This window comes from Bradyrhizobium sp. 76 (assembly GCF_023073025.1).
Lineage (GTDB): Bacteria > Pseudomonadota > Alphaproteobacteria > Rhizobiales > Xanthobacteraceae > Bradyrhizobium.
Genome location: NZ_JADPIS010000103.1, coordinates 510,150 through 567,127, shown reverse-complemented (window position 1 = coordinate 567,127; position 56,978 = coordinate 510,150). Strand labels below are relative to the sequence as shown.

Genomic DNA, 56,978 nt, shown 5'->3' with positions numbered 1-56,978 from the left:
TGGCTTTGTCGGAGGCGGATGCACATTAATAGAAATAAGACGCATGCTTTGACCGGGGAAATATTTCTCTTTCCCACAAATGTAGAAATTTTTCAGCGGGTCCTTCCAGCGGCACAATTGCTATGAGGGCAAGCACGGAGCTCACCCTCGATCTCAGGTGATGAAGAAAAATATTTCCCAACGTAACGTGATAAACGTGGGTCGAAGCACGGACGCGGTGGCTGATTGCGGAGAACTGCTGCGCGGCTTATTCGGGCGACTGGACGGCTCAAGTCGCCTTCGCCGAAGCCAAATATCGTCTTGGCTCAATGCCTCGGTGTGGCGCATCGTCGTACTTGGATTGTTTTGTGTCGCGTCAGCGCTATCGCGGGATAAGAAAACTTTCTCGGCAACAAAGCCGGCGCCGCCTACTAGGCCAAGTGACAGGGTGCACCTAATCTGGCAGTGAAGACCTGCTGGCCCTCCCATTTGGAGGCGCGTCCACACTCTAGCGCGTAAGTTGCCAATCGGGGCGAGACAGCTTTATGCTTGTCTCAACGCGACGACTCTTGGCCATGACGGCTGCAAGATCGGTTGCAGAGAGAGTGGCCCAACATGGAGGATATTGTCGAGCCCGTCCCCTGCCCCTTGGCTTTTTCTCAAGAGGGCACAAGCGCAATTTGCTCCCGCGCTGCGCTCTTGATGGTGCTGGGACTTTTGCTCGCTCCTCCCGGACGTGAAGTTTTAGACGATCTTCTTGAGACAGCGCCATTCGGAATTCCAAACATCAACCCGTTGTCCGGGTATTCTCGCAGACAGCTCGACGACATCTATCGACAGTTTTCAAGGCGCGGCGGCCTTCAAGGCGCAATTCGCGACACTGTTGCCAGGCTATATCGCGAAGACAGAGAAGAGGATCCACAATATCTTGCGCTAAAGCTGCTTGCATTGCACCTCGCCGACGAAAATGAAATGCTCCGAGTTGCCGCTACAGTTTCATGGCTTGATATCGCCTTTTCCGGCGAGCGATATTCAGATTTTGACTTTCCCGCTCAATTTGCGACTCTACTAAATGCCGCTCGGAAGCCGGCCAATGACGTAACGCGCGCCATGGCAATGACTGCGCTTTCCCGCATGTGGCACTATAGCGATAATCAGTCTACGCGCCTCTATCGCTTTCTTGAAGCTAACCGGCAGGACCAACAGACCTTTTGGCTTTCAATTGGAGACTTTATCCGCCGGATACGATGGCGCCGACCGGCAGAGAGCGGCCGGAGGCAGGCCACGATTGTTCACGGAACCGTATTTGCGTTCGCTAAATCCCCTATCGACAAGTGGTGGCGACCCCGAACAGGCGATCTCCATGTATATTTGGAAACGCAACTTCCGCAGCGGCATCTCTATAGTAGAAGCGATTACTTCAGATGGTCCGGTGGGTGGAGCGATTACGCTCGAAGCATTGCCAGAGACGAACTCCTCCAATGGGTCCACAGCCATCGCTTTGAAGGCGGGGACGTCTTCGCGCACAGCCATGGCGCGAACGTCCTCATCCTCGCGACTGATAAAGAGAAGTTTGGCAAAATCGTGCTGCTGAGTTGCCCCGTGCACCATCACCTTCCGATAAGATTCGAAAACGTAAAACGCGTGGTGTCCATCAGAGTCAAATGGGACTTCGTCATCATGGCTGACCGGGCACGGCAACGATTTAGCGATCCGAGAATCCGGGAGGTAATCTTACCGATCTGGTTTGGCCGGCATCAGACGACGCGGCAATCATCCACATGGCGCGACCAGAATCTTATGAAGTACCTTTAGCAGACGCCTGTATTCGAATGCCCGCTCAAGCCGACCGTCCTATCGTATCGATTGTTTACGCGCTCCCGCTCATAATTGAGAGCAACTGACCGCTAGGCTAATCAGAACCCCCTAATCCTGAGGTTCCTCAACTGCAGCTGTTGAATGATTACGTCCAGACGTTTCTTGGCGTTATCTGACACGCTCCCGCCGCCCCTCACCACGTAACGCTTTTCATAGCGATACGGTTTTGTCGCTGAGGGCTTTGGCTCGTCACCGGTAAGCGGTACCTCAGTCGGTCTCATCTCTCCTGGTTGGATTTCTGCAGGTTTGGGCCGGAAAGGCACTCTGATGTAGCTTTGGACACGCTTTGGTGGTGAGATCCCGGCGTCGGCCAGCGCTATTTGGAGAGTATTCACTGTCCTCCGTTCGAATGACAATCCAGTCTTGCCGGAGACTCTCGAGAATGTGAAACCTGGCGTGATGCCTGCCGTAAGATCGAGGTCAAATTCGAGCGTGTAGCCGATGGCCTTGTCTTTGTCTTTGAACAGGGCGCCTTCACTTGTCTTGAGCGACAGTGTCCGTATGACCCACTCATGCAGACCCAGAGAATCTTCAAGTTGATTGTGGGGCGCAATCGGGCACGCTTCCGCAAAGGCGAGCAATTCGTAGACAGGGAAATAGACGTTAACCAGCGACGTCTGCACCGATTTGCCAGTGGCACCGGCGCTTATATCCAGGCCGAACGTTCCAGCATTGAACGGGCCGGTGAGGCTGCTGCTCGGAAGGACGGATCCTGTGTGATCGACTTCCAGCGTAAGCGTTATGACGCCGACCCAAGACTGGAGGGTAGGCTCTTCGCTGAGCGCCGCACCCAGCTCACACTTTACGCGATCGACCACGCGATTGATCGAGATTCCGTCGTACTGTTCCGTTGGCGGGAGGACGACGCACCCCGAAAGAATAAAGCCAATGCACGCTAGTCCCACCAGTCGCGCTGCCATACCACGAGCCCCCGCTCTACAGTGATTGTTCCACAACCAGCAATAGAGCGTCAAGCGGACAGCCGTGCGGCTTTGCCGACTGCCCTGGGCCACTCTCACACCGTTCCCACGCCGCAAATGGTCTGAGGCCTGCCCGTCCGTTATTCACGCGCTCCTCCTTGAACCGTCACGTCCGCGGCCAGCAGTGTCTTTGGACGTTCCGAAGCCGAAATCGCAGGTCGGATCTAGTTCGTTTTGGTGCGTCGCATGAATCCGTAGTTGGCTCTTCGCGTCATTTGCTGCGGTTGCACAAATCGACGCTTTTGAGGACATCGACAGCGTCATTGCCTGCAGGATCCATCGCCTTTCATTTGGTGCCCGGTATGTCCTTCCCGATAGAATCGTGCAGCTGCATACTGATCGCATGAATGGCGTCAGCGAGATTGTTCGGGTCTCCCGTTTCTCGATGTGCGATCGCGGTCTCTTGTACAGTCTGCACAAATTCGCTTGCATCCAAAACGCCCTTACGATCGAGCTCCAGCACCAACGTCCGAAGGACGGAAAGCATGCCTAGCACCAATCGATCCCCAGGTATCTTTTGGCCGGTCGCCATGAAATCAACTCCCGCTATCTGGCTTGGTGCACAGTATCGGCCCCGTTCGCGACTAGCTAGACCACTCAATTTGGACGAACATCCAATTGCTAGTAGACCAAAAGCGCAATTTTAGGTCTATGCTTGCCTGGCAATAGTTTACAGTTTCAGGCGGGGATGGAATGGCTAAACTCGCGGGCTTTCCTGAGGAAACGTTCGATGCGATGCAACGTGTCCGGGACACTGCGTTGGTTCGATTCGATAGCCTATTCTCGCCCGGTCGGAAGCTATGGTCTCTCGCAAACCTTCAGCGGTTTCACGATATGTTTGTGGATCGATTTGATGAGGGTAACGGATCATTTCTAGAAAAATTCAAAAAGCAGCTCGAGGGTGCCAGTGACGACATCTTTCAGCTAGCCGCAGAGCTTCTTTATACGCAACAATTCTTCACAAGCCTCTCCGGCCCCGAAAAGAAACTCGAAAATGTAGAGGCGGTACTTAGTTGGAGCGCGAATCCGCCACTGATTCCAGAATGGGCAGTCGTTGGTGTGAAGAATGGGCTTGCGGGTGATCAAAGCTTCAACCAGCATCGACCGTTCCATTTGGCATGGTTAGATGAATTCCTAATACATTGGCAAGCACTGCCGGAAACGGAGCGATCTGCTTTGCTTGCCGATCCTTGGCGCTTTGCGGACGACGTTCGCAATGTGGAGTCATCCCATGGAGCCTACCAGCCAATGCAGGAAGCTTGGCTCTACATCATGTTTCCCGATAGATTCGAGAACATTTCGTCGAGAAAGGATAAACGGCGGATTCGCGAAGCCTTCTACGATCTCCTTGCAGGAGGATCCAGCAATAATATTGATGCCGATCTGTTGGAAATTCGAGGCCACCTAGCCGATCAAGAAGGAGAGGGCTTTCACTTCTATCGGTCCCCAATTGTTGAGCGATGGCAGGAGGCTAAGATTTCCGGGCGCGACATTGAGCTAATTCGGCAGAGCCGGTCCCGCGAAAAATACACTGATTTCACTACCGACGAGCGCACGGCGCACAAGCGAGTTCACGACGCACTTCGTAGACTGGGCGAAATTGCGCTCGAAGAGCTCGGCGGTGAGCGCGATTATACATTGAAGCTAACTTCAGGCTTTCATCCGATTTCAGGTATCCGAGGAGGAAAACCGAAGGACCTCTGGTTTGGGATCTATCGTAAGGCGAACGATGAGAAATTCCTCGGGAATCCGCAATTGTTTATGATCGTTTCTACCAGAGGGGTCGAGTGGGGATTTGCACCTTTGACTCATCCAGATGATTTCTCGAACCAGGACATCAAGCGTCGGACGAGAGAGGTAGCTAGGCTAGTCCTTGAACAGTTACCCATACCCGGCTCGCCAGAAGCTAAGGATCTGGGAAATCGATTATCACAGTCGGGTAAATGGAATTTTCGGCGGAAACAACGCCTGGACCCAAACCAGTCGGAGTTTCAATCCCTCGATGAATGGCTTTCATTCCTGCGGTCCGATGACGGCGTTCGAAATGCTGGCGGCGGAATTACGCGCTACGTCCTACCGGAGGAAGTCGATTCTGTTGATTTAACGGAGGGGGTGCGGGAGTTGGCGCTTCTTTTTCGTCCGCTCATGGAACGGATGATAGCCGATGCTCCACCCAGCGCGGCCGCACCCCATGAAACTCAAATGATGATTTCGCAAGTACGTAAAGCTGGGTTGGGAACTCTCAGCGATTTGCTTAGTACGTTTCTACGCGAGCTGATTGCTGCGCAAAACGGGCCATTCCAGAAAACAGAGCCACTTTGGAACGCAATGTCTGAAGTGAAAAGCCGTCTGGAGCAGTTTCCCGCAGTTCAGAGCCGTCCAAACTTGCTGATCAATATCAGCGTAGGTCAAGGGAACTGGGCGACGGTTCCTTGGATAGCGCTCTTGAACACAAAGATTACGAGATCAACTCAGGAGGGCGTCTACGTTGTTTTTCTGATTACAACCAACTTGGATCGTATTTTTCTTACTCTCAATCAAGGTACAACAACATTAGTCCGTGAGTTAGGGCAACGCGAGGCACAGAAGCAAATGCTCGATGTTGCTGCAAAAACAAGAGCGCTCATTCCGGAGCTCGCGGCAGCAGGATTCTCACTAAATAATGAAATCGAGCTGGGCGGTGGCGGCTGGCTTGCGAAGAATTATGAAGCCGGAACGATCGCTCATGTAGAATTGCGGACCGACGCATTTCCAAGCGATGAAAGACTGAATGAGCTGCTTGAAGCTGTACTTAACGCCTACGACCGTGCAGTAGACGAGCCACCCGGTGAGAAGGCGGCTTCAGGAGAGCCTCCGGCAGCCACCAGTCCAACGATAGAATCTTATAGCTTGGAGGACGCGATCTCTGAGCTTTTTCTCGAGCAACCAATGCTCGAACGGCTTCTAGCAATTTGGACCGGAAAGAAGAACCTTATCTTACAAGGTGCTCCAGGAGTGGGTAAAAGCTTCGTTGCAAAACGACTCGCTCATCTGCTGATCGGACAGAAGGATTCGGGACGCATTGAAACGGTTCAGTTTCATCAATCATATAGTTATGAGGACTTTGTTCAGGGATATCGTCCAGATGGAAAGGGAGGATTTGCGCTGCGTGATGGCGTCTTCCATCGATTCTGCGAGAAGGCGCGCCTGTCCCCCAGTCGAAAACACGTTTTCATCATTGACGAGATTAACCGCGGAAACCTTTCAAAGATTTTTGGCGAACTTATGCTTCTCGCCGAGAGTGATAAGAGAGGGCCTGCATGGGCCACAAGCTTGACTTACGCTCAACCTGATCAACCCAGGTTCTTTGTTCCAGAAAATGTTTATTTGCTGGGTATGATGAACACTGCCGATCGGTCGCTATCAATGGTGGATTACGCGCTTCGACGTCGATTTTCCTTCGTCTGGCTTGAGCCCATGTTTGGAAGCGACCAATTCAAAAAGTTTCTCATTGACCGGGGCGTTCCGGAGCTAGTCGTCGAACTGATCGTGACGCGAATGACGGCACTAAACCAAGCTATTGGCGAAGACCGATCTAATCTTGGGCCCGGCTATCGCATTGGACACAGCTTCTTTGTTCCTCCTCAGGATTTCGAGTACGACGCAACATGGTATAGGCGAGTTATCGAAACGGAGGTGCACCCGTTGTTGGAGGAGTATTGGTTCGACGACCCAGATAAGGCCGACAGTTGGCGCGAAAAGCTCCTACAAAGTGCTCCATGACGATCCCGATCCGAAATTATTATTATTTGTTCCTCTATGCTTGGGCTCGATTTCCCGGCGGCTCGGCCACAGAGGTTGGGATCGACAACAGTCCAGATCTACCGAACCTATTCGCGAGATTATTGGTTGTCGGAACGCGCAGTCTTTTTAGACGCGGCCTTGATCGTGGATACAACGTATACACACGTGAGTTACATGGCCTGCGCGGACGCCTGCGCATGGACCGTATGATCAAGGGAGCAACGCAGCTTCGAGGCGCGGCCGTCTGTGATGTTGATGAACTTTCTCACGATGTTCTTCATAATCAGATTTTGAAAGCCACGCTAGTTAGTCTCGCTGCTTGTCGAGATGTGGAAGCGCGTAATAGGCACGATCTTCACGCATTGGCACGACTGTTCAATGATGTTGAACAAATATCTTTGTCGGCTAGCCATTTTCGTCGCTCGTCTGTTTCGCGCAATAACCGCGAATACGGCTTTCTCATAAAGCTGTGTGAATTTGTCTTCTGGTCTCTCATGCCAGATGAGCGGGGCGCGAAGACACGATTCCAAACTGTTGATGACGACGAAATGCGAATGTCTGCGGTTTTTGAAGAATTTCTGCGTAACTTCTTTAAGATGCATCGCAGCGAGTATCGCGTACGAGCAGAATCGCCGGCGTGGGACGTAAGCGACGCAACTCCAAGTGATCTTGCTTTTTTGCCTCGTATGATCACGGACATAACTCTACGGCAGCTAGACCACACCATCATAGTTGACGCAAAGTTCTACAAGAATGCTTTGTTGCAAAGCCCCTACGGCGAGCGCGTACGGTCGCAGCATTTATATCAGTTGATTACCTATCTCCAACACGAACGCGCTCGGCAGGTAGCGATCGGGCTTTCAGGCATGCTGATTTATCCCACTGTCGGTCAATCTCTTCGTCTGCGGTATCGATTGCTAGGCATCCCCGTGTTGATTGCCACAGTTGACCTGAGCAAAGAATGGCCGACCATCGACGCTGAGTTACATGAACTCTTGAATGATTGTGCGACGGCTGCGTGCAAATCTAATGAAATAGAAAAAACTTCAAGCTCGCTCGCCACTGTCGCGCTAGCCGACGTCGCGCCGTGCTCCAATCGAATTGGCGTATGAGTACCGCATCCGCTGCCAGCGGATGCAGCACCATTGTATCGTGCATTGCGGTGCCCCTGGTTAGTGCACTTCAGGGCAGCGAACGAATGGTAAGAAGAAATGGACCGAAGCTCTCAGCTTTTCCTTTCGCTCCCGAAGGGCAGGGCACGCTCGGCGTTCGCGTCCACACCATGGGGCAACTAGTAGATCGTCCGTCGCGGCGGGGAAGAGGAGACTGATTTGGTCAGAGGCCGAGTTAGAGTGAGCTGGGAGGTACGATCGCTATCCCGACAAATTCGCGGATCTGATCTAGAGATGGATGCTCGGCTTGAAGCTCCGCAACCTGATCCAAGAACGGGCTAAGTGGCATGCGCTGAGGCGGCACAAGGGCGTCGCCCTCCAAGTGTGAGGCCAGCGCCTTTGCCAGGTTCGAAGCATCCGCCCAGCGGAACAGCATGTTCAAGTGCCCGGCTGCTAATTCACTTGGCACTGAGACTGAACCATCCGGATTTTTCTTCAGCCCGTATTTGAAAAGTTCCATCGGATTGTATCCAGCGCGACACTTCTTGAACTGCTGCAGCTGGTCAACGAGCTCGGTAAGGATATCGTAAGCAGGGGTCTGCCTGAATGTGCCGCTCGATGCATCATACTCAAGCAGCAAATCGGTGCCGAGAGCCATGGTGAAGGGCGATGAGTCTGGCGCGTCCTTTGAAGCGTAAAGTCCGATGGTTGCGAACGTACTCCAATCGGTAGCCTTGATGCGAACGGTTTGCCCGACGAGGCTGGCAGTTAGACTAAGCGTTTTTGCCAGTCGCACGACGGTGACATCGGGCAATAGCGGCTTTGAATTAATAAGAGGGACAAGCTGCTGAAGCAGGGTAAGAAGTTGGTTTTGCAGCGCCTTGCGTCCAGCCGCCTTGTTGACAGATAGGCCTTTCAAGATAAGAGGGTCTAACACGTCGCGAATTTCTGAGAAATTCTTGAACGTATGAATCCAATTTCCGATCGGCATTACGCCCTTGCAACGCGCTGCTTCCGACGTCTCTTTATTGCGCGACACCTCTTCGATGAAAGCTCCAATGGCATCGCTGTCGTCCGCCATACTGTTGGGATAGGCGAGGACCTTCTTACGCATCGATTCATCGACTTCGCCTAGGCTCTCGAGATATTTTTGAAGCTCTTTGACATCCTGTCGATGCGTCCAGACTTCGTCGCGGACAAAAGATAGAAGCCGGATCTTTCCGACTTGAGCTAGCGCGTAGGCTGTTCGATACTCCTGTCGCGTGATGCTTATGCGATTTACTTTATCGACAAAGCCGCCCACGCGCGTTCCGATTAGCAGGAGGAAGTAGTCTGCTTGAGCGATGGTATCGAGACAGGCTTGATAAGAGTGCTGATCAAGCGGCTTCGTAAAGTCGTTAAATTCAGAAGCCAGGACACGGCAGCCGTTAAATTCAAGATGATCTTTAATCGCGCTGCGCAGGTCGCGGAAGTCATATATCGTTGACGAAACGAAAATCGTTGGGCGATCCATAAGGCTATCCACCTCTTTGTTGTGTTCGGTGCCAGGCGGGACGACGCCAAGTGTGCCACGGGTACAGTCCATTGCAGGGCTCGGAAATTACCACGCGCATTCGAGCGTCACACATACACAAGTGTGTGGATGGCGTCCTGGTTCTTTCTGAGGCTATATAATTGCACATGCTCCTTTGAAGATCGGAGATTGAGGCTGGGGTTGCAACCTCTCACATTCTGAGGCTTTCATGGACGAACGTACGCAGCGAGTCATTGACGATGCCCGCAAGCTCTACGAGCCGATCGTTATCGGGAAGGGCAGCCGCATTGTACGCGGCAACGCACTCTGGGAGAATTTCGAGAAAGCGGTTGAGGCCTGCAACGCGGACTCCATGGCTGGAGATAGCAAGCTTTTCGAGAACATCAATGAGCTGGCAGTCGCTAAGATTCTAGCAGACGACAAGGGGCTGAAGGGCTCAATCGAATACGAGCCGAGCCTACTTCCAAGCGGCCGCAAGATCGATTTCGTGGCAGACCGGGGCCGGGACAACGCCTATATCGAAGTAAAGTCGGTTCGGCCCAATATCGCTGATACTGAAGATGCGTGGAAGCTATACGAGAAGCGCCGCAAGCTTCACCCTCAGCAAGCTCAGTTCATCGCCCATAAGGATTGGATGGGCGGTAGCGTCTATGGCAACACATTTTCCTCGCGCTCCAAGTTTCTGGAATACGGGCTCGATTTTGAGGAGCGGCTCGCCGAGGCTAAGAACGTGCGGGACGGTCCGGGGCTCCTAATCGTTTGCGGCAACGGCATGTCGTGGCATCGTTCTAATCTAGAGGATTTCGCCGACTACTATCATGCCGGTAAGCACCGGCAGGATGATCCGTTCGCGCTGATGGAGGCGCACCATATTGAGGACAGTAAGCTGAACCTGCTTCGCAATATCGACGCTTTCGGATCGCTGAAGCGCCACTGGGATATGGCGCAGAACCATGAGTTTGTTTGGCCCGTACGCGGCCCTAGCTTCGGCGGCGTCATAAAGTAAGTTCGTAGCGCAAGATTTCAGCAACGGGCGGCACGGTGCGGACGGTCATCGACTTATGGTTGTCGATGACCGTGACCGCCACACGGCGGGCTCATCTCGACGTCTCGCCGAGGGGCCTTTAAGCGATTCAACGAAGTCATTGCGCACAACTGCAACCGGCCACGCTGCCCAACCAGGTTTCGACTGATTGGGAGGTAAATCCTAATTCCCAAGTATAATTGAAGCTGCACCGCAACATACGGCGATCCTTGACAAAATCAAAATTACAACAATATTGTTGTAAGTATGATTCCAGCCCTTGCGCCCACCCCAGGTGCCCCGTGGGATGTGCTGCCGCCCGGCATCCATCCCGCGTCCCTCCAGGAGGTCGCCGATATGTTCGCGACCAACACAACACGCCGTACGCTCTACAATGGGCTCTTGCTGGCTTGCGCCGCGCTGCACGTAGCTGGATGCAGGAAACTCTATCTCGATGGAAGTTACGTAACCGCCAAGGATGAACCCGGCGACTATGACGCGTGCTGGGACCCAACAGCGATGGACGGCACAAAGCTCGACCCCGTGTTCCTCGACTTTCGCAACAAGCGCCAAGCGATGAAGGACAAATTCGGCGGCGAATTCTTCCCTGCAAACATGCCGAACACCGCTTCGCAAACCATTCTAGAATTCTTCAAGGTCGAACGGTTCACCGGAAAAGAAAAAGGAATTCTCCTGATTGTTCTCTCTGCCGACCCGGCACTTTTGCGGAGGACATCATGATTTATACCGATCGCCAATTCCAAATTACGCGCACCGAGCTTGCAAAGCTTGAGGCCGCGCTCGCTGGCATTCCATCGAAACAAGACTGGGTCCAAAAGGCGCAGTATGACGCTTTACAAAGTCAAGTTTCGGATCTTCAGGCCGATATGGCTGAGTACGAAATGTTGAAGCTTGGGAAGGTTGCCTTCGCCGAAACGTGCTCACTGCGTGAGCTACCTCGTGTGCTCGTCCAGGCCCGGATAGCGCGTGGCTTTTCACAAACGGATTTAGCCGACCGGCTGAACATGAAGCCACAGCAAGTGCAGAGATATGAGGCCACAAATTATATGAGCGCGAGCCTTTCGCGGCTTATTGAAGTGGCAAGCATCCTTAGCGTGAAGGTTTCTGAGTCCTTCGAAGCGGCGCACAACGAGACATCTGGGGCGATCTTCGCTTGGCACAATGCTGAGGACGTATCTTGGAGCCGATTGCCCATCAAGGAAATGGTCAAACGCGGATGGCTTTCCGTTGCTCCAAACGAATCGCCGATCGTAGCCGTGAGGAATTTCTTTGTTCAGGCAGCCGGTCCTCAATTCGCCACGGCATTGCATCGGAAGAAGGTTCGGGCAGGCAATGTTCCGAACGAGTTTGCGCTTCTTGCTTGGCAAGCCCGTGTCTTGCATGTCGCACGTCGCTTGCAAGAAGCTAATCCCATGAAAACATTCGAGCTTAATGACACCTGGCTAGGGGAGCTTACACGTCTTACGCGGCAGAAGGATGGACCCACCCAGGCGCGCGAACTATTGGCGGAAAAGGGTATTACACTGGTCGTCGAGCGGCATTTGCCCGGCACATACCTTGATGGTGCCGCTATGCTGTCTGCATCGAGCCAGCCAGTAATCGCGCTGACACTTCGATATGACCGGCTCGATAACTTCTGGTTCGTGCTTTTTCATGAAGTGGGTCACGTTTTCTTGCATCTGATGCAGGGTCTCAGGTTTGATTTCTTCGATGAGGAGAATGGCGACAAGACCGACCGAATCGAACTGGAAGCAGATGACTTTGCGCTCAATACTCTGATTCCCGCGACAGCGTGGGAGCAGTGCTTGTCCCGTTTTGTCTTAACCGAGGAAGCGGTCCTTACCGATGCGGACAATCTTGGTATCAGCGCCAGCATTATTGCTGGTCGAATTCGAAAAGAGCGGAACGACTTCACTTTGCTAACCCGGTTGGTTGGCCAGGACTCTGTGCGCAAACAACTGGAGACGAAAGATGGGACCTAAGAACGCGTTCTATGTTCCGTGCCTGCGATGGCGGCTTGCCGAGCGGCAGGCCTTAGCGGCTTTGACCGATAAGGCCAAGGACGCCATCGTGCCCTTGATCACCCTGCCCGACCTTGAGTTTGATTTCGAAGATGGCATGCCGAAGAAGACGGTGGGCGATCATGTTGGCTCTTTCCCGAAACGTTACAAAGAAAAATGGAAGACACGCAAAGCATGGATAGACGCAGACTTAAAAATCCAAACACAAGCGATGCCGGATGGCCGACCGGTTTTTACCTTCGTCTTCGACGAGATTCGTATGTTCAAAGCAGAGGCGATTCCCGTTGCATCGCTGGATTGCACCCCATCAGTCATCGCGCAAATTGCGGCCATCGCAGCGGTTGATAAAAAGGGAGTCGGCATTCGCGCGCGCATCGAACACGTGATGAAAGCAAGCTTCGGCCCAAATCTTGATGCTCTGCTAAAGGCGCTCAACACGACGCCCGAACAGGCGGACTTAATCATTGATCTTGGCACGCCGAACTATGAACCTTATATCGCGTTCGCTGGGGCGCTAGCGCCGGCGCTGGCCACGATCCCCAACCTCCAAGCCTATCGCAACTTCATCCTCGCTGGTTGCGCGTTTCCTGACTCGTTAAAGGACGTTGCAGTCCCGTTCGGCTATATCGCGCGCCACGACTGGAGGTTTTACGTTGAACTGCTGGCTAAAATCCCGGCCGGCGCGCGCTCCCCGATGTTTGGTGACTACACGACCGTGCACCCGGCGTTTACAGCAACCATGGACATGCGAAAGGTCAAGCCAGCGGGAAAAGTCGTGTACGCCACAAATGATAGATGGTACGTGCGCAAAGGCGGAGCATTTCGAGACAATCCAGCGCAGATGCATAACCTCTGCGAGGACGTCGTGAAATCAGGCCATTTTACGGGGCCCGGGTTTTCGGATGGCGACGACTATATCGCTAGGTGTGCGACGAAGATGACTGGGCCGAGCAATCAAACACGATGGAAGAGCGTCGGCATCAATCACCATATCATGCAAGTGATTGGTGAGATCGCCACTCTTGCCGTGACGCCATAGAGTGCTTAATAAATGCCGTGATTTGCTCGACGGTGAATTGTGCCGCAAGCAATTCATAAAGAGCCTTGCGCGGAGCGCGCAAAACTGCGGGCGAAGTATTCGCTTGGCTCAAGATTTCGACGACCTCGGTACGCCAGAGTAGGTGAGCAAGGCTATAAGCCTCAATTTTCGGATTGCGCTTTGCCTCACGAAGCGTGTCGAACTCGATTCCGCCGCGCGGTCCCTTTGTCACCTTAATAATTCCGCACCAGCGCGGTGCGAGCCCGCGCACTCCAGCAACATGCCGGTCGGCGCAAACTATCGTCAGCTTTTCAAGGCATTGCTCATAAACGCCGAGTTGTTGCGGTAACCGGGCGAGCGTGTCGGCAGCGCTCTTGATCTCGTAGCCGTGCACGCAGCCATTGATTACGGCAACATCGATGCGAACCTTCGCGTGGGCCAATCCCAATTCATCTATGACAAGTGTATCAGTGCAACGATGGGAGGCGCGAAGCTCTTTGCGGTGCAAGGCCGAACGGATTTCGGCATCGGTCGAGTGGGACATGGGGCGGCCTCGAAGGGGCGCGGCAGTTACCGCCCCAGCGCCGCCAGGTAAGCCCGATTTGCCTGCGTCAGCCAAGAAAATTCTCCGACCGCTGCCGCAATTCTTCACCCTCGGTGGGAACGCTGCACACCAGCTAGGCGGGGCCTTTGAACCAAGGCGACCCGACTTTGTTTTGTAGGCTGTTGAAGAGCACAAAAGTCCGCGTCTGCCGCCTGATCCAAACCTACAGTCGCGCAGGCGAGCCGCGCCGCGTAGCCTTATGAGTGTACCAAAGGACTTGGTTGACTGGATCGCTCCCGAAAGCAGCCGAAGGTCAAACAACTCGAGCGGACGGTCGGCCGTCGCACGTTGGAAACGCATCTACCAAAAGGCAACCGCCATTGAGCGCGAAGCGGCTAAGATTGTCGGCTAGCGCTCAAAGTTCGCGAACGTATGTGCGAGCTGCATCCGGATCTGAACTTGGCCATGCTTGTCATTAAAGGCCTAACTCGCATTGAGCGTAAGGTTTAGGTCCTCCCCCGCTGGTGGGTTGCCCACTCGTCGGCCTGCTAAACGCTGTGGATGATGCTCGGCATCCGCGCGCTGCACAGGCAGCGGCGCGCCTTCCCCTACCTCCCCGCAAGATACCCCTGGGTACCCCGACGCGAAAACGCTCGGCTGCCAACCCCCGAAGGGGCAGCTAAGTCATTCGTGATGTTGAATGAAATGGAGCGGGCGAAGGGGCTCGAACCCTCGACCCCGACCTTGGCAAGGTCGTGCTCTACCACTGAGCTACACCCGCATCCTGTGTCGGTCGCATGACTGCGCCGGCAACGGCTGTCGTATGCCAAAAGCGGGAGGGGAATGCAACAGCTACCGGCGGCATAGATTCGCGATCGGAGGCCCGATATCGACCCGAACGCGGCCAAATGACCCAAAAAGGTCCCCGGAACCGCCGAATCGGCGCGCATGGATTGAAATTCGGCCGTCTCGGCCCAATTTAGGGCCAACAGCGAAGCATATGAATTGGCGGCGTGCTAAAGAGCCGCCAATTCCAGACATCAGACGAGGGGATCCCGTGACGATCATCGACCAAGGTAACGGAGCAGCGGGCCCGGCTGCCGCCGATCTGATCAAGGACACGACCACCCAGACCTTCGTGAAGGACGTCATCGAGGAATCGAAGCACCAGCCGGTGCTGATCGACTTCTGGGCGGAGTGGTGCGGCCCCTGCAAGCAGCTCACGCCCTTGCTGGAAAAAGCGGTCAAGGCCGCCAAGGGCAAGGTCAAGCTGGTCAAGATGAACATCGACCAGCATCCGGCGATCCCGGGCCAGATGGGCATCCAGTCGATTCCGGCGGTGATCGCCTTCGTCAACGGCCAGCCGGCAGACGGCTTCATGGGCGCGGTCCCGGAGAGCCAGCTCAACGCCTTCATCGAGAAGCTGACCAAGGGCGTGACCGCGCCGGGTGAGCCGAATGTCGCGGAAATCCTCCAGGAGGCCGAGGCCGTGCTCGCCGAGGGCGATGCCGCCGCGGCCGCGCAGATCTACGCGGAAGTGCTGCAGCACGAATCGACCAACATCGCCGCCCTTGCCGGGCTCGCGAAATGCTACGCGGTCTCCGGTGCGATGGAGCAGGCCAAGCAGACGCTCGCCATGGTGCCGGAATCCAAGCGCAACGACCCGGCTGTGAAAGCCGTGCAGACCGCGATCGATCTCGCCGAGCAGGCGGAGCAGCTCGGGCCCGTCGCCGAGTTGGAACAGAAAGTCGCCGCAGACCCGCTCGATCATCAGGCCCGATTCGACCTCGCGATCGCGCTGAACGCGCAAGGCAACCGGGCCGCGGCCACCGAGCAGCTGCTCGCGATCGTCAAGCGCGACCGCAAATGGAACGACGACGGCGCCCGCAAGCAGCTGGTGCAGTTCTTCGAGGCCTGGGGCGGCACCGACGATGCAACCGTCGAGGGACGCAAGCGCTTGTCGATCATCCTGTTTTCCTGACGATGATTGATCCATCACGGCCGGCGGAGCGTTAGGCATCATGACTTGATGCGGACAATGGGGACCAGATGCCGATCAACATCGAATATCGCGGGCCCGCTGACCTTCCGGAGATCCTTCCGGTGTTTCCGCTGCCGGGCGCGCTGCTGCTGCCGCGCGGGCAGATGCCGCTCAACATCTTCGAGCCGCGCTACCTCGCGATGATCGACGATGCCTTCCGCGACGGCCATCGCCTGATCGGCATGATCCAGCCCGACATCGCGCACTCTCCCAAGAATTCCGACAAGCCTTCGCTGTTCAGCGTCGGCTGTGTCGGCCGCATCACCCAGCTCGCCGAATCCGGCGACGGCCGCTACATCCTCGAGCTCACCGGCGTCTCGCGCTTCAAAGTCGTCGAGGAGCTCGAAGTGCTCACCGCCTACCGGCAGTGCAAGGTGGATTTCTTTGCCTTCGTCGACGACTTCACGCCGCGCATGGGCGAGGACGAGGTCGATCGCGAGGCACTGCTGACGGTGCTGGCGGATTTTTTGAAGGCCAACAACCTCAAGGTCGACTGGGAGGGCGTCGAGACCGCCCCCAACGAAGCGCTCGTCAACGCGCTGGCGATGATGTCGCCCTATGGCGTGGCCGAGAAGCAAGCGATGCTGGAAGCGCCCGACCTGAAGACCCGCGCCGAAATTTTGATCGCGGTGACCGAGATGGACCTCGCGAAGAAGCGCACCAGTGGCGATCCGCCGCTGCAGTGACAGGTGCCTGCGCGCCTGCTCAGGAATGATGCCGGATGCGCTTGCGTCCGGTGATCATCGCGCTGATCAGGTTCTCCCCCTGAAGACGCCCCATCATCAGCACGCCCAAGACGTGCAGCACGACCAGGACGATAACCGCGTCAGATGAATAGTGGTGGGTGTCCTCGACCCACCAGACGCCGAAAAAGGTCACGGTCACCGACATCGCGCCTGATATCGTCGAGACCGCGAGCGAGACCAGCAGCGCCACCAGCATCAACGTGCCGGCGGGATTGAGCCCGATATAGCGGCCGGTGATGCCGCGGCGCAGATTCCAGAGATAATTCGGCGCGGCCCGAAGCCTGACGCCGACCATGCGGAAGCGCGAATAGCGGCTTCCCCAAAGGCCCCAGACCAGACGGAAGGCAACAAGCCCGAGCACCGTATAACCGATGATGCGGTGAAGTCCGTCATAGATGGTCGGCGTGAACCACGCGGCCAGAACGCAAGCCGCGAGCGCCCAGTGCCAGAGCCGCAGCGGCAGGTCCCAGACCGCGACTGTCCGCGAAGCGGTTCGATCCGCGGGGGTCCGGTTGGACTCCCCGCGTGCGTGCGGCACCGTTTCTTCGATCAAGCGAGGACCACCCTCAGGCATGACTTTGCGCAGACCATTTGCGCGCAGACCATCTGGCGCGGTCTACTTCGCAATCGTGTGCTTCAGGCTGAGATCTTCGGGGCTGTAGAACAGCTCGTAAAGCTTGCCTTCCTTGACGCCGTAGACCTCGTAGCACGAGCCTTCGATCTTGGAGCGCCGCACCTCGTAGCCGAGCGCCTTGGCCTTGGCTTCGGCTTCGCTCGCCGGCTTCCACGACGCCTTGTCGAGCTTGGTGCAGTCCTTGAAACCGTCGGCCAAGGCGGCCGATCCCATCCCAATCCCGATCGTCAATGCAACGGCAACAACACGAATAACCTTCACGAACGTCTCCTCTTCTGTCGTGGGCGCTACGCCCTGGGGCGAAGCGGGACCGAAGGAAGCAAAGCACATGATGAAGTCAATGCGGTTCGCGGCCGGCTCGCTTTAGAGTTATTCTAACGATCCGAAAAAGATCAGCGCTCTCCGTATGCAGCGCGCATTTGAGACGACACTGCGGCCTTACGTCTCACGATTTGCGCGCAGCCAATCCGACCAAGAGAGACGTCCTCGCACGCCGCGGCTGACGACAAAACCCATGCCCCGCGCCTTCGCATCCGAAAGGGCGATCGGCAGGATCCTTCGATGCAGCTTCCTCGCATCCTGATATTGGCGGGCGAAGGTAACGAGATCGAGCGCTTCGGGGCCGCCAATCTCCGTGCGCTCGCCGCGCAGCCCGTCGAACGCGCAAGTCACGACATGAGCGGCCACATCGGACGTGTCGACGGGATCGAACGTCGTGGTCGGCACCGGCCAGAGCGGAAGCCAGGCGAGGCCCGAGAGGAACTTGTCGAGCAAATAGTAGAACGGCATTGCGCGAACCACGGACCATGACAGGGCCGACGCACGCACCAGCCGCTCGCCGGCCAGCTTGACCCGGGCGTAGGGCAAGGTCGCCTCGTCGAGGCCGACGATCGAGACGTGAAGGAAGTGCCGCACCCCGGCCCGCCCGCAGAGCTGCAACAGCCGCTCGGTGCCCTCGACGTCCACGGCAGAGGGCGACCTGAAGAAGTCTATCGGGCGAACGCCGCCACGCCGGGCGATCGGCGAATAGGTCGCCGCATTGATGACCGTGTCGACCTCGCGCAACGCCTCTCGCAGTCCCGCGCCTGTCGCGAGGTCTCCGTTCGCCCATTCCACATCCGGCCGCGCGCCCGGCGTTCGCGCAAACACCCGGACGCGTCGCCTGTCCGGAACGAGACGATCGACGATATCGCGACCGAGATGACCCGTGCCTCCGGTGACCAGCGTGACCGGCATATGTCAGCCCCTGCCAATCTTGCGCGGCGGCTCGCCGGTCGGAATGAGGACGGTCTCGCCCGTTGCCACGAGCGACAGTTCGCCATGCTCATCTGCTGCGAACAGCTCGGCACGGGCGAACGCCTGCCTGCGCCCGGCACAAAGGGTCATTCCCTTGGCGATGAAAAGGCGACCGATGGCCGGTTTGAGGCAGTTCATGGAAAAATGAGACGCGGTGACCGAGCCCGCCAAGGTCGCGGCAGCAAAGCCGCAGGCGGTGTCGAGCAGAGCTGCAATCAGGCCGGCGTGCAGATGTCCGGAATATTGGCTGAAGTCGTCACGCCATGTCATGCGGATGGTCGCTTCGCCGTTGCCGGCCGCAACCACTTCAAAGCCAGCGAGGCGGTTGAACGCCGCGGATGCGTTCACAGCGCCGAGCGTTGGCAGATCAAATCCGAAGCTTTCGCTCACGTCATGCTCCATCGTGGAGTCCGGTTGTCGAGATTGCTCGCCACGGCCTCTAAATGGTTGGCAGATCCGAGCAGGGCTGCCTGCTCGGCGGTCTCCGCCGCAAGCCCCGTCGCCACGTCGGAGGCCGCAGAAGGATTGAGCAGCCGCTTGGCCGCGCGGATCGCATCGGGGCTGCGGCCGGCAATTTCATGCGCCGTTGCCAGCGCGGCCTCGACAGGATCTTCAGCGAGCTGCGTCGCAAAGCCATACGCAAGCGCCTGTTCGGCCGAGAAGACGCGGCCTGTATAGGTCAGCTCGCGAACAACGTCGTCGCGCGCAAGGTGACGCATCAATTGCGTGCCGCCGCCGAAGGCGACGCCATGAACCGCTGCGATCACAGGCACCGGCAACTCACGCCAGAGCCAGACCAGGTGCTGGGCATAATTGGCGATGCCATGCGTTCGCCGCGTCAGGTCGATTGACGGAATCAGCGCTTCGCCGTTCGCGGTGGCGACGAGCCGATCGAGGTCGAGGCCCGCGCAGAATGCACGCCCTTCGCCGGACAGGACGACGGCGCGGATGTCGTTGCGCGCACCAAGCTGCGTACCGGTCTCGATGATCGCCGCGAACATCGCTGGGTCGAGCGCATTCATCTTGTCCGGGCGATTGAGTCGGAGATGCGCGACGCCGTTATCGATGGTCAGCCGGACTCGATCTTCCATGACGCTGCTCCGGTGGGGTCCGTGGCTTGTCGTCGCGCCGCTCAGTAGCCCGCAACCGCCATGATGACGACGGCGCTGAGCGCCATCCATCCAAAATGTCGGCCGCGGGTGGCCCATGCGTTGGCGAAAGCGGAGAAGCCGAACACACCGGCCATGGTGACGACGATCCAGTGGCGCGCCGACTCCGATTGCATCCAGGGCGCCGCGATCAGGAGCACACCGCCGCCGATCCAGGCGACGGTCGAGGCCTGCCAGACCAGGCGGATCAGGGTGCGGAGCCGTTCCGGCTCGATGCGAGCGCGGGCAAAGACCTTGGTCTCGCCGAGAATGCCATGAACGAGGGCCACGGCAATGGTCACGACCCCGGCGCACTGGAGCAAGAGATCACGCATCGTCAAAGCTCCCTGCAAATCTGATGCATACAGTTATGTATGGTGAGATAGGCGCTGGCCTGCCGGCTGTCAATACACTAGTGTATGGTTTGCATCCGGAACCCGACATGACCGAACAGCTGACCGCCGACGACTGGATCAAACAGGGCCTGAAGGCGCTCGCGCGAGACGGCTTCACCGCGCTGAAGGCCGATCCGCTGGCGAAAGCCATGGGGGTCTCGCGCGGCAGCTTCTATTGGCATTTCGCTGATCTCGGCGCGTTCCATGCTGCTCTCTTGAAGCGCTGGCGCGAGATCGCGGCCGAGCAGATCATCGCCGATGTCGAGACGGACAGCGACGAGCCGCTGAAAGCGCTGCTGCGCAGGACCTTTGGCGCGCGGCTCGAACTCGAGCGCGCGGTGCGGAACTGGGCGGCCTTCGATGCAGCGGCACAATCGGCGGTGCGTGCCATCGACCGGCGCAGGTTTGACTATATCGAGGAGCTGCTGAAGAAGCGCGGGTTCGAGGCGGCGACGGCGCGAGCCCGCGCCCAAATCCTGTACTGGACGTTTCTCGGCTTCGCCCTGTCGGGGCCGCCATTGCCCGCCGCACGGCTCGAGGGCCTGCTCGACGAGATCCTGCGGATGGTTTCCGCTTGAGGCGACGCGATGGGCTGCCACGATTTTTTATGCTAGAGGCAACCGACCGCCGGAGACCCCCATGAACGCGCCCACCGAACGCCCCGAAGCCAGCGTCGATCCGAAATTGCTGGAGATTCTGGTCTGCCCGCTGACCAAGGGTCCGCTGGAGTTCGATTCTGCAAAGCAGGAGCTGATCTCGCGCAGCGCCAGGCTGGCCTATCCGATCCGCGACGGCATCCCGATCATGCTGCCGGAAGAGGCCCGCAAGATCGATTGAGAGACTTGTGGTCCGTTGAGAGACTTGTAGCCCGGATGGAGCGCAGCGAAATCCGGGCTACCGAAAATTCTACAGCGCCTCGCCCTTCAACAACCGCGGTATCTCACCGGTCAAACCCGCGGCCTGGCGGATGAACAGGTTCTTCAGCGGCGGGGCGCGATCGACCAGGCCGAGGCCGATGTCGCGCACAGTGCGCAGCAGCGTCGATTGGTTGGAGAACAGAAAGTTCAGCGAGTTGGTGGCAACGCCCATCGCCATGGTGTCGAAGCGGCGCCAGCGCTGGTAACGTTCGAGTACGTCGGCGGCGCCGAGATCCATGCCGAGCCGCGCGGCATCCACGACGACCTCGGCCAGCGCGGCGACGTCCTTCAGCCCCATGTTGAGACCCTGGCCCGCAATGGGATGGATGACGTGGGCGGAATCGCCGACCAGCGCGAGTCGCTGGGCAATGAAGGAGCGTGCGACGAAATAGGACAGCGGAAACGCGCGCGGCTTGTCGAGCGCCTTCACCTCGCCGAGATGCAGGCCGAAGCGCTGCTCGAGCTCGCCGTGAAATTCCTCATCGCTCAACGCAACGATACGCGCGGCTTCGCTGCGGCGCTCGGTCCATACCAGCGAGGAGCGCTTGCCCGAAAGCGGCAGGATCGCGAACGGACCCGCCGGCAGAAAATGCTCTTCGGCGCGGCCCTCGTGATCGCGCTCATGGCCGACGGTGACGACGATGCCGGATTGATCGTATTCCCAGCCATGGGTGGCGATGCCGGCGCGCTCGCGCAGTTTCGACTTCGCACCGTCGGCCGCGACCAGGAGGCTCGCTGCAATCACGCTGCCGTCGCCGAGCGTCACGTCGATACCTTCGGCCCGCGCGTCGTAAGACGACACGGTGGTTGCGCGGAGATCGATGCCCTCGGCCTCGGCGCGTACCACCAGCGCATCGATCAGGCGGCGGTTCTCGACCATATGCGCGAAGGGCTCGCCCGGCGCGACATCGCCGGCAAAGTTGAGGAACGCCGGGCGGGTGGCGTCTTCCAGCTTGGAATCGGTGACGACCATGTCGAGGATCGGCTGCGCCTCGCCCCTGACGTCGTCCCAGGCGCCGATTGCCTCGAACAAGCGGCGGCAGGCCGCCACGATCGCGGTCGCGCGCGGGTCCCGGCTCGGACGTGTCCCGAGCGCCGGGTCGGCGACGATGACGGGGATCTCGGGGCCGAGCCCCTGGCGCAGCGCCAGGGCTAGCGCCAGGCCCGCAAACGCGCCGCCACCAATGACAATGCTACCCTGTACCGACATACCCAATTCCCGGCTAAGTCTTCGCGTTTTCTTGGTCTTGCTACCAGACTTGAGGTGGGCGAAACAGTGCGGTGAAACAAGGGCGGAACGCCCCCATTGTGTCATTCCGGAGCAGCGAAGCCGGGGCGGCAAGGCGAAAGCTGAATTCCATGTCCAAGAGCCTGATCGACCTCATCTCGATCCTCGACCTCGAACAGCTCGAGGTGAACCTGTTCCGTGGCAACAGTCCGAAGACCAGCTGGCAACGGGTATTCGGCGGCCAGGTGATCGGTCAGGCGATGGTTGCGGCGTGCCGCACCGTCGAGGGCCGGCTGCCGCATTCGCTGCATTGCTATTTCATCCTGCCGGGCGATCCGCAGATTCCGATCATCTACCAGGTCGAGCGTCTGCGCGACGGCAAGAGCTACTCGACGCGGCGCGTCACCGCGATCCAGCACGGCAACGCGATCTTCTCGATCATGGTGTCGTTCCATGCCGAGGAAGAGAGCGCGTTCGATCACCAGGACAAGATGCCCGACGTGCCGCCGCCGGAGAAGCTCACGGCCGAGGAGGTCGCGAAGCAGCCGATGTTCAAGGAGATGCCGGAATTCATCCGCCGCTACTATGAGTCCGACCGTCCGATCGAGCTGCGCCCGGTCGAGCTCGGCCGTTATTTCGGTGAAAGGATCGAGGACGGCCGCATCCATGTCTGGATCAAGACCGCAGCGACGCTGCCGGACGATCCGGCGCTGCACATGTGCGCGCTGGCCTACGCGTCCGACTTCTCGCTGCTCGATGCGATCATGGCGCGCTACGGCCGTACCCTGTTCGACAAGCGCATGATGCCGGCGAGCCTCGACCACGCGATGTGGTTTCACCGCCCGTTCCGCGCCGACGAATGGCTGCTCTACGCACAGGATTCGCCGAGCGCGCGAAGCGGCCGCGGCTTGACCCGTGGTTCGATCTTCAAGCCCGACGGCACGCTGGTGGCTTCCGTCGCGCAGGAAGGCTCGGTGCGCGAGCGGAGAGCCTAGGAGGCATAAGCACGATCGATCGCGCTTATGCCTCTCGCGGTCAGGCCCGGAGCGATCCCCGCGGAGCCAGGACGGTCTCCGACGCGAACCAGTTCATGATCCAGCGATACACCCACGGGATCGGGATGATGAAGCCGCACAGGAATGCGGCCACGATGCCGCGCCAGAGAATCCCGAGACCGCTGCCGTTGAAGACGATCTCGCGCCGCGTGCCTTCGATGCTGCGGCAGAACCAGCGCATCTGAGCCGCGGCGACCCAGGCCCAGCCGATGATGGTGATGATGGAGATCGCGAACAGCAGGCTCCAGCCGACATAGGCCCAGACCGTGCCGGTGAAGCTCAGGCCGAGCGGCTGCCCGTTGGAGGCGAGGTTCGCGACCATCCATTTGATCAGGAGCCAGTACAGAGCGATCTGGGCGATGAACAGCAAATTGCTCAGCAAGGGGACACCGATCAACCCGATCACGATCGCCAGAACGATGAAGCCGAAATACCAGGGCACCAGCGCCATCGCATTGCCGGTGAAGCTGAGATTGGTCCGCCCGGGGACCTTCACGCAGGACACGATCCATTTCGTGTACCAGACGAACACCCACGGCACCGGGATGATGAAGCACATGCCGATCAGCATCACGATGCTGCGCCACGTGAACTCGAGGATGCCGAAATCGACCGCCAGCGATCCTCCGCCGCCACCGCCGCCGTAGCTTCCGGAGCCCATCATCGGCGGGCCGCCAGCGGGCATCATCGGGGGCGCACCGCCGCCGCCGATCAGGCCGGGGATTTCGGCGGCCTTCTGCCAGCCGGCCATGCCCTCGGACCACACCAGCGTATCCGGACGCACGACACCCTGGGCAACGAGATCGCGAAATTGCCCTTCCGGATAGGGCCCCTGCTGCTTACCCTCGGATGCGTAGAACCAACTCGCCATGAAACGTCCCCCTCGAACATAGTTTTGTACCGGCCGCGACGCTTGGGTTCATCGCATCCATTCCAAAAACGCATTGTGGAGGATGAACGGCTGCCCTGTACAGAGGCGGTCGTTCACATCGCCCAACGATTTTCCGCTTCAATCTGCAAGTTTTTTATGCCATTTGCCCGGAAAGATGCCAGATTGACGCTGCGCCGGGGACATACGGCGCGGCGCATCCCGGGGAATAGGCCTGACCATGAAACTCGTCGTCGCGATCATCAAACCCTTCAAGCTCGATGAAGTCCGCCAGGCGCTGACGGCGATCGGCGTCCATGGCATGACCGTGACTGAAGTGAAGGGCTATGGCCGCCAGAAGGGCCACACCGAGATTTATCGCGGCGCCGAATATGTCGTGAATTTCCTGCCGAAGCTGCGGATCGAGATCGCGGTTGCCTCCGATATCGCCGAGAAGGCCGTCGCCGTCATCACCGCGACCGCGCGCACCGGCCAGATCGGCGACGGCAAGATCTTCGTCACGCCAATCGACCACGCGACCCGCATTCGCACCGGCGAGACCGACAGCGACGCGCTCTAGATTTTTGCTTTGACGCGTTTTCTTTTCGCGAACCGGTATCCGCTTCGCTCGAAAACGCTCTTCTTCGATCGCACCGGGCAACGGCGCCACGGCGTGCGACGCAATCAATAGCTGGGGGAAACGACATGGCGGGATTGTTGCGCCGCGCGGCTGCTATCGCCGCGCCGATCGGACTTGTGTCGATCATGGCTTCGCCGGCGCGTGCCGCGGGCTCCGAGATCAACACTGCCGATACCGCCTGGATGATCGTCGCCACCGCGCTGGTGCTGATGATGACGATCCCGGGGCTCGCGCTGTTCTATTCCGGCATGGTGCGCAAGAAGAACGTGCTCGCGACCATGGCGCAGAGCCTCGCCGCGGTGACGATCATCTCCATTCTCTGGGTCGCGTTCGGCTATTCGCTGTGCTTCGTCGGCGACGGCCCGTGGATCGGCACGCTCGACCGCTGGTTTCTCGCCGGCATGACCATGGACAGCGTCAACCCGGCGGCGAAGACGATCCCGGAAGCGCTGTTCATGCTGTATCAGATGACGTTTGCGATCATCACGGTGGCGCTGGTCGCGGGCGCGGTGGCCGACCGGATGCGGTTCTCCGCTTATCTGCTGTTCTCCGTCGCGTGGTTCATCTTCGTCTATATTCCGCTGGCGCATTGGGTCTGGGGCGGCGGCTTCCTCGCCAGCATGGGCGTGCTGGATTTCGCCGGCGGCCTCGTGGTGCATCTGTCGGCCGGCACCGCCGGCCTCGTCGCGGCGAAGGTGATGGGACGCCGTCATGGCTACGGCACCGAAAATCTCTCGCCGTTCGATCTGTCGCTTGCGGTGATGGGCACCGGCCTGTTGTGGGTCGGCTGGTTCGGCTTCAACGGCGGCTCGGCGGGCGCAGCCAATTCGCGCGCGGTGCTGGCGATCATCGCGACCCATCTCGCAGCCTGCTCCGGCGCGCTGACCTGGGGTGCGATCGAATGGTCGACGCGGCGCAAGCCATCCGTGCTCGGCATGATCTCCGGCGCGGTCGCCGGCCTCGGCACCATCACGCCGGCCTCGGGTTTCGTGGCGCCCTGGCACGGTATCGTCATCGGCGTGATCGCAGGCCTCGTCTGCTATTGGGCCTGCACCTGGCTGAAGCACCGCTTCGACTATGACGATTCGCTCGACGTGTTCGGCGTCCACGGCATCGGCGGGATGACCGGGACCCTGCTGGCCGGCGTCTTCGCAACCAGCGCGATCGGCGGCACCGCCGGCCTGCTCGAGGGCCATCCGCAGCAGCTTCTGATCCAGCTGTATGGGGTCGCCGTCACCTTCGCCTGGTCGGCCGGCGTGAGCTTCGTCCTGCTCAAGCTGGTCGGCCTGTTCGTGCCATTGCGCGTCTCCCGCGAGCACGAGCTCGAAGGACTGGATATCTCGCAGCACGGCGAGGCGCTGCAGTAATTGGGCTTGCGCAACACATAAGCCCATGCTTATGTGTTGCCATGATGGAAGCCGATATCTTCAAGGCGCTGGCCGACCCGACCCGCCGCAAGGTCTTTGAAAAGCTTGCCGGCGGAAGCCTCAACGCCAGCGCCTTGCGCGACGGATTGGAAATCAGCCAACCGGCGATGTCGCAGCATCTTGCGGTGCTGCGCGGGGCGGGCCTGGTGCGCGAACAGCGGCAGGGCCGCTTTGTGAATTACGAGGTCGATCCCGAAGGAATCGTCGCCATCGGGGCCTGGCTTGCGCGCTACCGCGCCTATTGGCCGAAACGCATGGATGCCCTCGCCGATCTCTTGAAGGAGATGGATCAATGAGTGACGCCGTGAAGCCTGATCCCTCCGACGCGGCGCTCGTGCTCGAATATGAATTCGATGCGCCGCCGGCCAAGGTCTGGCGAGCGGTGACCATTCCGGCTTTGCGCGAGCGCTGGCTGCCGGATTGCGATCTTGCGGGCGCCGAGCCGGAGACATCGATCCCGGGTCAAGAGGTGCGCTACCGGCTGCGCGATTCCGAACCGCCGTTTCGCGAAAGCCATGTCATCTTCCGGATCGAACCGAACGAAGACGGGGGCACCCGCTTCCGCATCATCCAGCAAGCCTGCGAGATCCGCATGATGCTGCCGCAGCCCGCCAACAGCAATCGCTGCCTGATGCGCGCGGCCGCCTAACACCGACACCACGTCATCACCCCGCAGAAACGGAGGTCGCCGATGCGCGACATGCTTCAGCTCGTCCCTATGGTCGTCGAACAATCCGCCCGCGGCGAACGATCCTTTGACATCTATTCGCGCCTGCTGCGCGAGCGCATCATCTTCCTCAACGGCGAGGTCAATGATGCGATGTCCGGACTGGTCTGCGCGCAGCTCTTGTTCCTGGAGGCGGAGAATCCGAACAAGCCGATCAATCTCTACATCAATTCCTATGGCGGCGTGGTCACCGCTGGCCTTGCGATGTACGACACCATGCAGTTCATCAAGGCGCCGGTGCATACGCTGTGCATGGGCACCGCACGCTCCATGGGCTCGTTCCTGCTGATGGCGGGCGAGCCCGGTCACCGCGCCGCCCTGCCCAATGCGAGCCTTCACGTGCATCAGCCGCTCGGCGGTTTTCAGGGCCAGGCGTCCGACATCCTGATCCATGCCACCGAGATGCAGGAAACCAAGCGGCGCATCATCCGGCTCTATGCCCAGCATTGCGGGCGCCCCGAGCCGGACGTGGAACGAACCCTGGACCGCGACCACTTCATGACCGCGCAGCAGGCGGTCGACTGGGGGTTGATCGACCGGGTGTTCGCGGAACGCAGCGCCGCCTGACGGTTTCTGCCGGCGACCGTCCGGCAAGCCTCGCCTCGCCCAAGCTGGATGGCCGGTTGCGCGTATTCCGTGAGCACAAGTGCGAAGGGGCCGATATTTCGCAGCACGACAAGCCCTGCAATAGGCGCCCGCCTTACGGAAATACCTTTCTGCTGCCCGACGCATGAGCACCAATGTGTCGGCAGCTTGACGTGCCTTTATTTTAATCAGCCATGGTCAGGTATTGAGCGCGGCGTAATAGCGCACTGCACCGCAATACGCGTCGAACGCGAAAACACCCGTTTTCATAGTCCGTTAGGCAACACGCCCGATCTGGCACGGCATTTGATTCTATGGGTCCTGGCTGTGCCCGCGTAGTGAACTTTCTCCCTCGTGGCGAACCAGTCGAGAAACGCCCGGCCACGTCCGGACCGGGCCCAAGCGGGGATAGGACCCATGAAAATTGTTATGGCGATTATTAAGCCATTCAAGCTGGAAGAAGTCCGTGACGCCCTGACCGCCATCGGCGTTCACGGTCTCACGGTGACGGAAGTCAAGGGATATGGCCGCCAGAAGGGCCATACGGAAATCTATCGCGGCGCCGAATATGCCGTGAGCTTCCTGCCCAAGATCAAGATCGAGGTCGCTGTCGCCTCCGACCAGGTCGACAAGACCATCGACGCCATCACGACCGCTGCGAAAACCGGACAGATCGGCGACGGCAAGATCTTCGTCATCAATCTCGACCATGCGGTTCGTATCCGCACCGGCGAGGCCGATGCTGCGGCCCTTTGATTTCGCGCTCAATCAAAATTCAATCAGGAGTAAATGAAATGACGTTTAAGCGTCCCTATGGCGCGGGATTGGCGGCTCTCGCAGTCGGCCTGTTCGCTGCGACCGCAGCCTACGCCGAGCCAACGGTCAACAAGGGAGACAACGCCTGGATGCTGACATCGACAGTGCTCGTGCTGTTGATGACGATCCCCGGCCTCGCGCTGTTCTACGGCGGCCTCGTCCGCTCCAAGAACATGCTCTCGGTCCTGATGCAGGTGTTCTACACCGTCTGCGTCGTCACCGTGATCTGGGCCGTGTACGGCTACAGCCTCACCTTCACCGGCGGTTCCGACTTCATCGGCGGCTTCTCCAAGGCCTTCATGATGGGCGTCACCACCGACTCGAAGGCCGCGACCTTCTCGGTCGACGCCAACATCTCGGAGCTCATCTATATGTGCTTCCAGATGACCTTCGCGGCGATCACGCCAGCCCTCATCGTCGGCGCCTTCGCCGAGCGCATGAAGTTCGCGGCGCTCGCGCTGTTCGTCCCGCTCTGGGTCACGCTGATCTACTTCCCGATCGCGCACATGGTCTGGTACTGGCCCGGCCCGGACATGATCCAGGACGCTGCCAAGGCTCTGGCTGCTGCGGCTGATGGCGCGGCGAAGACCGCGGCGCAGGCCAAGCTCGACGAGATCAACGCCGACGCAGGCTGGATCTTCAAGAAGGGCGCGATCGACTTCGCCGGCGGCACCGTGGTGCACATCAACGCCGGCATCGCAGGCCTCGTCGGCGCCCTGCTGATCGGCAAGCGCGTCGGCTACGGCAAGGAGCTGATGGCTCCGCACTCGCTGACGATGTCGATGATCGGCGCCTCGCTGCTCTGGGTCGGCTGGTTCGGCTTCAACGCCGGCTCCAACCTCGAAGCCAACGGCGGCGCGGCGCTTGCCATGACCAACTCCTTCGTCGCCACCGCAGCCGCAGCGCTGTCGTGGATGTTCGCGGAGTGGATCATCAAGGGTCACCCGTCGGTGCTCGGCGTCATCTCCGGCGCTGTCGCGGGCCTCGTGGCCGTCACGCCTGCCGCCGGCTTCTCCGGCGTGATGGGTGCGATCGTCCTCGGCCTCGTGGTCGGCGTGGTCTGCCTGTTCTTCTGCACCGTCGTGAAGAACGCGCTCGGCTACGACGACTCCCTCGATGTGTTCGGCGTGCACTGCGTCGGCGGCATTGTCGGCGCCCTCGGCACCGGCATCCTCGTCAACCCGGCGCTCGGTGGTGCTGGCATCATCGACTACACCGCGATCCCGCCGAAGGTTGCCGATTACGACTTCGCGGCGCAGATGGTCTCCCAGATCTGGGGCGTCGGCACCACGCTGGTGTGGTCGGGTATCGGTTCGGCGATCCTCTACAAGGTCGTCGATGTGATCGTTGGCCTCCGCGCCAATGTCGAGAGCGAGCGTGAAGGCCTCGACATCACCGAGCACACCGAGCGCGCCTACAACATGTAACTCTCCTCCCGGGCGCGGCCTCTTCGGGGGCCGCGCCACAACTACGGTTTGGGGCACATACCCGGCAATGTCCCGACCGTTGAGGGGCTCCAGGGCAAGTTGGAGCCCCTTTCTTTTTGATTGGCGGAGCCGAAGAAAAAGATTGCCATTCCGCAGCGCCGGCGCAGAAATATCGACCACAAGAAACAACAACCGGGAGGTCGTCATGCGTTTGGAAGGCGGATGCTATTGCGGCGAAGTGCGCTATGTCGCCGAGGGCGACCCGATGATGCAGGCGCAGTGTCATTGCCGCGAGTGCCAGTACATCTCGGGCGGCGCGCCCAACACTTTCATCGCGATGCCGGCGGCCGGCTTCAGCTACATCACTGGGCAGCCCAAGCAGTTCACCCGCAAGGACCTCGAGCGCGCCGTGACGCGCGAGTTCTGCGGCGAATGCGGCACCCATCTGGTGACCAAGGTTCCCGGACTGCCAGCCGCGATCCTGAAGGTCGGCACGCTGGACGATCCCAAACAGTTCCATCCCCAGATGGCGATCTACACCTGCGACAAGCAGGACTTCCACGCGATCCCCGCGGGCATGGCGACATTCGAGAAGCTGCCGGCGCACTAGAGCCGCGATGACGGCGCGCTCCCTCCCCCGCATGCGGGGGAGGGCTGGGGAGAGGGCGCCTCAACATCGGGACAGTCGCTGTTTGGAGAGAACCCTCACCCGCGCCTCCGGCGCGACCTCTCCCGCAAGGGGGAGAGGCAAGACCCCCCGCGCATCCCGTTGTTATCCGGCCTCATTATTCCTGCTCTGGACGGAGCCGGCGAACCGATGGTTAATCGCGTCTTAACCTCGCCCTATCTATGGTGAACTGAACCGCTTCCCGCCGGCGCCTTGGTCGCGACCGGCTGTTCCAAGAGTGCTGGCGTCCAGAATGGCTATGACCGCTTCATCCCGTACGCCGCAGGACAGCGGAAGCTCCGATAGCGAACGCTCTCCCTTCGTCCGGCTGAACGAACTGCTGGCGCCGCATCAGCCCGGCAAGCCTTTGATTTCGCTTGCCGTCGGCGAGCCCCAGCATCCCGTGCCCGATTTCGTCGGCCCGGTGCTGGCCAAGCACATCGCCGATTTCGGCCGTTACCCCGCGAACAAGGGCACCGACCCGTTCCGCAAGGCTGCAGGCGCCTGGCTGTCGTCGCGCTTCAAGCTGCCGCGCACCCTCGATCCCGAGAGCGAGATTCTCGTCCTCAATGGCAGCCGCGAAGGCCTGTTCCTCGCCGCGATCGCGGCCGCGCGCTATGTCGGCCCGCGTCCCGGCAAGCCCGCGATCCTGATGCCGAACCCGTTCTATCCGGTCTATGGCGCCGGCGCCCGCGCCGCCGCTTGCGAGCCGGTCTACCTGCCGACCACGGCCGAGAACGGCTTCCTGCCCGATCTCGACGCCATCGACGAGGCGACGCTCGCGCGCACGGTGGCGTTCTATCTGGCTTCGCCCGCCAACCCGCAGGGCTCGGTCGCCTCGCGCGGTTATTTCACGCGCCTGAAGCAGCTCGCCGACCGCTACGGCTTCGTGATCCTCAGCGACGAGTGCTATTCGGAGATCTACACCCGCGAAGCTCCCGGCAGCGCGCTCGAATGCGCCGGCCCTGATTTCACCCGCGTGGTTGCGTTCCAGTCGCTGTCGAAGCGCTCCAACCTGCCGGGCTTGCGCGTCGGCTTCGCCGCCGGCGACAAAAAACTCATCGGCATGTTCCTCGAGCTGCGCAACATCGCGGCGCCGCAGGTGCCGGTGCCGCTCCAGCATGTCGCGACCGTCGCTTACGGCGACGAGGCGCATGTCGAGGAGAACCGCAGGCTCTACCGGATCAAGTTCGATCTCGCCGACCAGATCATCGGCGGTCGTTACGGCTATCGCCGGCCCGATGCCGGCTTCTGCGTCTGGCTCAACACGTCCGAAATCGGCGACGACGTGTCCGTGTGCCTCAAACTCTTCAAGGAAGCAGGCGTGCGCGTGGTGCCCGGCAGCTATCTGGCGCGGCTCCAGCCCGACGGCTTCAATCCCGGCGCAGGCTACATTCGCCTTGCGCTGGTGCAGGATGGCGAGACCACGGCGCAGGCGCTGCACCGCCTGGTCGAGACTCTGGGTTAGGCGGGGCCCGTGAGCATGTCGACAATCGAACGTGTCATTCCCCTGGTCGGCCATCTGCCGCCCTCGATCCGCGAGGGGCTGGCGCGGCGCGTGCGCGAGCTCAGCGGTCTCGGCCTGATCGCATTGTCGGGTGTCGCCTCGGCGGCGCTGATGACCTGGTCGGTGCAGGATCCCAGCCTCAGCCACGCAACGTCGCGGCCGATCCGCAACATTCTCGGCTATGCCGGCGCGATCGGCGCCGACCTTGCGATGCAGATTCTCGGGCTCGGCGCGATCATGCTGGTCCTGACGGTCGCGGTCTGGGGCTGGCGCATGCTGACCCATCGTCCGTTCGACCGCGAGGCGCTGCGGCTCGGCTCCTGGGTTCTCTGCACGGTGATCGCGGCGGGCTTCGTCAGCTGCTGGCCACATGGCGGCGCCTGGCCGCTGCCGACCGGCCTCGGCGGCGTTGTCGGCGATGCGCTGGTTCGCGCGCCTGCGGTGATCTTCGGACCGCCGGGCATGATCTATCGTATGGTGCTCGGCACGATCCTGTTCGCCGCGATGGCGGCGACCTTCCTGATCGCCTGCGGCCTTGGCGCACGCGAGCATGACGACGAACTCGCGGAGATCGAGGACGACGACAAGCCGCTCGACCAGGACGATGAGAGCGATCGCGGTTCGGTATCGCTGGGCTGGCTGTTCCACGCATTGATGAGCACGAAGGCGCGGCTGATCTGGTTGCTTGGCGCTGCTTACCGCTCGCTGGTCTCGAGCGGACCCAAGACCAAGGCCGTTGCATTCAGCCGCCAGGAGCCGAAGCTCGGTGGCGGCCGCGCCGCGCCGTCGATCTCGCCGCAGGCCCAGGACGAGGACTACGACGACGAGCACGAAGAGGTCGAGGAAGACGAGGAAGAGGAGGAGGAGCCCGCCGCCCGCGCGCCGCGCAAGAAGGCTGCGCCCAAGGCCGCTTCCAAGAAATCCTCCGACAAGTTCGAGCTTCCGTCCGTGTCGGTGCTGGCCGCGCCGAAGGCCGGCGATCGCCAGCCGCTCAGCAAGGCCGAGCTGGAAACCAATTCGCGCGCGCTCGAAGGCGTGCTGCAGGATTTCGGCGTTCGCGGCGAGATCGTGAAGGCCCATCCGGGTCCCGTGGTCACGCTGTACGAGCTGGAGCCGGCGCCGGGTATCAAGTCGTCGCGCGTGATCGGCCTTTCCGACGACATTGCACGTTCAATGAGCGCGCTGTCGGCGCGCGTCGCCGTCGTGCCCGGACGCAATGCCATCGGCATCGAGCTGCCGAACGCGCATCGCGAAAAGGTCTATCTGCGCGAGCTGCTGGTCGCCAAGGAGACCGTCGATTCGGTTGCGAAACTGCCGCTCTGCCTCGGCAAGACCATCGGCGGTGATCCCGTCATCATCGACCTCGCACGCACACCGCACATGCTGATCGCCGGTACCACCGGCTCCGGCAAGTCGGTCGCCATCAACACCATGATCCTCAGCCTGGTCTATCGACTGCGACCGGACCAGTGCCGCCTGATCATGGTCGATCCGAAGATGCTCGAACTCTCCGTCTATGACGGCATTCCCCATCTGCTCACGCCCGTCGTGACCGACCCGAAGAAGGCGGTGGTCGCGCTGAAATGGGCCGTGCGCGAGATGGAAGAGCGCTACAAGAACATGGCCAAGCTCGGTGTGCGCAACATCGACGGTTACAACACGCGCTTGCTCGAATTGAAGGCCAAGGGCGAAGAGCCGACGCGGACGGTGCACACCGGCTTCGACAAGGAAACCGGCAAGGCGATCTACGAGGAAGAGAAGCTCTCGCTCGACCCGCTGCCCTACATCGTCATCATCGTCGACGAAATGGCCGACCTGATGATGGTCGCCGGCAAGGACATCGAAGGCGCGGTGCAGCGCCTCGCGCAGATGGCGCGCGCCGCCGGCCTGCACGTGATCCTGGCAACGCAGCGTCCATCGGTCGACGTCATCACCGGTACCATCAAGGCGAACTTCCCGACCCGCATCGCCTTCCAGGTGACGTCCAAGATCGACAGCCGTACGATCCTCGGCGAGATGGGTGCCGAGCAACTCCTCGGCCAGGGCGACATGCTCTACATGGCCGGCGGCGGTCGCATCAGCCGCGTGCACGGACCTTTCGCGTCGGACGAGGAAGTCGAGAAGGTGGTGCGCCACCTCAAGACGCAGGGGCAGCCGGAATATCTCGAAGCCGTCACAGCCGAAGAGCCCAGCGAGGACGAGGACGGCGCGGTGTTCGACGCGTCCGCCATGGGCGCGGATGGCGGCGGCGATTTGTTCTCGCAGGCTGTTGCGATCGTCAAACGCGACCGCAAGGCCTCGACCAGCTACATCCAGCGTCGCCTGCAGATCGGCTATAACCGCGCCGCATCGCTGATGGAGCGCATGGAACTGGAGGGTATCGTCGGACCCGCCAACCACGCCGGCAAGCGCGAGATTCTGGTCGAGGAAGAAGACAGCCATATGTGAGGCGAACCGCCTCAAACCATCATTTCACGCAAAAACGTTATCTGCTTTCGGCCGAAATCACGCTAAAAGGGCGCCCAGCCACACAGGACGACGCGTTGATCAGACATCCGGACATTCGATTCGCTGCCATCGTCGCCGCGCGGAGCGCGCGCATGGCAGGCGTGATTCTCGTCACCGCCGCGATGGTGATCACGGCGTCGTTCGCGCAGACTGTTCCCGTGCCGAAGCCTGCACCGAAGGGCCGCGACGGCGGTCCGGCCGGTGGAGGGCCCGCAATCACCGGCGCGACCCAGACGCCGCCGAATCCGGTGATCCCGGATCCACGCCGTAACGTGCCGAGCAGCATCTTCCAGACCTTCGATGCGAACCAGAAGGCGCAGGCGGCCAAGGTCAGCGCCTATTTGTCGTCATTGTCGACGCTGGTCGGGAATTTCGTCCAGGTCGGCCCCGACGGCAGCAAGACGCAAGGCGACTTCTACATCCAGAAGCCGGGCAAGGTGCGCTTCGAATATGACGCGCCGAGCCCGATCGACATCGTCGCCGACGGTTCGTCGCTGGTGGTGCGCGACCGTAAGCTCGCGACGCAGGACGTCTATCCGCTGTCGCAGACACCGCTGCGTTTCCTGCTGTCCGACCGCATCGACCTGATGAAGGACACCAACGTCGTCAACGTCTCGGCCGACGACGTCTTCGTCAGCGTCACCATCGAGGAGAAGCAGGCGCTGGTCGGCACCAGCCGCCTCCTGCTGATGTTCGGCGCCAAGGACGGCCAGTTGAAGCAGTGGACCGTCACCGACCCGCAGGGCTACGACACCACGATCGCGGTCTACAATCTGGACACGAGCAAGAAGCTCGATCCCGGCATGTTCAAGATCGATTTTACCAATTACGGCCCGTCGCCGGGCTGAGTGCCGTAGGGTGGGCAAAAGCGCACTTGCGCCGTGCCCACCATCTCTCATCCTCACGCCAGCTATGGTGGGCACGCTTCCGCCTTCGCTCTTCGAGCTACGGCGGACAAGTCGCTTTGCCCACCTTACGAGACCTGTGGACACGCATTTGCGTACGCCCAATCCATGCTAAGACGCATCCCTCATGCGTTTTTCCCTGACAACCTGGAACATCAATTCGGTGCGGCTGCGCATCGATCTGGTCGCAAAATTTCTCAAGGGCGCGCGGCCGGACGTGCTGTGTCTCCAGGAGACCAAGTGCATCGACGACGCCTTTCCCCTGAAGCGCTTCAAGCGGCTCGGCTACGAGCATGTCGCGCTGAATGGACAGAAGGGTTATCACGGCGTCGCCATCGTCTCGAAGATCCCGTTCGAGTCGAAGGACATCCGCACCTTCTGCGACAAGGTGGATTCACGCCACATCTCAGTGTCGTTGGGCGAGAAGGCTGGGATCGCAAACCCGCTGGTGGTGCATAATTTCTACGTGCCGGCCGGCGGCGACATTCCCGATCCCGCGCTGAACGAGAAATTCGATCACAAGCTCCGCTTCCTCGACGAGATGAAGGCGTGCGAGCCGCTGCATCCGCGCGGCGAGGACCGCCACATCCTGGTCGGCGATCTCAACGTCGCCCCGCATGAGAACGACGTCTGGTCGCACAAGCAGCTTCTGAAGGTGGTGTCGCACACGCCCATCGAAACCGAGAAGCTGCAAGCCGCGCTCGCCGCCGGCGAGTGGGTCGACGTCGCGCGCGAGCGCATTCCGATGTCGGAAAAGGTCTACACTTGGTGGAGCTACCGCTCCGCCGATTGGACCGTCGGCGACCGCGGCCGCAGGCTCGACCACATCTGGGTCTCGCGCGCGCTGAAAGATGCGGTCAGTGATTTCAAGATTCTGCGCGAGGCGCGCAGCTGGGAGCGGCCGTCGGACCATGTGCCGGTTACGGTGACGCTGGATCTATGATCGTCGCCCTGGCGAAGGCCAGGGCCCATTACCACCAGTCTTCGTTGTTGAGCGAGGACGCCGGTAATCGCACCAGGCCGGAAGCATTTGGGATAATGGGTCCTGGCTTTCGCCAGGACGACGTCAACTCGTCAGCTTCGCACCCGCCATCAATATATCGCTGGCGATCTGGCTGGAGCGCACAGCGAATTCATCGCGCAGACGAACGGCGGCGGCGGGGTCGCTTTCGAGCACGCGCTGAAACAGGCTGCGCGCGACGCGGATGACAGAGGCGTGCTCGATCGCGATCGCGCTCGACGGCCGCTTCATCGGCACGATCAGCGCGAGCTCGCCGATCAGCGCACCGGGACTCGCGATCATCTCCGCGCCGGCGCCGTCGTCGACCCGGAAGGCGCCGCGCTGGACCACGAAGCCGGCATCGGCATCGTCGCCGAGATTGAACAAGACGTCGCCGCGGACAAAGTCACGCTGCTCGGAGCCGATCGCCAGCATGCGCAAGGAAGCGTCTCCCAACAGGCGCAGTGTCGGGACACGCTCGAGAAGCGCTACATCGTCGTCGATTGACATTCAGGTCCGGGGCTCAAGGGCATGCAATCTCAAACGATTCGCACGCCCCAGAAGCGTATCACGGCACCAGCTTGTAGCCACCGGCTTCCGTGACCAGGATTTCCGGGTTGGCAGCGTCCTTCTCGATCTTCTGGCGAAGCCGGTAGATGTGGGTTTCCAGCGTGTGGGTGGTGACGCCGGAATTGTAGCCCCAGACCTCCTGGAGCAGGGTCTCGCGCGAGACCGGCATCTGGCCGGCCCGGTAGAGGAAGCGGAGGATCGCGGTTTCCTTCTCCGTCAGCCGGACCTTGCGCGCGTTGGCGGCGGTCAGCATCTTGGAGCCGGGCCGGAAAGAGTAGGGGCCGACCGAGAACACCGCGTCCTCGCTGGCTTCGTGCTGCCGGAGTTGGGCGCGGATGCGCGCCAGCAGCACGGCGAAGCGGAAGGGTTTTGCGACATAATCGTTAGCGCCGGATTCCAGCCCCAAAATCGTGTCGGAATCGGTGTCATGCCCGGTGAGCATGATGATCGGAGCCTTGAACCCGCCCTTGCGCAATGAACGGACCACTTCGCGGCCATCCGTGTCGGGCAGGCCAACATCCATCAGGACGAGATCGGGGGCATTGGCCTTCGCGGCGCTCGCGCCCTTGGCGCCGGTATCGACCGCGGAGGCTTCAAATTCTTCGTGCAGCGACAATTGCTCCACCAACGTATCGCGCAGATCGGTATCGTCATCCACGATCAGGATCTTGCGGGCATTGGCCATAGGGGGTCATCCTTTTGGGGTCCGGCGCGGCGCGCATCCATGCTGCACCCAGCCGAGAGGGAAGTTTAGGGGTCGCCGTTATTATTATTGTTCGTCTTGAAGTAGTGGGCTGTTACCGATTCACAAGCCAGAACCACTCTAACCCAGAATAGCAGGCCGTTTTGATGAATGTCCTGTAATGAATTCGACATCGCACGTTCACATGAAAACTAAAGCTGCTTCAGCTAGTTACACCATGAACCGAAGCGCCGGGCCGCTCTCGGCGATCCGCGTTAAGGCTGCCGCCGGGAATCCGCGCCGGGGCTGGCTGACCGCGGGAGCGCTGACGATTCCGGTGGCGCTCGGACGCGGCGGCATTCTGGCGAACAAGCGCGAGGGCGATGGCGGCACCCCGAGGGGCAGCTTCCGTCCCAGGCGATTGTGGTGGCGGGGCGACCGGCACAGCCGCCCGCAGACCTTCCTGCCGGCCCGGATCATCACCGGCGAGGACGCCTGGTGCGAGGATCCCAAAGACCGTCATTACAATCAGGGGATCCGGCTCGGCGAGGGGCAGGGCGGTGACCGGCTCAAGCGGGCCGACCATCTCTATGACTTCATCATCGAAATCGACCACAACACGAGGCCGCGGATCGCCGGCCGTGGCAGCGCGGTGTTCTTGCATCTGGCTCGCGACAATTTCGGCCCGACCGCAGGCTGCGTCTCGATGACCAAAGCGGCGATGCGACAATTGCTGCGGCGGCTGGGACCAAAAACAAAAATCATCATTGGGTGAGGACACATGCTCGACAGGGATCAGATCGCCGCCGCTTCGCAGGTCCTGATCAAACATTGGCGCGACGGCACCAAGCTTGACGCGCTGGAGCCACGGTTGCGGCCACAGAGCCGCGCCGAGGGTTATGCCGTGCAGGCAGCGCTCGGCGGGCCCTTGTTCGGTTGGAAGATCGCGGCGACGAGCGAGTCCGGACAGAAGCACATCAATGTCGCGGGACCGCTGGCCGGCCGGATCATGAGCGACACCGTGATCGCCGATGGCGGCACCGCCTCGATGAAGGGCAACGCGATGCGCGTCGGCGAACCCGAGTTCGCTTTCCGCATGGGACGCGATCTGCCGCCGCGCGCGGCGCCGTATACTGTCGACGAGGTGCTCGCCGCCGTAGACAGCTTGCATCCTGCGATCGAGATTCCCGATTCGCGCTTTGCCAATTTCGCCGGCGCCGGCGAGGCGCAGCTGATCGCCGACAACGCCTGTGCGCATCTGTTCGTGCTGGGCGCAGCGACGAATGCGAACTGGCGCGCCATGGATCTCGTCGAGGAGCGGCCGCAGATCACGTTGCGCGGCCAGCGTTATCTCGGCCACGGCAAGAACGTGCTCGGCGATCCCCGCATTGCCCTGGTCTGGCTGGCCAACGAGCTGCGTGGCCTCGGCATCACCTTGCGGGCAGGAGAGGTGGTGACCACGGGCACGTGCCATCCGCCGCTGCCGATCCAGGCGGGTGATCAGTTCACGGCGGATTTCGGCTTGCTGGGGACGGTTTCGGTGAGTTTCTCTTGAGCCGCCCCATACACCGCCGTCATTGCGAGCGCAGCGAAGCAATCCAGAGTCCCTCTACGGAAAGATTCTGGATTGCTTCGCTACGCTCGCAATGACGAGAGTTCCTAGGGGGCCCCTGCCATCAATGACGACTCTCACCGGTGCCCGAAGATCGCACTTCCCACCCGCACATGGGTGGCGCCGAGCATGATCGCAGTCGCATAATCCGCGCTCATGCCCATAGAGAGCTTCTTCAATCCATTGCGCGCGGCGATTTTGGCGGTCAGCGCGAAATGCGCGGCCGGCGGCTCGTCCACCGGCGGGATGCACATCAATCCCGAGATCGTCAGTCCATAGGTGTCGCGGCAGCTCGCGATGAAAGCATCGGCCTCGCCGGGGGCGATGCCCGCCTTCTGCGGCTCCTCACCGATATTGATCTGGACGAACAATTCCGGGTGCTTGTTCTGGGATTCGATTTCCTTGGCTAACGCCTGGCAAATGCTCGGGCGGTCGACCGAATGGATGGCATCGAACAGCGCGACCGCCTCTTTCGCCTTGTTGGATTGCAGCGGCCCGATCAGATGCAGTGCGATACCGGAGTAAACAGAAGTTAACGCAGGCCACTTGCCCTTGGCCTCCTGCACGCGATTCTCGCCGAATACGCGCTGTCCGGCGTCGATGACCGGGCTAATTGCATCCGCAGCGAAAGTTTTCGACACCGCGATCAGCGTCACGGAGGCACGTTCGCGCCGAGCATCCCTGCAGGCGCGTGCGATTTCGACTTCGACCGCGGCGAGCGCGTTTGGTGAATGGCCGGTTAGCGGCGCGGCGTTGGCTTCAGTCATGATGTCGCATCGGAGCTGGTTGTTGCGGAGCTAGTTCCAATTTTACCGAGTTCAAGAAAGAGTTTTTGAACCCTTTGCTTTACCTTAGCCGCGGGGTGGGCAGCGCAGATGGCAAACGTCAGTTTCAACCGCAAACGAGCGAAACTCAAGCAGGTTCTCGGAATCCGGGCGCGGCTTGCGCTGCTCGCGGTGATTCTGGTGACGCCTTTGATGTTCGAGCGCATCCGTTCGCTCGAAGACACGCGCACGCGGCAGATCGCGCAGGCCACGGCCGAATTCACCACCGTTGCAAGACACAGCGCCGACGCGCAGCGCGAGGTGATCTCGTCGGTCGAGACCATCCTGAAGTCGGAAGCCTTCATCCGCGCCTCCGCGGGCGGCATCAGCAAGAGCTGCGACGTGCTCCGCGCGAGCCTGCCGTCGAACCTTCCCTGGATCCGCACGCTTCTGATCGCCGGCCAGGACGGACGCATCCAGTGCGCCACCAACAACATGTATGTCGGCCTCGACCTCAGCGACCGGCCTTACTTCCAGCAGGCGCAGGAGACCGGCCGCTTCGTGCTGAGCGACTTCATCCTGTCGCGCCCCGTGCCGACACCGACGGTCATGGCGGTTTACCCGGTGTCCGCCTTCAGCGGCGTAGCGGATGCCGTCGTGCTCGCCACCGTCAACCTCGACTGGATGTCGAAGGTCATGAGCAATCTGGGTGGCCGCGCCGGCATCACGGCCGTGCTGGTCGACAGCGCGGGTACCGTGCTGGCCGCACCGGCCGACCAGCACAGCGCGATCGGACGTCCGCTCGACAACATGCCGCTGATGTCCGCGATCGCCGACAAGGCGCTGAGGTCTGACCAGGACGAAGGCTCACTCTCTTTCCTCGCAGCCGACGGCTCCCGCCGCGCGGTCAGCTTTATCCGCATCGCCGGGACCAATGCCCGCCTGATCGCGAGCATCGACGAGGACAAGGTGTCCGCCGCCGTGAGCCGCGACATCCGCACCGCCTATCTTCAGCTCGCTTTCGTCGTGCTGTTCGTGCTGCTCGGGGCACTGATCGCAGCCGAGAAACTGGTGATCAAGCCGATCAGGATGCTCGCCGACATGGCCAAGCGTCTGGGCGAGGGCGATCTGTCGGCGCGTGCCGCGCGCAATCGCCTGCCGTCCGAATTCGTGCCGCTGGCCCGCGCGTTCAACGCGATGGCCGCGCAGCTCAGTCAGCGCGAACGCGAGCTGATGGCGAGCAATGACCGGCTCACGGTGATGGCCTCGATCGACATGTTGTCGGGGCTCGCCAACCGCCGCGGCTTCCAGAGCCGGCTCGACTTCGAATGGATGCGCGCGCAGCAATATGGCAGCGACCTCGCGCTTCTGATGATCGACGTCGACCATTTCAAGCTGTTCAACGACACCTATGGCCATCTCGAAGGCGATTCCTGCCTGACCAGACTCGGCGAGTCGCTGTCCGGCATCGCCGCCGACACGATGGGCTTCGCGGCCCGCTACGGCGGCGAGGAATTCTGCCTGTTGCTGCCGAACACCGACGTGGCGCGCGCCGTCGAAATCGGCGAACAGGCGCGCGCGGCCGTGCTGAAGCTGTGCCTGCCGCACATCACCTCCGACCACATGATCGTCACCGTCTCGATCGGCGTTGCCGCGACAAAGCCCAACGAGAGCTTGCGTCCGGGCGATTTGATCGAAGCCGCCGACGCCGCGCTCTACGCCGCCAAGCACCGCGGCCGCAACAACGTCGTCGAGCACGGCATCACGGTGATCGACAACGGCGCGGCGGAAATGATGATGGCGGGTTGAGCGGCACGACCGCAAGGCTATCGCGAAGATATCGTTTCGAGACTGCGCTCCAGCTTTTGCGAGAGGTCGGAGATCGACGGCGCATTTTGTCCGCCCTTGACCGGAGGATGAATCTTCGTTGGAGGACCCTTCGTCAGGCTGACGCGCTTGAGGAAATTGTTTGTATTGTCGCTACTCATCATCTGCTTGAGAGGGATAAAGCCGATTCCCTCGGGAAAAATGAGCCTGATCGAATCGGTATCGCTGTTGAGCTCGGAGAACCTCATCGTAATCAGATAAGTCTGCTCGTCCGTCTGCTTGAAGTCATATGCATAGGGCTGAATTCGGATCTGCTCGGCAGAGTTGGTGGTGTATGGCCTGCTTACGCTGTCATCCGATGCAACGAATTGAACCAAGGCTTCGACCGTCCAATAAGGACGCTGAAGACCTCGCACATACTCGATCGTCGGCTCGAGGAACTTGAAGAAGCCGAGCGCCAGAATGGCGAAGTAGAAACCGGCCGCTCCGCCCGCTTTCACTGCGACTCCCAGTATCTTCCATTGCGTATCAACCGGCGAGTTGGGAAACAGCCGGTAGATCATAACCGCTGGAAGCAGCGGTACGACCGCCCAGAAGATGTAGGTGATGCACAATGCGAAGAGCAGGACGACGTCCCGGCTGAGCAACTCGTTCATTCGCCAATCCTCCAGTATTTGGAGCGACTTGTTTCGCAATCTTATTGAATGCCCAGTTTCTTGAAATCGTCGGCGACGGTGCTACTGATCGCCTTTGCGGCATCAATATCTTCACGGCCGCCGGCACGATCGCCAAGCTTCAGCTTGCTAATACCGCGGCCATAGAGAGAGTTCTCATCCTTCGGGCTCATATTGAGCGCCCGATCGTAGTCCTCGATGGCCTGGGCCAGATTTCCCGACTTGAGATTTACAAGACCGCGGCTATTCGACGTGACGGCGTTGTTCGGCCGCAATGAAAGCGACCTGTCACAGGCATAGAGTGCCGATTTCAGCTGATCTATGACGCCAAGAGCCCAGCACAGATTGTTCCATGTCTCGGGGTCGTTCGGGTTCAATTGTGAGGCTTTGGCGTAGTCGTCCGCAGCTTGCTTGTATTCCTCTCTCTGGTCGTGAACGTACGCGCGCCCGAAAAATGCGCCCGCGGATTTAGGGTCGAGCGCGATCGCTTGACTATAATCATTGAGCGCCAAGTCGGTTTGCTTCTTCAAACGATGGGCTCGACCTCGTCCAATGTAGGGATTTGCATAGGTTGGAGCGAGCTCAATCGCGCGGTCGCAATCCCGCAGCGCCTTGTCCGCGTCTTTCAAGCTGTTGTAGGCCGAACACCGGTTATTCAGGGCGTAGACGAACGTGGGATCGAGGTCGATCGCCGCGCTGAAGTCCTGGATCGCACGATCTAGGTCATGCATTCTCAGGTAGATCAAGCCCCGATTGTTAAGTGCCTGAGCGCTCTTACTGTCGAGTTTGAGGACCTGCCCGTAGGCTTCGATTGCATGCCCGTAGTCTTCTACGGACGAATAAGAGAGAGCGACACCGAAGAGCGCAGCTATTGAATTCTTGTCGAGCGCGATGGCGCGCTCGTAGTCTATGATTGCCTGACTATGCAGATTTTTCAGGCGGTAGGCGTTGCCCCTGCTCACGAAAGCGCTTGTGTAGTTTGCGTTCAGGTTGATGGCGTTATCGCAATCTTCGATCGCGCGATTGAATTCGCGCTTTCTGACGTAGACGGCACAGCGATTGCTGAAAGCATTCACATATTGCGGGTCAACCTTGATTGCCTCGCCGTAGTCCTGGATTGCCTTGTCGAAATCATTTGCTCGGCTGGCGAGAAAGCCACGGTTCAGGTAAAGGACAGCCAGATCGTGGCCCTGAATGCTCCCCGACTTGATCGCGGCAGTGCACGCATCAGGCGAGGCGAGCGGGTCGACCTTCTTGCAGGTCTCGACGTCGTCGGCGGCCGCGCAGACTCGACTCGCCAGCAGAACGGCTAGCCAAGCCCACCGCCTGAGATTTTGACGCACCGCGCAAATCAGCACTTCCGGGCTCCCTGGTCGATGCCCGTCCCACGCGAATACTCCGCCTGAACTGCAGCTAAGGATCGCCGGGGCGAGCCTCTGCGGAAACCGTCGTGGTCACGCAAATTATTGTGGCCACTTCAGCTATCGTCGTCGCTGCCGAGGCGAAAACCAGTAACACTCTCAAAAATCGCTTCATGACGTACACACAGGTGAATTACTACTGAAGATTGTGGTCCTGGCGCCGTTGGTTGTCAATACTCCTCCGTTGACCCCACCGCCGCTTCTGTGGCCTAGTCCGCCGTCTTTAAACGGCCAAATCCACGAAAACCCAACGATTCCATGACCTCCGAACGCTACAACGCCCGCGACGCCGAACCGCGCTGGCAAGCCGCCTGGGACCAACAGGCGATCTTCGTCTCCAGGAACGACGATCCGCGGCCGAAATATTATGTGCTGGAGATGTTCCCCTACCCGTCGGGGCGCATCCATATCGGCCATGTCCGCAATTACACGCTTGGCGACGTACTGGCCCGCTTCATGCGCGCCAAGGGTTTCAACGTGCTGCATCCAATGGGCTGGGACGCTTTCGGCCTGCCGGCCGAGAACGCCGCGATCGAGCGCAAGGTCGCGCCGAAGGCCTGGACCTACGACAACATCGCCGCGATGAAGAAGCAGCTCCGCTCGATCGGGCTGTCGCTGGACTGGAGCCGCGAGATCGCGACCTGCGATCCCAGCTACTACAAGCACCAGCAGAAGCTGTTTCTGGACTTCCTGCGCGAAGGCCTCGCCGAGCGCGAAAAGCGCAAGGTGAACTGGGACCCCGTCGACATGACCGTGCTCGCCAACGAGCAGGTGATCGACGGGAAAGGCTGGCGTTCGGGTGCCGTTGTCGAGCAACGGGAAATGAACCAGTGGGTCTTCAAGATCACGAAGTACTCGCAGGAGCTGCTGTCGGCCCTGGATACACTGGATCGCTGGCCCGACAAGGTGCGGCTGATGCAGCGCAACTGGATTGGCCGCTCCGAGGGGCTGTTGATCCGCTTCGCGCTCGACGCGGCGACGACGCCGGCCGGCGAGAGCGAGCTGAAGATTTTCACGACGCGCCCGGACACGCTGTTCGGCGCGAAATTCATGGCGATCTCGGCCGATCATCCGCTGGCACAGGCGGCCGCCGCCAAAAACCCTGCGCTCGCCGCGTTCATCGGCGAGATCAAGCGGATGGGCACAGCGCAGGAGATCATCGACACCGCCGAGAAGCAGGGTTTTGACACCGGCATCCGCGCGGTCCACCCGTTCGATCCCTCTTGGAAGCTGCCGGTCTATGTCGCCAACTTCGTGCTGATGGAATACGGCACCGGCGCCATTTTCGGCTGCCCCGCCCACGACCAACGCGACCTCGATTTCGTCAACAAGTACGCTCTCGGCAACACGCCGGTGGTGTGCCCCGAAGGCCAGGATCCCAAGAGCTTTGTCATCACCGATACCGCGTATGACGGTGACGGCCGCATGATCAATTCGCGCTTCCTCGACGGTATGACCATCGATCAGGCCAAGGACGAGGTGGCGAAGCGTCTCGAGACCGAGCTGCGCGGCAACGCCCCGGTCGGCGAGCGTCAGGTCAATTTCCGCCTGCGCGACTGGGGCATTTCACGCCAGCGTTATTGGGGCTGTCCGATTCCCGTCATCCACTGTCCGAAGTGCGACGTGGTGCCGGTGCCGGATGCCGACCTCCCCGTGGTGCTGCCGGAGGATGTGAGCTTCGACAAGCCAGGCAATGCGCTCGATCATCACCCGACCTGGAAGCACGTGACCTGTCCGCAATGCGGCGGCAAGGCGCAGCGTGAAACCGACACCATGGACACCTTCGTGGATTCGTCCTGGTACTTTGCGCGCTTCACCGATCCCTGGAACGAGAACGCGCCGACGACGCCAGAGGTCGCCAACCGGATGCTGCCGGCCGACCAGTATATCGGCGGCGTCGAGCACGCGATCCTGCATCTGCTCTATAGCCGCTTCTTCACGCGCGCGATGAAGGCGACCGGGCACATTGCACTGGACGAGCCGTTCGCCGGCATGTTCACGCAGGGCATGGTGGTGCACGAGACCTACCAGAAGGCCGACGGCACCTACGTCCAGCCGGTCGAGGTGAAGGTCGAGACCGGCGCCAATGGCCGCCGCGCCACGCTGCTGACGTCAGGCGAAGACATCCAGATCGGCCCGATCGAGAAGATGTCGAAGTCCAAGAAGAACACGGTCGACCCCGACGACATCATCGAGACCTACGGCGCCGACGTCGCGCGCTGGTTCATGCTGTCGGATTCCCCGCCCGAGCGGGACGTGATCTGGAGCGATGAGCGCGTCCAGGGCGCCTCGCGCTTCGTGCAGCGGCTGTGGCGGCTGGTGAACGATTCCGTGGAACACGGCAAGAGTGCGCCGGCGGCCCGGCCGGCCAGCTTCGGCCCGGACGCCATCGCCTTGCGCAAGGCCGCCCATGGCGCGCTGGACAAGGTCACGACCGGGATCGAGCGGCTGCACTTCAACGTCTGCCTCGCCCATATCCGCGAATTCAGCAATGCGTTTGCGGACGTCTTGCAGCGTCCCGGCCAGCCGGCCCCAGATTTGGCGTGGACGATCCGGGAGGCCGGCCAGATCCTGGTCCAGCTGTTCTCCCCGATGATGCCGCATCTGGCCGAGGAGTGTTGGCAGGTTCTCGGCCACAGCGGGCTGGTTTCCGAGGCCGATTGGCCCCAAATCGAACGCGATTTGCTGGTTGAAGACAGTGTGACCCTGGTGATTCAGGTCAACGGCAAGAAGCGGGGTGAGGTCACAGTTGCAACAGCGGCCGAGAATCCGGAAATCGAGGCTGCCGTTTTGGCCCTCGATGCGGTAAAACTGGCCCTGGACGGCAAGCCCGTCCGCAAGGTGATTATCGTCCCCAAGAGGATCGTGAATGTTGTCGGCTAGGATCCGCATCGCAGCCCGCTTGCTGGCGGTCGCCGCACTGGCGGCCATGACGGCCGGCTGCTTCCACCCGATGTATGCCGAGCACACCGACGGCACGCCCGGCCTGCGCGAGAAGCTGATGGGGGTCGATCTACCCCCGATCGCCAAGTCCAATGCCTCGCGCGAAGCCCGCGTCGGCGTCGAGGTTCGCAACGCGCTGGCCTTCAGGCTCTATGGCACCGCCACCGGCATGCCGCCGACCCACCGCCTGGAGATCCGCTTCACGAGCGGCAAGTCGTCGTTGATCGTCGACCCCAACACCGGCCTGCCGAGCAGTGAAAACTACGGCCTCGACGCCCAGTACAATCTGATCGAGGTCGTCAGCGGCAAATCGGTGATGACCGGCACCACCTTCTCCCGCGTGACCTACGACATGCCCGGCTCCTATCAGCGTTTCAGCCGCAACCGCGCGGTACGTGATGCCGAGGATCGTGCCGCCAACGAGATCGCCGAGAACATCACGACTCGCCTCGCCTCGTTCTTCACCGCGGGCACTTAATTCATCCCGTCATCCCGGTTCGCCCGGACTGACGAATCCCAGGCACCATGGTCGCGCTGCGCGGAAAAGAGATCGACGCCTATCTCGCCCGCCCCGAGGCGGGCCGTCCGATCATCCTGCTCTACGGTCCTGACGCCGGACTGGTCCGCGAACGTGCGGATGCGCTGATCGCCTCGGCTGTCGACGATCCCAACGATCCGTTCTCGCTGGTCAAGGTCGATGGCGACGAGCTCTCCGCCGAGCCGTCGCGCCTCGTCGACGAGGCCATGACGGTGCCGCTGTTCGGCGGCCGCCGCGCCATCCGCGTGCGCGCCGGCTCGCGCAGCTTTGCCAGTGCTATCGACACGCTGGCGGAGATGGGCGTCAGGGATTGCCGCATCGTGATCGAGGCCGGTGAGCTGCGCCCGGAATCGCCGCTGCGCAAGGCCTGCGAACGCGCCAAGACGGCCGTCGCGATCGCTTGCTATCCCGATACCGAGCGCGACCTCGCCAAGCTGATGGAAGACGAGCTCCGCATCGCCAATTTGCGCATCGCGCAGGACGCCCGCGCGGCGCTGATGTCGTTCCTCGGCGGCGACCGGCAGGCCTCGCGCAACGAACTGCGCAAGCTCACGCTCTATGCCCACGGCAAGGGCGAGATCACGCTGGATGACGTGATGGCCGTGGTCGCCGATGCGTCGGAGCTGAAACTCGATCCGATCGTCGATGGCGCCTTCGCCGGCCGGCCCGAGATCGTCGAGAACGAGTTTGCCAAAGCCATGATCGCCGGCACCTACCCCGGCGTGATCATCTCCGCGGCGCAGCGCCAGGCGGCGTGGCTGCACAAATCGGCGCTCGCGATCGCCGACGGCACGCCCGCTTCCGCCGTGCTCGACAGCGGTTATCCGCGCCTGCATTTTTCGCGAAAGCCCGCGGTCGAAACCGCACTGCGTAATTTCAGCGTGGCGCGGCTCGCCGTCATCATCGAGCAGCTCGCGACCGCCGCGCTCGACACCCGCAAGCAATCCACTCTCGCCGCCGCCATCGCCCAGCGCACGCTGATGGCGATCGCCGCAAACGCGAAGCGGCGGGGCTGAGCTTCCCGCTCTGTCCGCTCGTCATTGCGAGGAGCCCTTGCGACGAAGCAATCCAGAATCTCTCCGCGGAAAGATTCTGGATTGCTTCGCTGCGCTCGCAATGACGTGTGGATCGGCATGAGGTCCTGGCTTTCGCCAGGAGGACACCAAGCGGCTACAGCGCGCCCTTCGCCAGCCGCCGCATCACCTCGTCGAGCTGATCGAGGTTGCGGTAGTTGATCTGCACGGAGCCACCGGGATCGCGGTGGCTCACCGTGACCTTGAGCCCGAGCGCGTCGCTGACGCGCTTCTCGAGGTCGACCGTGTCGGGGTCCTTTTCCTTCGCCCCCGTGCGCGCCTTCTGCCGCTTGCGCTCCGGCACGCCCTCTTCATGCGCCAGCGCCTCGGTCTGGCGGACGTTGAGGCCTTCGTCGACGATGCGCTTGGCAGCCGCGAGCGGATCAGGCACGCCGATCAGCGCGCGGGCATGACCTGCGGTCAGCTCGCCGCTCGTGATCAAGGCCTGCACCTCGGCTGGAAGCTTCGTCAGCCGCATCATGTTGGCGATGTGGCTGCGGCTCTTACCGACGACTTTGGCAATGTCGTCCTGGCTGCGTTTGAACTCATTGGCGAGCGCGTGATAGCCGAGCGCCTCTTCCATCGGGTTGAGGTCTTCGCGCTGCACGTTCTCGACGATCGCGAACTCCAGCGCATCGCTGTCACTGATGTCGACGGGAACGATCGGCACTTCGTGCAGGCCGGCCATTTGCGACGCGCGCCAGCGCCGCTCGCCGGCGATGATCTCGAAGCGGTCCTGCGCACCCTTCACCGGGCGGACCACGATCGGCTGGATCACGCCGTGCTGCCTGATCGAATCGCTGAGCTCCCTGAGCTCGCCTTCCGAAAAGGTGCGGCGCGGGTTGCGCGGATTGGGCTTGATGAACTCGATCGGCACCTTGCGTTGCGCGCGCGGGCGATCGACATGCTGAGCCTCGCCGCCGACGTCACCGATCAGACTCGCAAGACCCCGGCCCAGTCGCGAACGCGCTTCGTCGGCCATCGCCAGCTCCCTTGGATTCACGGTGCAGCACTCCAGAACTGAATTGTCGTAAGGTGGGCAAAGCGAAGCGTGCCCACCAGTTAGTCATGTGCGGAAGATGGTGGGCACGGCGAAGACGCCTTTGCCCACCCTACAGCACCTCTAATGCGTCGTCCGCAGCTCGCGCTCGCGCTGGATCACTTCGGTGGCGAGCCGCAGATAAGCTTCGCTGCCGACGCATTTGAGATCGTAGACCAGCACCGGCTTGCCGTAGGACGGCGCCTCCGAGATGCGCACGTTGCGCGGGATCATGGTCTTGTAGACCTTCTCGCCCATGAACTGCCGAACGTCGGCCACGACCTGGTTCGAGAGATTGTTGCGCGAGTCGAACATGGTCAGCACGATGCCGTGGATCGACAGGTTCGGATTGAGCGTCGAGCGCACCTGCTCCACCGTCTGGAGCAATTGCGACAGACCTTCGAGCGCGAAGAACTCGCACTGGAGCGGCACCAGGATCGCGTCCGAAGCCGCCATCGCGTTCACGGTGATCAGATTGAGCGAGGGCGGACAGTCGATCAGCACGTAGGTGTAATCGGCGTCGGGAGAGACGTTGTTGTTGAGCGCGCTGATCGCGTCACGCAGCTTGTACGCACGACCGGGCGTGGTGCCGAGCTCGAGCTCGAGGCCGGAGAGATCCATGGTCGAGGGCGCGATATGCAGCCGCGGCACTGCCGTCGACACCACCGCTTCCCGCAGGCTCGCCTCGCCTACCAGAACGTCATAGGTCGAGCAGGAGCGGTTGCGGCGATCAATGCCGAGGCCGGTCGAGGCGTTGCCCTGCGGATCGAGATCGACGATCAGGACACGTTCGCCGATCGCAGCGAGCGCCGTGCCGAGATTGATCGCCGTGGTTGTTTTTCCCACACCGCCCTTCTGATTCGCCAGCGCCAGGATGCGCGGATGGCCCTGCGGGACGGCGGCGGTTTGTTCTTGCTGCGGTTCGTCAATCACGCTCATCGCAAATTCCCCACTCGGCCCCTGACGCCTCACCCGCGCCGTTCGACGGAAGCCAGCTCGACGATCCAACCGTCGCCTGTACGGCTTTGGTGGAGCTGCGGCTGAATATTCCAATATTTAGTAGCTTCGGTCAATTCAGACTCTACATCTTGACCCTTGAGAAACAACGCTTTTGCGCCCTGGCGCATCAGCGGCTCCGCAAAGCCGATGAGTTGATGTAGCGGAGCCAGTGCACGCGCGGTGACGCAATCGACCGGGCCGGTGATTCTATCCACATTATCCCCGATCTCAGCGAGATGTACGACTCCCGGAGATGTAGTGACGCGGATGGCTTCGCGCAGGAAGGCTGCCTTCTTGGCGATTCGCTCGAGCAGATGGACGCTCGTTCCGGCCGTCCCCGCCATGGTGCAGGCCAAGACGACGCCCGGAAAGCCGCCGCCGCTGCCGAGGTCAGCCCAGCGTTTGGCCGAGGGGGCGAGAGCGACGAGCTGAAGCGAATCGGCGATGTGCCGGGTCCAGAGATGCGGCAATGTCGAGGGCGCGACGAGGTTGGTCTTGGCCTGCCACTCCCGCAGCAGCGCGATGTAGCGATCGAGCCGGAGCTCCGTTTCATGTGAAACGGGTGCGAGCTTGAGTGCCGCAACCTTGTCGGCCGCGATGACGGCGTCCAACGATCGATCGTTGGCGCTGGCCTTGTCGATCTTCGGTCTGGTCGGCGCCGGTTCGGAGCGACGACCGGCGCCCTCACCCGCCGAAGGTTTTCCTGATGACGATCTGTCGCCGCCCGGCTCGCGCTGTTTCACGTGAAACCTATGCGATTGCTTTGGAAGTCTTCCGCGCTTCGCGGCGGAGATAGGCCGCAAGGATGCCGAGCGCGGCCGGCGTCATGCCGTCGATTCGACCGGCCTGGCCAACGGTGAACGGCCGCGCCTTCTCCAACTTGGCCCTCACCTCGTTGGAGAGACCGGGGACCTGCTGGAAATCGACCTCCGACAGCACCATCCCCTCGTCCCGCCTGAAGGCTTCAACGTCGGCGCTCTGTCGCTCCAGATAGACATCGTACTTCGCGTCGATCTCGAGATGGGTGGCAATGACGGGATCAATGGCAGCGAGCTCCGGCCAGATCGCACGGACCTGACTCCAGCCGATGTCGGGATAGGCCATCAGCTCGAAGGCCGACCGCCGCTGACCGTCCCGGTTCAGGGACAGACCGTGCTTGATCGCTTCGTTCGGAGTGATCGTGAGCGACTTCGAGAGCGTCCGGGCGGCATTCAGGGCGTCCATCTTGGCGCGATGATGCACGGTTCGGGCGCTCCCCACGCATCCCAAGGCGATGCCCTTCTCGGTCAGACGCTGATCGGCGTTGTCCGCCCGCAATGTCAGCCGGTACTCGGCCCTTGAGGTGAACATCCGATAGGGTTCGCTGATGCCGCGGGTGACGAGGTCGTCGATCATGACGCCAAGATAGCCATCGGCGCGGTCGAACACCGTCAGCGCGGCGCCGCTCGCAGCCAATGCTGCGTTCAGCCCTGCAACGATGCCTTGGCCCGCAGCTTCCTCGTATCCGGTCGTGCCGTTGATCTGCCCGGCCAGGAACAAGCCGCGCAGACGCTTGGTCTGGAGGGTCGGATCGAGCTCACGGGGATCGATGTGGTCGTATTCGATGGCATAGCCCGGCCGGACCATCTTCACCCGCTCCAGGCCGGGAATGGTTGCGAGGATGGCGAGCTGGACTTCCTCCGGCAGCGAGGTCGAGATGCCGTTGGGATAGACGGTGCTGTCGTCGAGCCCTTCCGGCTCCAGGAAGATCTGGTGACCGTCGCGATCGCCGAAGCGAACGATCTTGTCCTCGATCGAGGGGCAATAGCGCGGTCCGGAGCTCTTGATCTGGCCCGAGTACATCGGAGAGCGATGGACATTGGCCCGGATCACGTCGTGGGTCGCAGGCGTGGTCCGGGTGATCCCGCACTGGATCTGTGGCGTCGTGATGCGCTCGGTCATCACCGAAAACGGCTCCGGAGGCTCGTCCCCCGGCTGCATTTCGACCGCCGACCAGTCGATCGTCGAGCCATCCAGACGCGGCGGGGTCCCTGTCTTGAGCCGCCCAAGGATAAACCCGGCGCGCTCGAACGAGGTCGAAAGGCCCATCGCCGGCGCCTCGCCAACCCTACCGGCCGGCCAGTTCTTCTCACCAAGATGGATCAGTCCGCGGAGGAAGGTGCCGGTGGTGACGACGACAGCCCCTGCCCGAAGTTCGCGGCCATCGGCCAGGCGCAGGCCGATCACCCGTCCCTCGACCACGATCAGCTCGTCCGCCTCGCCTTCGACCACGGAAAGACCCCCGGTCTCCCGGATCGCCACCTGCATCGCGGCGGCATAGAGCTTCCGGTCGGCCTGCGCACGCGGACCACGCACCGCCGGGCCTTTACGGCGATTGAGGACGCGAAACTGGATACCGCCGGCATCGCCAACCCGCCCCATCAGGCCATCGAGCGCGTCGACCTCACGAACCAGATGGCCCTTGCCGAGACCGCCAATGGCGGGATTGCAGGACATCGCGCCGACCGTGGAGAAACGGTGCGTGACAAGAGCGGTCGCCGCGCCCATCCGGGCAGAGGCAGAAGCGGCCTCACAGCCGGCGTGGCCGCCGCCAATCACGATGACGTCGAAGCTCTCTCGCTCTGTTCGCATGGGCGGACTTCTAACTCACAGGCAGGGAAGCCGGAAGCGGAAACTGGAGAGGCAGTTGTTTCACGTGAAACGGTGCAAAGCGGACCCAAGGTCTTTTGGCGAAAACAACCCCATGCACAGTAGAGTGGCCCTTGGAACCGTTGTCGTTTTTGTGAGAGGAAAAGGGGTCACGAGGGGAAAAGGGTGGTCTGAAGGCCAAGACGGGTCGGCGATCGGACCGCGACGGCAGGACCGTACCCCAAGGCCTTGCGAGCGGACAGACGCAATCAAGACCTTTCCGCGCACCCGCTCCCAAGGTGTTACCGCTTGCAGCGGGCCCATGCGCAAACCAGCGACTAGTCGATAAGTGTTTCACGTGAAACATCTTGAACCGAGCCGGCTCTGTTTCACGTGAAACACAAGAAGTGGAATGAAGGCTAGTTCTACAATGAAGAACTAGGACTACTTTCCAACACAGAATTTCTGGAAAATCGCCCCCAGGATGTCCTCGACATCCACCCGACCCAGCAGCCGGCCCAAGGCATAGGCGGCCGCGCGCAGCTCTTCGGCGGCAAGCTCCTCGCCCTCTTCTACTAGCTCAAGACTCCGGCGCAAGCTGTCCGCTGCGCGGCGCAGCAGATCCCGCTGCCGGGCCCGGGTCACCAACGCGCCCTCGGTCGTTCCGAAAAACTCGGCGGCGAATTTCACCAGGGCATCGACCAGCTCGGGAATGCCGTCACCCCGGCTGGCCGCGATTCCGAACTCACCACCCGGTCCGATACCCTCGACCCCGCCGAGATCGATCTTGTTGCGCACGATCCAGACCGAGCCGCCGGAGCGACTGCCTGCGTTGCCGGATTTCCCCTGCAACGGCATCGCGACCGGATCGACAACGCGCCCCGCCTCCACCAGCCACAACACGAGGTCGGCGTCTTCGGCTCGGGCTCGCGCCCGGCGAACACCCTCCTGCTCCACCGGATCGTCGGTCTCGCGAATGCCGGCGGTGTCGATCACCGTGACCGGATAGCCATCGAGATCGAGCTGCACCTCGATCACATCGCGTGTCGTGCCGGCATGCGGCGAGACGATCGCGACGTCGCGGCGCGCGAGCTGGTTGATCAGCGTCGACTTGCCGACGTTCGGCTCGCCTGCGATCGCAACCACCAGGCCGTCGCGCAAACGTTCAGCTTGTCCCTGTGCCGCAAGGACTTCTGCGATTTCGTCGTGCAGCGCATTGATCGCCTTGACCGCAGGCGCCATCAACTCGGCCGGCACATCGCCCTCGTCGGAGAAATCGATGCCGGCCTCGATCAAGGCCGAAGCCTCGATGATGCGCTCGCGCCAGTCGCGCGCGCGATTGCCGAGGAGACCCTGCAACTGCCGTAACGCCTGGCGGCGCTGGCGGTCGGTGTCGGCATGAATGAGATCGTCGAGGCCCTCCGCCTCAGTCAGGTCGAGCTTGCCGTTCTCGAAGGCGCGCCGGGTGAATTCGCCGGGCTCGGCAGCTCGCATATTCGGAATTACGGAAATGGCGGCAAAGAGTGCGGCCAGCACCGCGCGGCCGCCATGGACGTGAAATTCGGCGACATCCTCGCCCGTCGCGCTGCCCGGCCCCGGAAACCACAACACCACCGAATCGTCGATCGGCTGGCCCACGCCGTCATGAAGGAGCCGGCGGCTGGCCTGCCTCGGCGCCGGCAGCTTGCCCGCCAGCGTCGTCAACACCACGCTGGCGCCTAGCCCGGAGACGCGCACCACCGCGAGCGCGCTTGGCGGACGGCCGGACGACAGCGCAAAGATGGTCTGGTCTCGCGGATGCATGACCTATTTGTCCGGCTGAAAGCGAAAAGGCAAACATCCGTTTCGGCAGACAAATCGCGCGATTTGCTGCATCAATTCCCGCAGCAAACCGTTGCTGCGATGCAATAAATTCGCGAACATCTGCTGCAAGAACCGCTTCCAACGGAATAAGCGACGTCCATCGATCACCATATTCGTAAATTATATCAATATTTTATGCGACGTCCGCTCCAAGCGACAGACGCCCCACAATGCTGCATCTTCGCTGCAGCAAAGCCGCACAACGAAAAAGGGCGCCCGAAGGCGCCCTTTGATCATGCTGCACTGCAATCAGGTGTTCATCGAGTCGAAGAACTCGGAATTGCTCTTGGTCGAACGCAGCTTGTCGAGCAGGAAGTCGATACCATCCATCGTCCCCATCGGATTCAGGATGCGGCGGAGCACGTACATCTTCTTCAGGACGACCGGATCGGTGATCAGCTCTTCCTTGCGGGTGCCGGAGCGCGAAATGTCGATCGCCGGGAAGGTCCGTTTGTCCGAAACCTTGCGGTCGAGGATCAGCTCGGAGTTACCGGTGCCCTTGAACTCTTCGAAGATGACTTCGTCCATGCGGCTGCCGGTATCGACCAGCGCGGTCGCGATGATCGTCAGCGAGCCGCCTTCTTCGATGTTGCGGGCAGCGCCGAAGAAGCGCTTCGGCCGCTGCAGCGCGTTGGCATCGACACCGCCGGTCAGCACCTTGCCCGATGACGGCACCACGGTGTTGTAGGCGCGGCCGAGACGCGTGATGGAGTCCAGCAGGATCACGACGTCGCGGCCATGCTCGACCAGACGCTTGGCCTTCTCAATCACCATCTCGGCGACCTGGACGTGGCGCACCGCCGGTTCGTCGAAGGTCGAGGAGACGACCTCGCCCTTCACCGAGCGCTGCATGTCCGTGACTTCTTCCGGACGTTCGTCGATCAGGAGCACGATCAGATAGCACTCGGGATGATTATGCGCGATCGAGTGGGCGATGTTCTGCATCAGCACGGTCTTGCCCGTGCGCGGCGGCGCGACGATCAGAGCGCGCTGGCCTTTGCCGATCGGCGCGACGATGTCGATCACCCTTGCAGAAAGGTCTTTCCGCGTCGGGTCGTCGATTTCCATGCGGAAGCGCTGATTCGGAAACAGCGGCGTGAGGTTGTCGAAATTGACCTTGTGCTTGGCCTTTTCCGGATCCTCGAAATTGAGCGTGTTGACCTTCAGCAGCGCGAAATAGCGCTCGCCCTCCTTCGGGCTGCGGATGTGGCCTTCGATGGTGTCGCCGGTGCGCAGGCCAAAACGACGGATCTGCGAGGGCGAAACGTAGATGTCATCCGGGCCCGGCAGATAATTCGCATCGGGCGAGCGGAGGAAGCCGAAGCCGTCGGAGAGAACCTCGACGACGCCTTCGCCGACGATGTCGGTCTCGGCGAGCGCAAGCTGCTTGAGTATGGCGAACAGCAGCTCCTGCTTGCGCATGGTGCTGGCATTCTCGACCCCATTCTCTTCCGCGAACGAGACGAGCTCGGCCGGCGTCTTCGACTTGAGGTCCTGGAGTTTGATTTCCCGCATTGGGGTGGTCCTGTGGGGTAACCTGGGAGGGGGGTGCGAGGAGGCTCTGAAATGCGGACGCGAAAAGGTAAGGTCCGCAGGTCTGGCAAGGAGAGCGCCGGTGAGGCTTCAAACCTGATGGGGTGTCCGGCCTCTGGAAAGCTCAGACACGACCACATCCGCCTGCGTTGGGTGGGATATCGCTAATATAGAAAATCGCCTCACACTCCGCAAGCAGAAGCACTGAGCGATTGTTCGCGGCCGCTGCCTAGAACGGCTTCACGATCACCATGATGACGATCAGAATCATCAAGGCAGTCGGTACCTCGTTGATAATCCGATAGAATTTCTGGCTCCGGGGGCGCCGGTCCGCCGCGAAATCCTTCAACCAGCGCGAAA

54 protein-coding genes and 1 tRNA gene (1 of these 55 only partly in view) are annotated in these 56,978 nt (G+C 61.0%); 30 read left to right on the top strand and 25 right to left on the bottom strand.

All coding sequences use genetic code 11. The features are described 5' to 3' along the window. Window positions 1-594 precede the first annotated feature (594 nt). On the top strand, window positions 595-1,794 hold the full coding sequence (locus IVB48_RS29010; protein WP_247405285.1) for a hypothetical protein: 1,200 nt from the start codon (window positions 595-597) through the stop codon (window positions 1,792-1,794). A gap of 101 nt (window positions 1,795-1,895) precedes the next feature. On the opposite strand, the gene IVB48_RS29005 is transcribed toward IVB48_RS29010, so the two are convergent. Further along, window positions 1,896-2,777: a hypothetical protein gene (locus IVB48_RS29005; protein WP_247405282.1), complete on the bottom strand. Its 882-nt coding sequence runs from the start codon at window positions 2,775-2,777 to the stop codon at window positions 1,896-1,898. Window positions 2,778-3,123: 346 nt separating this feature from the next. Further along, complete coding sequence (locus IVB48_RS29000; protein ID WP_247405279.1) at window positions 3,124-3,369, bottom strand: hypothetical protein; 246 nt, start codon at window positions 3,367-3,369, stop codon at window positions 3,124-3,126. A gap of 161 nt (window positions 3,370-3,530) precedes the next feature. Between IVB48_RS29000 and IVB48_RS28995 the strand changes: the two genes are divergently transcribed. Together IVB48_RS28995 and IVB48_RS28990 are read left to right on the top strand one after the other, a co-directional pair. Further along, on the top strand, window positions 3,531-6,599 hold the full coding sequence (locus tag IVB48_RS28995; RefSeq protein ID WP_247405274.1) for a DUF3578 domain-containing protein: 3,069 nt from the start codon (window positions 3,531-3,533) through the stop codon (window positions 6,597-6,599). Next, a complete protein-coding gene (locus IVB48_RS28990; protein ID WP_247405270.1) occupies window positions 6,596-7,732 on the top strand; it encodes a hypothetical protein in 1,137 nt (378 codons plus the stop codon). The genes IVB48_RS28995 and IVB48_RS28990 overlap by 4 nt, the downstream gene beginning before the upstream one ends. A 235-nt stretch (window positions 7,733-7,967) precedes the next feature. Here IVB48_RS28990 and IVB48_RS28985 read toward each other — a convergent pair whose 3' ends face one another. Continuing rightward, entirely contained in the window at window positions 7,968-9,245 is a 1,278-nt protein-coding gene (locus tag IVB48_RS28985; protein WP_247405268.1) for a DUF4062 domain-containing protein, read from the bottom strand. Between the two features lie 229 nt (window positions 9,246-9,474). Between IVB48_RS28985 and IVB48_RS28980 the strand changes: the two genes are divergently transcribed. The 4 genes from IVB48_RS28980 (at window position 9,475) to IVB48_RS28965 (ending at window position 13,371) form a co-directional block, all read left to right on the top strand. Beyond that, the gene (locus IVB48_RS28980) at window positions 9,475-10,272 is read left to right on the top strand and encodes a hypothetical protein (protein WP_247405265.1); all 798 of its coding nucleotides are present in this window, start codon (window positions 9,475-9,477) and stop codon (window positions 10,270-10,272) included. 375 nt (window positions 10,273-10,647) lie between these two features. Continuing rightward, window positions 10,648-11,031: a hypothetical protein gene (locus IVB48_RS28975; RefSeq protein ID WP_247405263.1), complete on the top strand. Its 384-nt coding sequence runs from the start codon at window positions 10,648-10,650 to the stop codon at window positions 11,029-11,031. Continuing rightward, window positions 11,028-12,293 carry an XRE family transcriptional regulator gene (locus tag IVB48_RS28970; protein WP_247405260.1) on the top strand — a complete coding sequence of 422 codons (1,266 nt, stop codon included), beginning with the start codon at window positions 11,028-11,030 and terminating at the stop codon, window positions 12,291-12,293. The genes IVB48_RS28975 and IVB48_RS28970 overlap by 4 nt, the downstream gene beginning before the upstream one ends. Further along, window positions 12,283-13,371, top strand: coding sequence for a beta family protein (locus IVB48_RS28965; RefSeq protein WP_247405257.1), 1,089 nt, complete (start codon window positions 12,283-12,285; stop codon window positions 13,369-13,371). Before IVB48_RS28970 ends, IVB48_RS28965 begins: the two co-directional genes overlap by 11 nt. On the opposite strand, the gene IVB48_RS28960 is transcribed toward IVB48_RS28965, so the two are convergent. Then, window positions 13,325-13,915 carry a sce7726 family protein gene (locus IVB48_RS28960; protein ID WP_247405254.1) on the bottom strand — a complete coding sequence of 197 codons (591 nt, stop codon included), beginning with the start codon at window positions 13,913-13,915 and terminating at the stop codon, window positions 13,325-13,327. The two genes, IVB48_RS28965 and IVB48_RS28960, sit on opposite strands and share 47 nt — an antisense overlap. Before the next feature lie 706 nt (window positions 13,916-14,621). Beyond that, window positions 14,622-14,696 (bottom strand) — tRNA-Gly (locus tag IVB48_RS28955). A gap of 276 nt (window positions 14,697-14,972) precedes the next feature. Between IVB48_RS28955 and trxA the strand changes: the two genes are divergently transcribed. Together trxA and IVB48_RS28945 are read left to right on the top strand one after the other, a co-directional pair. Beyond that, complete coding sequence (gene trxA, locus IVB48_RS28950) at window positions 14,973-15,896, top strand: thioredoxin (protein WP_027566282.1); 924 nt, start codon at window positions 14,973-14,975, stop codon at window positions 15,894-15,896. Between the two features lie 68 nt (window positions 15,897-15,964). Beyond that, window positions 15,965-16,642: an LON peptidase substrate-binding domain-containing protein gene (locus IVB48_RS28945; protein WP_247405251.1), complete on the top strand. Its 678-nt coding sequence runs from the start codon at window positions 15,965-15,967 to the stop codon at window positions 16,640-16,642. Window positions 16,643-16,661: 19 nt separating this feature from the next. Here IVB48_RS28945 and IVB48_RS28940 read toward each other — a convergent pair whose 3' ends face one another. From IVB48_RS28940 to IVB48_RS28915, 6 genes are all read right to left on the bottom strand, one after another. Further along, window positions 16,662-17,255, bottom strand: a complete 594-nt coding sequence (locus IVB48_RS28940) for a cytochrome b/b6 domain-containing protein (RefSeq protein ID WP_247405248.1) — start codon at window positions 17,253-17,255, stop codon at window positions 16,662-16,664. Between the two features lie 63 nt (window positions 17,256-17,318). Then, window positions 17,319-17,597 carry a PepSY domain-containing protein gene (locus tag IVB48_RS28935; RefSeq protein ID WP_247357338.1) on the bottom strand — a complete coding sequence of 93 codons (279 nt, stop codon included), beginning with the start codon at window positions 17,595-17,597 and terminating at the stop codon, window positions 17,319-17,321. 177 nt (window positions 17,598-17,774) lie between these two features. Further along, entirely contained in the window at window positions 17,775-18,572 is a 798-nt protein-coding gene (locus IVB48_RS28930) for an NAD(P)H-binding protein (protein ID WP_247405243.1), read from the bottom strand. Between the two features lie 3 nt (window positions 18,573-18,575). After that, entirely contained in the window at window positions 18,576-19,022 is a 447-nt protein-coding gene (locus tag IVB48_RS28925; protein WP_247405239.1) for a PaaI family thioesterase, read from the bottom strand. Then, window positions 19,019-19,723: an enoyl-CoA hydratase-related protein gene (locus tag IVB48_RS28920; protein WP_247405237.1), complete on the bottom strand. Its 705-nt coding sequence runs from the start codon at window positions 19,721-19,723 to the stop codon at window positions 19,019-19,021. Before IVB48_RS28920 ends, IVB48_RS28925 begins: the two co-directional genes overlap by 4 nt. Before the next feature lie 41 nt (window positions 19,724-19,764). After that, window positions 19,765-20,115: a hypothetical protein gene (locus IVB48_RS28915; protein ID WP_247405234.1), complete on the bottom strand. Its 351-nt coding sequence runs from the start codon at window positions 20,113-20,115 to the stop codon at window positions 19,765-19,767. Window positions 20,116-20,222: 107 nt separating this feature from the next. Here IVB48_RS28915 and IVB48_RS28910 point away from each other — a divergent pair, with 107 nt between their 5' ends. Both IVB48_RS28910 and IVB48_RS28905 read left to right on the top strand, forming a co-directional pair. Then, the gene (locus IVB48_RS28910) at window positions 20,223-20,753 is read left to right on the top strand and encodes a TetR/AcrR family transcriptional regulator (RefSeq protein ID WP_247405231.1); all 531 of its coding nucleotides are present in this window, start codon (window positions 20,223-20,225) and stop codon (window positions 20,751-20,753) included. Between the two features lie 61 nt (window positions 20,754-20,814). Beyond that, on the top strand, window positions 20,815-21,012 hold the full coding sequence (locus IVB48_RS28905) for a Trm112 family protein (RefSeq protein WP_027514851.1): 198 nt from the start codon (window positions 20,815-20,817) through the stop codon (window positions 21,010-21,012). 69 nt (window positions 21,013-21,081) lie between these two features. Here the strand turns inward: IVB48_RS28905 and IVB48_RS28900 are convergent, their stop codons facing one another. Further along, entirely contained in the window at window positions 21,082-22,302 is a 1,221-nt protein-coding gene (locus IVB48_RS28900; protein WP_027566274.1) for a ubiquinone biosynthesis hydroxylase, read from the bottom strand. Between the two features lie 149 nt (window positions 22,303-22,451). Here IVB48_RS28900 and tesB point away from each other — a divergent pair, with 149 nt between their 5' ends. Next, window positions 22,452-23,315: an acyl-CoA thioesterase II gene (gene tesB, locus IVB48_RS28895; protein WP_018459668.1), complete on the top strand. Its 864-nt coding sequence runs from the start codon at window positions 22,452-22,454 to the stop codon at window positions 23,313-23,315. Window positions 23,316-23,355: 40 nt separating this feature from the next. Here the strand turns inward: tesB and IVB48_RS28890 are convergent, their stop codons facing one another. Beyond that, entirely contained in the window at window positions 23,356-24,246 is an 891-nt protein-coding gene (locus IVB48_RS28890; RefSeq protein WP_247405228.1) for a DUF4339 domain-containing protein, read from the bottom strand. Window positions 24,247-24,484: 238 nt separating this feature from the next. Here IVB48_RS28890 and IVB48_RS28885 point away from each other — a divergent pair, with 238 nt between their 5' ends. From IVB48_RS28885 to xth, 12 genes are all read left to right on the top strand, one after another. Beyond that, on the top strand, window positions 24,485-24,823 hold the full coding sequence (locus tag IVB48_RS28885; protein WP_007598647.1) for a P-II family nitrogen regulator: 339 nt from the start codon (window positions 24,485-24,487) through the stop codon (window positions 24,821-24,823). A gap of 125 nt (window positions 24,824-24,948) precedes the next feature. Continuing rightward, window positions 24,949-26,250, top strand: a complete 1,302-nt coding sequence (locus IVB48_RS28880; RefSeq protein WP_027566271.1) for an ammonium transporter — start codon at window positions 24,949-24,951, stop codon at window positions 26,248-26,250. A gap of 41 nt (window positions 26,251-26,291) precedes the next feature. After that, window positions 26,292-26,606, top strand: a complete 315-nt coding sequence (locus IVB48_RS28875; RefSeq protein ID WP_247405224.1) for a metalloregulator ArsR/SmtB family transcription factor — start codon at window positions 26,292-26,294, stop codon at window positions 26,604-26,606. Beyond that, window positions 26,603-26,959, top strand: a complete 357-nt coding sequence (locus tag IVB48_RS28870) for a hypothetical protein (RefSeq protein ID WP_247405221.1) — start codon at window positions 26,603-26,605, stop codon at window positions 26,957-26,959. The genes IVB48_RS28875 and IVB48_RS28870 overlap by 4 nt, the downstream gene beginning before the upstream one ends. A gap of 42 nt (window positions 26,960-27,001) precedes the next feature. Next, window positions 27,002-27,604 carry an ATP-dependent Clp protease proteolytic subunit gene (locus tag IVB48_RS28865; protein WP_247405217.1) on the top strand — a complete coding sequence of 201 codons (603 nt, stop codon included), beginning with the start codon at window positions 27,002-27,004 and terminating at the stop codon, window positions 27,602-27,604. A gap of 435 nt (window positions 27,605-28,039) precedes the next feature. Beyond that, on the top strand, window positions 28,040-28,378 hold the full coding sequence (locus tag IVB48_RS28860) for a P-II family nitrogen regulator (protein ID WP_007598642.1): 339 nt from the start codon (window positions 28,040-28,042) through the stop codon (window positions 28,376-28,378). A gap of 38 nt (window positions 28,379-28,416) precedes the next feature. After that, window positions 28,417-29,865, top strand: a complete 1,449-nt coding sequence (locus IVB48_RS28855) for an ammonium transporter (protein WP_247357347.1) — start codon at window positions 28,417-28,419, stop codon at window positions 29,863-29,865. Window positions 29,866-30,070: 205 nt separating this feature from the next. Beyond that, a complete protein-coding gene (locus IVB48_RS28850; protein WP_247357348.1) occupies window positions 30,071-30,475 on the top strand; it encodes a GFA family protein in 405 nt (134 codons plus the stop codon). 310 nt (window positions 30,476-30,785) lie between these two features. Next, window positions 30,786-32,000, top strand: a complete 1,215-nt coding sequence (locus IVB48_RS28845) for an aminotransferase class I/II-fold pyridoxal phosphate-dependent enzyme (protein WP_247405213.1) — start codon at window positions 30,786-30,788, stop codon at window positions 31,998-32,000. A 9-nt stretch (window positions 32,001-32,009) separates the two neighbouring features. Beyond that, a complete protein-coding gene (locus IVB48_RS28840) occupies window positions 32,010-34,487 on the top strand; it encodes a DNA translocase FtsK (protein ID WP_247285022.1) in 2,478 nt (825 codons plus the stop codon). Window positions 34,488-34,639: 152 nt separating this feature from the next. After that, a complete protein-coding gene (locus tag IVB48_RS28835; protein WP_247405210.1) occupies window positions 34,640-35,395 on the top strand; it encodes an outer membrane lipoprotein carrier protein LolA in 756 nt (251 codons plus the stop codon). Window positions 35,396-35,579: 184 nt separating this feature from the next. Continuing rightward, complete coding sequence (xth, locus tag IVB48_RS28830) at window positions 35,580-36,395, top strand: exodeoxyribonuclease III (RefSeq protein ID WP_247405208.1); 816 nt, start codon at window positions 35,580-35,582, stop codon at window positions 36,393-36,395. Between the two features lie 123 nt (window positions 36,396-36,518). On the opposite strand, the gene IVB48_RS28825 is transcribed toward xth, so the two are convergent. Together IVB48_RS28825 and IVB48_RS28820 are read right to left on the bottom strand one after the other, a co-directional pair. Beyond that, window positions 36,519-36,962 (bottom strand): cyclic nucleotide-binding domain-containing protein, encoded by a 444-nt coding sequence (locus tag IVB48_RS28825; protein ID WP_007598631.1) that lies wholly within the window; start codon window positions 36,960-36,962, stop codon window positions 36,519-36,521. A gap of 58 nt (window positions 36,963-37,020) precedes the next feature. Further along, window positions 37,021-37,707, bottom strand: a complete 687-nt coding sequence (locus tag IVB48_RS28820) for a response regulator transcription factor (protein WP_007598630.1) — start codon at window positions 37,705-37,707, stop codon at window positions 37,021-37,023. A gap of 235 nt (window positions 37,708-37,942) precedes the next feature. Between IVB48_RS28820 and IVB48_RS28815 the strand changes: the two genes are divergently transcribed. Together IVB48_RS28815 and IVB48_RS28810 are read left to right on the top strand one after the other, a co-directional pair. Further along, complete coding sequence (locus IVB48_RS28815) at window positions 37,943-38,479, top strand: L,D-transpeptidase family protein (protein ID WP_245286341.1); 537 nt, start codon at window positions 37,943-37,945, stop codon at window positions 38,477-38,479. Window positions 38,480-38,485: 6 nt separating this feature from the next. After that, window positions 38,486-39,259, top strand: coding sequence for a fumarylacetoacetate hydrolase family protein (locus IVB48_RS28810; protein WP_247405205.1), 774 nt, complete (start codon window positions 38,486-38,488; stop codon window positions 39,257-39,259). A gap of 134 nt (window positions 39,260-39,393) precedes the next feature. Here IVB48_RS28810 and IVB48_RS28805 read toward each other — a convergent pair whose 3' ends face one another. Continuing rightward, on the bottom strand, window positions 39,394-40,083 hold the full coding sequence (locus tag IVB48_RS28805; RefSeq protein WP_247405203.1) for a YggS family pyridoxal phosphate-dependent enzyme: 690 nt from the start codon (window positions 40,081-40,083) through the stop codon (window positions 39,394-39,396). 108 nt (window positions 40,084-40,191) lie between these two features. On the opposite strand from IVB48_RS28805, the gene IVB48_RS28800 reads away from it, so the two are divergent. Then, the gene (locus IVB48_RS28800; protein WP_247405201.1) at window positions 40,192-41,889 is read left to right on the top strand and encodes a diguanylate cyclase; all 1,698 of its coding nucleotides are present in this window, start codon (window positions 40,192-40,194) and stop codon (window positions 41,887-41,889) included. A gap of 17 nt (window positions 41,890-41,906) precedes the next feature. Here the strand turns inward: IVB48_RS28800 and IVB48_RS28795 are convergent, their stop codons facing one another. Further along, a complete protein-coding gene (locus IVB48_RS28795; protein WP_247405199.1) occupies window positions 41,907-42,563 on the bottom strand; it encodes a hypothetical protein in 657 nt (218 codons plus the stop codon). Between the two features lie 41 nt (window positions 42,564-42,604). Continuing rightward, on the bottom strand, window positions 42,605-43,939 hold the full coding sequence (locus tag IVB48_RS28790) for a tetratricopeptide repeat protein (RefSeq protein ID WP_247405197.1): 1,335 nt from the start codon (window positions 43,937-43,939) through the stop codon (window positions 42,605-42,607). Window positions 43,940-44,260: 321 nt separating this feature from the next. Between IVB48_RS28790 and leuS the strand changes: the two genes are divergently transcribed. From leuS to holA, 3 genes are read left to right on the top strand one after another with little or no spacing between them, the layout of a single operon-like run. Beyond that, window positions 44,261-46,885 (top strand): leucine--tRNA ligase, encoded by a 2,625-nt coding sequence (gene leuS / locus IVB48_RS28785; RefSeq protein ID WP_247405195.1) that lies wholly within the window; start codon window positions 44,261-44,263, stop codon window positions 46,883-46,885. Further along, a complete protein-coding gene (lptE, locus tag IVB48_RS28780; protein ID WP_027566256.1) occupies window positions 46,872-47,423 on the top strand; it encodes an LPS assembly lipoprotein LptE in 552 nt (183 codons plus the stop codon). Before leuS ends, lptE begins: the two co-directional genes overlap by 14 nt. A 47-nt stretch (window positions 47,424-47,470) precedes the next feature. Next, window positions 47,471-48,499: a DNA polymerase III subunit delta gene (gene holA, locus IVB48_RS28775; RefSeq protein WP_247405193.1), complete on the top strand. Its 1,029-nt coding sequence runs from the start codon at window positions 47,471-47,473 to the stop codon at window positions 48,497-48,499. Window positions 48,500-48,653: 154 nt separating this feature from the next. Here the strand turns inward: holA and IVB48_RS28770 are convergent, their stop codons facing one another. From IVB48_RS28770 to hemJ, 7 genes are all read right to left on the bottom strand, one after another. Then, window positions 48,654-49,538 carry a ParB/RepB/Spo0J family partition protein gene (locus tag IVB48_RS28770; RefSeq protein WP_247405190.1) on the bottom strand — a complete coding sequence of 295 codons (885 nt, stop codon included), beginning with the start codon at window positions 49,536-49,538 and terminating at the stop codon, window positions 48,654-48,656. A 141-nt stretch (window positions 49,539-49,679) separates the two neighbouring features. Further along, window positions 49,680-50,534, bottom strand: a complete 855-nt coding sequence (locus IVB48_RS28765; RefSeq protein ID WP_007598621.1) for a ParA family protein — start codon at window positions 50,532-50,534, stop codon at window positions 49,680-49,682. A 29-nt stretch (window positions 50,535-50,563) separates the two neighbouring features. Beyond that, window positions 50,564-51,205 carry a 16S rRNA (guanine(527)-N(7))-methyltransferase RsmG gene (rsmG, locus tag IVB48_RS28760; RefSeq protein WP_247405188.1) on the bottom strand — a complete coding sequence of 214 codons (642 nt, stop codon included), beginning with the start codon at window positions 51,203-51,205 and terminating at the stop codon, window positions 50,564-50,566. Window positions 51,206-51,344: 139 nt separating this feature from the next. After that, a complete protein-coding gene (gene mnmG / locus IVB48_RS28755) occupies window positions 51,345-53,225 on the bottom strand; it encodes a tRNA uridine-5-carboxymethylaminomethyl(34) synthesis enzyme MnmG (protein WP_247405186.1) in 1,881 nt (626 codons plus the stop codon). 441 nt (window positions 53,226-53,666) lie between these two features. Continuing rightward, window positions 53,667-55,025 carry a tRNA uridine-5-carboxymethylaminomethyl(34) synthesis GTPase MnmE gene (gene mnmE / locus IVB48_RS28750; RefSeq protein WP_027566250.1) on the bottom strand — a complete coding sequence of 453 codons (1,359 nt, stop codon included), beginning with the start codon at window positions 55,023-55,025 and terminating at the stop codon, window positions 53,667-53,669. A gap of 309 nt (window positions 55,026-55,334) precedes the next feature. Continuing rightward, window positions 55,335-56,600 (bottom strand): transcription termination factor Rho, encoded by a 1,266-nt coding sequence (gene rho, locus IVB48_RS28745; RefSeq protein ID WP_007598612.1) that lies wholly within the window; start codon window positions 56,598-56,600, stop codon window positions 55,335-55,337. Between the two features lie 247 nt (window positions 56,601-56,847). Next, window positions 56,848-56,978: the end of a protoporphyrinogen oxidase HemJ gene (gene hemJ, locus IVB48_RS28740; RefSeq protein WP_007604072.1), read on the bottom strand. Its footprint extends 304 nt past the window's final position; 131 of the gene's 435 nt are visible here — the last part of the coding sequence; the start codon falls outside the window, past its right edge; the stop codon is at window positions 56,848-56,850.

Bases quoted from the DNA above. Each gene is read 5' to 3' on its own strand.
- IVB48_RS28815 (WP_245286341.1), top strand. From the start codon at position 37,943: ATGAACCGAAGCGCCGGGCCGCTCTCGGCGATCCGCGTTAAGGCTGCC.
- IVB48_RS28920 (WP_247405237.1), bottom strand. From the start codon at position 19,723: ATGGAAGATCGAGTCCGGCTGACCATCGATAACGGCGTCGCGCATCTC.
- IVB48_RS28960 (WP_247405254.1), bottom strand. From the start codon at position 13,915: ATGTCCCACTCGACCGATGCCGAAATCCGTTCGGCCTTGCACCGCAAA.
- lptE (WP_027566256.1), top strand. From the start codon at position 46,872: ATGTTGTCGGCTAGGATCCGCATCGCAGCCCGCTTGCTGGCGGTCGCC.
- IVB48_RS28980 (WP_247405265.1), top strand. From the start codon at position 9,475: ATGGACGAACGTACGCAGCGAGTCATTGACGATGCCCGCAAGCTCTAC.
- IVB48_RS28855 (WP_247357347.1), top strand. From the start codon at position 28,417: ATGACGTTTAAGCGTCCCTATGGCGCGGGATTGGCGGCTCTCGCAGTC.
- IVB48_RS28975 (WP_247405263.1), top strand. From the start codon at position 10,648: ATGTTCGCGACCAACACAACACGCCGTACGCTCTACAATGGGCTCTTG.
- IVB48_RS28875 (WP_247405224.1), top strand. From the start codon at position 26,292: ATGATGGAAGCCGATATCTTCAAGGCGCTGGCCGACCCGACCCGCCGC.
- IVB48_RS29005 (WP_247405282.1), bottom strand. From the start codon at position 2,777: ATGGCAGCGCGACTGGTGGGACTAGCGTGCATTGGCTTTATTCTTTCG.
- IVB48_RS28985 (WP_247405268.1), bottom strand. From the start codon at position 9,245: ATGGATCGCCCAACGATTTTCGTTTCGTCAACGATATATGACTTCCGC.
- IVB48_RS28850 (WP_247357348.1), top strand. From the start codon at position 30,071: ATGCGTTTGGAAGGCGGATGCTATTGCGGCGAAGTGCGCTATGTCGCC.
- IVB48_RS28890 (WP_247405228.1), bottom strand. From the start codon at position 24,246: ATGGCGAGTTGGTTCTACGCATCCGAGGGTAAGCAGCAGGGGCCCTAT.
- IVB48_RS28795 (WP_247405199.1), bottom strand. From the start codon at position 42,563: ATGAACGAGTTGCTCAGCCGGGACGTCGTCCTGCTCTTCGCATTGTGC.
- IVB48_RS28845 (WP_247405213.1), top strand. From the start codon at position 30,786: ATGGCTATGACCGCTTCATCCCGTACGCCGCAGGACAGCGGAAGCTCC.
- IVB48_RS28905 (WP_027514851.1), top strand. From the start codon at position 20,815: ATGAACGCGCCCACCGAACGCCCCGAAGCCAGCGTCGATCCGAAATTG.
- IVB48_RS28765 (WP_007598621.1), bottom strand. From the start codon at position 50,534: ATGAGCGTGATTGACGAACCGCAGCAAGAACAAACCGCCGCCGTCCCG.
- tesB (WP_018459668.1), top strand. From the start codon at position 22,452: ATGTCCAAGAGCCTGATCGACCTCATCTCGATCCTCGACCTCGAACAG.
- IVB48_RS28995 (WP_247405274.1), top strand. From the start codon at position 3,531: ATGGCTAAACTCGCGGGCTTTCCTGAGGAAACGTTCGATGCGATGCAA.
- IVB48_RS28930 (WP_247405243.1), bottom strand. From the start codon at position 18,572: ATGCCGGTCACGCTGGTCACCGGAGGCACGGGTCATCTCGGTCGCGAT.
- IVB48_RS28870 (WP_247405221.1), top strand. From the start codon at position 26,603: ATGAGTGACGCCGTGAAGCCTGATCCCTCCGACGCGGCGCTCGTGCTC.
- xth (WP_247405208.1), top strand. From the start codon at position 35,580: ATGCGTTTTTCCCTGACAACCTGGAACATCAATTCGGTGCGGCTGCGC.
- IVB48_RS28835 (WP_247405210.1), top strand. From the start codon at position 34,640: ATGGCAGGCGTGATTCTCGTCACCGCCGCGATGGTGATCACGGCGTCG.
- IVB48_RS28965 (WP_247405257.1), top strand. From the start codon at position 12,283: ATGGGACCTAAGAACGCGTTCTATGTTCCGTGCCTGCGATGGCGGCTT.
- IVB48_RS28860 (WP_007598642.1), top strand. From the start codon at position 28,040: ATGAAAATTGTTATGGCGATTATTAAGCCATTCAAGCTGGAAGAAGTC.
- IVB48_RS28770 (WP_247405190.1), bottom strand. From the start codon at position 49,538: ATGGCCGACGAAGCGCGTTCGCGACTGGGCCGGGGTCTTGCGAGTCTG.
- mnmG (WP_247405186.1), bottom strand. From the start codon at position 53,225: ATGCGAACAGAGCGAGAGAGCTTCGACGTCATCGTGATTGGCGGCGGC.
- IVB48_RS28885 (WP_007598647.1), top strand. From the start codon at position 24,485: ATGAAACTCGTCGTCGCGATCATCAAACCCTTCAAGCTCGATGAAGTC.
- IVB48_RS28945 (WP_247405251.1), top strand. From the start codon at position 15,965: ATGCCGATCAACATCGAATATCGCGGGCCCGCTGACCTTCCGGAGATC.
- IVB48_RS28915 (WP_247405234.1), bottom strand. From the start codon at position 20,115: ATGCGTGATCTCTTGCTCCAGTGCGCCGGGGTCGTGACCATTGCCGTG.
- IVB48_RS28805 (WP_247405203.1), bottom strand. From the start codon at position 40,083: ATGACTGAAGCCAACGCCGCGCCGCTAACCGGCCATTCACCAAACGCG.
- IVB48_RS28970 (WP_247405260.1), top strand. From the start codon at position 11,028: ATGATTTATACCGATCGCCAATTCCAAATTACGCGCACCGAGCTTGCA.
- rho (WP_007598612.1), bottom strand. From the start codon at position 56,600: ATGCGGGAAATCAAACTCCAGGACCTCAAGTCGAAGACGCCGGCCGAG.
- IVB48_RS28990 (WP_247405270.1), top strand. From the start codon at position 6,596: ATGACGATCCCGATCCGAAATTATTATTATTTGTTCCTCTATGCTTGG.
- IVB48_RS28880 (WP_027566271.1), top strand. From the start codon at position 24,949: ATGGCGGGATTGTTGCGCCGCGCGGCTGCTATCGCCGCGCCGATCGGA.
- mnmE (WP_027566250.1), bottom strand. From the start codon at position 55,025: ATGCATCCGCGAGACCAGACCATCTTTGCGCTGTCGTCCGGCCGTCCG.
- IVB48_RS28800 (WP_247405201.1), top strand. From the start codon at position 40,192: ATGGCAAACGTCAGTTTCAACCGCAAACGAGCGAAACTCAAGCAGGTT.
- IVB48_RS28865 (WP_247405217.1), top strand. From the start codon at position 27,002: ATGCGCGACATGCTTCAGCTCGTCCCTATGGTCGTCGAACAATCCGCC.
- IVB48_RS28810 (WP_247405205.1), top strand. From the start codon at position 38,486: ATGCTCGACAGGGATCAGATCGCCGCCGCTTCGCAGGTCCTGATCAAA.
- IVB48_RS28825 (WP_007598631.1), bottom strand. From the start codon at position 36,962: ATGTCAATCGACGACGATGTAGCGCTTCTCGAGCGTGTCCCGACACTG.
- IVB48_RS28820 (WP_007598630.1), bottom strand. From the start codon at position 37,707: ATGGCCAATGCCCGCAAGATCCTGATCGTGGATGACGATACCGATCTG.
- IVB48_RS29000 (WP_247405279.1), bottom strand. From the start codon at position 3,369: ATGGCGACCGGCCAAAAGATACCTGGGGATCGATTGGTGCTAGGCATG.
- leuS (WP_247405195.1), top strand. From the start codon at position 44,261: ATGACCTCCGAACGCTACAACGCCCGCGACGCCGAACCGCGCTGGCAA.
- IVB48_RS28900 (WP_027566274.1), bottom strand. From the start codon at position 22,302: ATGTCGGTACAGGGTAGCATTGTCATTGGTGGCGGCGCGTTTGCGGGC.
- IVB48_RS29010 (WP_247405285.1), top strand. From the start codon at position 595: ATGGAGGATATTGTCGAGCCCGTCCCCTGCCCCTTGGCTTTTTCTCAA.
- IVB48_RS28910 (WP_247405231.1), top strand. From the start codon at position 20,223: ATGACCGAACAGCTGACCGCCGACGACTGGATCAAACAGGGCCTGAAG.
- holA (WP_247405193.1), top strand. From the start codon at position 47,471: ATGGTCGCGCTGCGCGGAAAAGAGATCGACGCCTATCTCGCCCGCCCC.